Below are 54568 nucleotides of genomic sequence, written 5' to 3' on the forward strand. Positions count from 1 at the left end.
GGCGGCGAGCGCGGCGCGGGCGGCCGCGCCGGGCCAGGACCCGGTCTCGGCGGACGCGGGAACGGCGTCGGCCCGCACCTCGTAGAGGCCGTCCAGCAGCCAGGCGGCGCCCCGCGCGACCAGGGTCGCCTGCATCGTGTACCGCCGGGTGTCGGGCGCGCGCCCCGCCGACCGGACGGTCCGGCGCAGATGGGCCAGCACGGTGACGCCGCCGGGCCCGGCGGCCGTGACGGCGGTGTCGGTGACGTCGACGGCGACGGCGCTGCGGGTCGCGCGCAGGTTCTCGCGGAAGTTCTCGGCGGCCAGGCGGGCGTCGTAGTCGGCGCGGTACCGGGGGGTGACGCGGGCGTGCGCGGCGGCGACGTTCCGGTCGAACCGGTCGTGCTCGAACGTCAGCACCGCCTCGATCGTCCCGGCCGCGATGGCCGCGGCGGTGACGGCGTGCCCGGGCGGGGCCGGGGTGTCGGCGACGGCGGCCGACGGCGCTCCCCGCCGGACGGGCGGGGGCCGGTCGTCGGCCAGCGCCCACACCGTTCCCCCGGCGGCCAGCAGCATCACCGGGATCCCCGCCGCGATCACCCTGCGGCGGCCGGGGCGCGGCCGGGCCGCCGGGGGGACGGGCGGTTCGAGGCGGGGGGTGCGCTCCTCGTCGGCGCGGGCCGCGATCCGCTCGGTGGGCGTCTCGTCGGCCGGGGGCTCGGCCAGGAAGGCGCCGGTGTCCAGGGCGCGTTCGGGCGGCACGGCCGGGGCGGGGGCGCGGCGTCCCAGCAGGTCCAGCAGCGCCTGCTGGGCCTGCGGGCGGCCCGCGGGGTCCTTGTCCAGGCTGGCGGCCACGACCCCGCGCAGCGGTTCGGGCAGCGGGGACAGGTCGGGCTCGTGGTGCAGGATGCGGTGGAAGACCGCCGAGATGGTGTCGTTGCCGAACGGGTGCCGCCCGGTCGCCGCGAACAGCATCGTCGCGCCCCAGGCGAACAGGTCCACCGCCGTGCCCAGGTCCTCGCCGCTGATCTGCTCGGGGGCCATGTAGGAGGGGGTGCCGACGATGCCGCTGGTGGTGGAGCGCACCGCGCCCATCACCCGCGCGATCCCGAAGTCGATCACGCGCGGGCCGTCGGGGCCCATCAGCACGTTGGAGGGCTTGAAGTCGCGGTGCAGGATCCCGGCGCGGTGGATGGCGGCCAGCGCGGTGACCGTGCCGATGGCGAGGCGGTCCAGGTCGGTGCCGACGCGCGGGCCGCGCTCGGTGACCAGCCCGGTGAGCGAGGGGCCGGGCACGTACTCGCTGACCACGTACGGCAGGTCGCCCGCGACGTCGGCCGCCAGGACCTGCGCGGTGCAGAACCCGGCGACGCGGCCGAGGACGTCCAGCTCGCGTTCGAACCGGGCGCGCCACTGCGGGTCCTGGCTGAGCTGGACGCGCAGCAGCTTCACCGCCGCGGTCCGGCCGTCCTCGCCCCGCCCCAGGTAGACGATGCTCTGCCCGCCCTCGCCGAGACGGCCGACCAGCTCGTAACCCCCCAGCCGGGCCGGGTCGTGCGGCAGCAGGGGACGTACGGCCGTCATCGGTGCTCCTTGAGTCGGGCGCTGTTTCCTTCCTCCCTACTGGTTCGACGCCCTCACGGTCCATCGCGTTCGGTGACGAGTCCATTACGGAAAACGCTCCGGCGCCGCCCCGGAAACGGGCGGGGCGTCCCCACCCCGAGACGCCCCGCCCGCATCGGGGGCGGCGCCGGAGGCGTTCGGTCCGCGCCTCCCGGCCGGGTCAGGCCAGTGACCAGCGCGCCTGGGTGCGGACGCCGGGATCGGGGTCGGCCAGCGCCTCGGTCAGCGCGGTCAGGGCCCGCGGGTGGTCGGCGGCCCACTGCTCCAGGGACTGGACGGCGGCGCGGCGGACGTCGACGATGCGGTCGCGCAGCGCGTGGACCAGCGGCGGGATCGCGGTCTCGGGGGCGGCCGCGCCGAGGGCGAGCGCGGCGCGGCGGCGGACCTGCCAGCCGGGGTGCGTGACGGCGGCGGCGACGCGGGCGGCCAGGCGCTCGGGAACGCCCAGCTCGGCGGCGGCGTCCAGGGCGGCCATCCGCACGACCGGGTCGTGGTCGGCCAGCAGGTGGTCCAGGACGGCCGTCCCGGCGGGCGTCGCCAGCCGGGCCAGGCCCTCGGCGACGGCGGCCCGCACCTCGCGGGCGGGGTCGTCGGCGGCCTCGGCGACCTCGCCCGCGGCGCCCAGCACGACCAGGCCGAGCACGGCCTGGACCCGCACGTGGGTCTCGTCGTCCTGGAGGCCCTGGGCGTACAGTTCGGACGCGCCGCGGACCAGGGTGTCCAGCAGGTCGGCGGCGGTGGAGCGGACGTCGGGGTCGCGTCCGTGCGCGGCGGCCAGGCGCAGGGCGCGCACGCCGTCGTCGCCGAGGTACAGCTCGGGCAGCTCGCGCAGCGCGGCGGCGGCGATCCGGCGCACCGCGGCGTCCTGGTCGGCCAGCGCCCAGGCGAGGGTGTCGCCGGTGCCGCCGGGAACGTGGCCGTCGCGGGCGGTGCGGACGAGCGCCCGCAGCGCGGCGACGCGCGCCTCGGGCTCGGGGGCGCGCAGGCGTCCTTCCAGGTCGGCGAGCACGGGCGGATCGGGGTCGAGGGTGTCGGGACGGGAGCGGTGGTCGATGATCGTCATGGTGCTGTCCTCCGGGAGGCCGTCGGATCCGGTCGGGGTCGGCGGGATCAGGGACGGCGACACAGCGCACTGGCCTGCCGCCGGAGGTCGACGTGCAGGCGCGCGGTGAGGGACGCGGTGACGTTCACGCCTCCATGGTCACCCAAGATCTAGATTAAATCAACTAGTTAAGTAGGGAATACGGGCGAGAGCGAGGGAGCGCCGCCAGTGCGCCCCCTCGTCCCGCTACAGCACCCGGTCATGCGACCGGCTCCGCGACCGGCTCCCTCCGTTCGGCGGCGCCCGCGCGGCGCCCGCGCAGCAGCGCCAGCGCCAGCACCGCCCCGAGTCCGGCGACGCCCGCCGCGACCAGGAACGCCGCCTGGAAGCCGTCGGTCAGCCGGGCGGCGTTCCCGAGGGCGTCCGCGCCCCGCGCGGTGGCCAGCGCGGTGGCGACGGCCAGGCCCAGCGCCGAGCCGACCTGGTAGGTGGTGTTGACGATGCCGGAGGCCAGCCCGCTCTCCTGCGGCGCGACCCGCGAGATCGCCGCCATCATCGTGGGGATGTAGGCCAGCGACATGCCGAGGGCCGCGACCAGGGAGGCGGCCAGCACGTCCACCGCGAAGCTGCCGCCGGGCCGGGCCAGCGACAGCCCGCCGAGGCCGAGCGCCAGCACGGCCAGGCCGGTCACCGTCAGCGGCCTGGTCCCGAACCGGCCCATCAGCCGCCCGGTGACCCCGACCATCAGCACCATGATCGTGACGGTCATCGGCAGCAGCGCCGCGCCGCTGGCGAACGCCCCGAAGCCGAGGACCTGCTGGAGGTAGAGGTTGAGGAAGTACCAGGCCGGGATCCACGCGGCGCCCAGCAGGGCGAACACCACGTTGGCGGCGGCCAGGTCGGGCGTGCGCCAGATCCGCAGCGGCATCAGCGGCTGCCGCAGCGCCCGCTGGACGCCGACGAACGCCGCCAGCAGCACCGCCGCGCCGCCCAGTTGCAGCAGCGTCGCCGCCGAGCCCCAGCCCTGCTCGGGGGCGCGGACCACCGCGAACACCGCCAGGGCCAGGCCCGCGGTCACCGCGACCGCGCCGAGCAGGTCCACCGAGCCGCGCCGGGCCCCGACGGCGGGCAGCACCGCCGGGACGGCCGCCAGGGTGGCCAGGCCGATCGGGACGTAGATGACGAAGACCCACGGCCAGCTCAGCCACTCGGTGAGCACGCCGCCGAGGAACACCCCGGCCGTGCCGCCCGCCGGGGCCGCCGCGCCGTACAGGGCCATGGCCCGTCCCAGCTCGCGGGGGTTGCCGCCGAAGATCGCCATGAGCAGGGTCATGGCCGCCGGGGTGATCAGCGCGCCGCCGACGCCCTGCACGCCGCGTCCCAGGATCTCCACCCAGGCGTCCTGCGCGGCGGCCGCGACGACCGATCCGGCGATGAGCACCGCCCAGCCCGCGGCGAACACCCGCCGGGCGCCGAGCAGGTCCGACAGGCGGCCGCCGAGGAGCAGCAGGCCGCCGAAGACGACCACGTAGGCGTTGAACACCCACTGCAGGCCGCCGGACGAGAAGCCGAGGTCGCGCTGCATGTCGGGCAGCGCGACCCCGATGATCGAGGTGTCCATGATCACCATGAACTGGGCCATGGCCAGCACCAGGAGCGCCCACCACCGGCGCCGTTGCACGTTCGCGGACATCGCCGCCTCCATATACCTCTAGGGGGTATCCGTTCGGGAAGTGAAGCTAACATACCCCCTAGGGGTTTAGTAGGTGACGGTCGTCACAGCGAACGGCCCCCGGCGCGCTCGCGCCGGGGACCGTTCGGGAACCGTGCCGGTCAGGCCTTCTCGAGGTACTCCGCGCGTTCCTCGTCCAGCAGGACGGCCAGCTCCGCCGCCAGGGCCGGATGCCCCTTCAGCTCGGGGTCGGCCTCCACCAGCGCGGTCGCCTCCGCGCGCGCGTCGTGGATCACGTCCTCGTCGTTCTGCAACGTCAGCAGGCGCAGGCTCGACGACCGCCCCGCCTGCGCGGCCCCCAGCACGTCGCCCTCCCGGCGCTGCTCCAGGTCCAGCCGCGACAGCCGGAACCCGTCGGTGGTCGAGGCGACGGCGTCCAGGCGCTCGCGTGCCTTGCTGCCGGGCTCGGCGTCGGTGACCAGCAGGCACAGGCCGTGCAGGCTGCCCCGCCCGACCCGGCCGCGCAGCTGGTGCAGCTGGGACACGCCGAACCGGTCCGCGTCCATGATCACCATGACGGTGGCGTTGGGCACGTCGACCCCGACCTCGATCACGGTGGTCGCCAGCAGCACGTCCAGCTCGCCGTCGCCGAACCGCCGCATCACCGCGTCCTTCTCGTCGGGGTGCAGCTTGCCGTGCAGCACGCCGATCCGCAGGCCGGCCAGCAGCTCGTCCTCCAGCCGGGGCAGCAGCTCCATGATCCCCAGCGGGGACCGGCGCGGCCCGTCCTCCCCCTCGGCGGCGGCCGGGACGTCGCCCTCGTCGCCCTCCCGCTCCCCGATGCGCGGGCAGACGATGTAGATCTGCCGGCCCTGCGCGGCCTCCTCCTTGATCCGCTCCCAGGTCCGGGCCAGGAACGCGGGCCTCTCCGGCGGCACGACATGGGTCTGGATCCCCGACCGCCCCGCCGGGAGCTGCCCGAGCACGGAGGTCTCCAGATCGCCGAACACGGTCATCGCGACCGTCCGGGGGATCGGCGTCGCGGTCATGACGAGCACGTGCGGCCGCCCGCCGGCGACCTTCTCCCGCAGCGCGTCCCGCTGCTCCACCCCGAACCGGTGCTGCTCGTCCACCACCACCAGCCCCAGGTCGGCGAACTGCACGTGGTCCTGGAGCAGCGCGTGGGTGCCCACGACGATCCCCGCCGACCCCGACGCCACGTCCAGCAACGCGGCCTTGCGCGCCTTCGCCCCCTGCGACCCGGTCAGCAGCGCCACCCGCGTCGCCTGCTCGGCCCCGCCGATCTGCCCGGCCTGCGCCAGCTCCCCGAGCATCCCGGTGATCGACCGGTGGTGCTGCTGGGCGAGCACCTCGGTCGGCGCGAGCAGCGCGGCCTGCCCGCCACCGTCCACCACCTGCAACATCGCCCGCAACGCGACCACAGTCTTACCCGCGCCGACGTCGCCCTGGAGGAGGCGGTGCATGGGGTGCTCGTGAGACAGGTCGGCGGCGACCTCCTCGCCGACCTGGCGCTGGCCGTCGGTCAGGTCGAACGGCAGGCGCTCGTCGAACGCGTCCAGGATGCCGCCCGGGACCCTCGGCCGGGGCTTGGCGGGCAGGGCGGCGGCGGCCAGCCGGCGCTGCGCCAGGGCGATCTGGAGGACGAACGCCTCGTCCCACTTCAGGCGGCGGCGGGCGCGGCCCAGCTCCTCCCAGTCCGCCGGGCGGTGGATGCCCTCGTAGGCCTCCTTCAGGCCGATCATGCGGCGGCGGCGCAGCAGCTCCTCGGGCACCGGGTCGGGGCCCAGGTCGAGCTGGTCCAGCAGCAGGCCGACCGACTTGCCGATCGCGTCGATGTCCAGGCCCTTGGTGGTCGGGTAGATCGGGATGATCTCGTCGGCCCACTCCTGGGCGGCGGCGGCCGCGTCGCGGGCGGCGACCACCTTGTACTGGGGGTGGGCGAGCTGGCGCTGCACCCGGCCGTTCCGCATGGCGTAGCTGCTGATCTTCCCGGCGAACAGGCCGCGGGTGCCCGGCGACAGGTCGCGTTCGGGCACGTAGGAGCCCTTGCGGCCGAAGAAGCTGAGCTTCAGCTCGCCGGTGCCGTCGGTGACCGTGATCTCCAGCACGTAGCCGGGGCTGCGGGTGAGGCTGCGGCCCTGCACCTTGACGACCTCGGCCATCACGGTGACGTGCTCGCCGTCCTCCAGCTCGTTCAGCGGGGTCAGCTCGCCGCGGTGCGCGTACCGGCGGGGGTAGTGGTGCAGCAGGTCCCCGACCGTGTGCAGGTCGAGCCCCTTGGCCAGCACCTTCGCGGTCTTGTCGCCGAGGACCTTGTGCAACGGCTCGTCGAGATTCGCCACGCGTCCCATTCAAGCCCATGGGGGTGACAGGAACGGCCCGGTGCGGCCGGTCGGGCGGGATGTCACTCGACGCCGACGAGCAGCGGGTAGCGCTCCTGGCGGCCCTCGTAGACGCCGACCTCCACGTCGGGGTGGGCGATGCGCAGGTGCTCCTCCAGCCGTTCGGCCAGCCCGGCGGGGGCGTGGACGCCGACCACGAGGGTGACCAGCTCGCCGCCGGCCGACAGCATCCGGTCCAGGACGCCGCGGGCGACGGCGGGCAGGCCCGCGCCGATCATGGCGACATCGCCGTCGATCATGCCGAGCACGTCGCCGGGCTGGCACAGGCCGACGCTGGTGACGGCCTCCTCGGCGGCGATCTCCAGATGGCCGAAGCGGGTGGCCCCGGCCGCGCGGGTCATGGCGATCACGTCCTCGCCGAAGCGGCGCAGCGGATCGTGCACCGCCAGCGCCGCCAGCCCCTGCACCGAGGCCTTGGTGGGGACGACGGCGATGCGGGCGCCGCTGTCGCGGGCGCGTTCGGCGGCGGCCTCGGCCAGGGCCAGGACCTCCGGCTCGTTGGGCAGCACCGCCACCTCGTCGCCCGCCGCCAGGATCGCCTCGGCCAGCACCGCCAGCGGCGGGACGGCGCCGGGCGCGCGCCGCACCACCGTCGCCCCGCCCGCCTCGAACAGCTCGGCCAGCCCGTCGGCGGCGGTGACGGCGACCACGGCGCGGCCCCGGCAGGGGGCGTGCGGCTGCTCCTGCTCGGTGGCGGGGGCGTGCAGGTAGGTGACGCGGATGCGGTGGACGCGCCCGGCGGCCAGCCCCTCCTCGATCGCGGCCCCGGCGTCGTCGACGTGGACGTGGACGTTCCACAGCCCGCCGCCGCCGACCACGACCAGCGAGTCGCCGAGGCCGTCCAGGCGCGCGCGCAGGTCCGGGACGGTCTCGTCGGGCGCGTCCAGCAGGTACATCACCTCGTAGCCGGGGCCGGGCGCGGGGCCGCGCTCCTCGCGGACGGGGGTGGGCCCGGCGGTGCGGGCGGGGACCTCGTAGCGCTCGGGGTACTCCTCGGTGATCACCGCGGCGAGGGCGTCGAGGACCACGCACAGGCCCGCCGCGCCCGCGTCGACGACGCCGTTGCGGGCCAGCACCTCCAGCTGGCCGGTAGTGGCCCGCAGCGCGCGGCGGGCTCCGGAGGCGGCGGCGCGGGCGGCGGCGGCCAGGCCGGGACCGGCCGGTCCGGTCGCGGCGGAGGCGGCCTCCAGGACGGTGAGGATCGTGCCCTCGACGGGGTGCTCGACGGCGTTGCGGGCCAGCACGGCGGCGTACTCCAGGGCGTCCCCGAACACCTCGCCGTCCGGGGGCGCGCCCTGGTGGCCGAGGATGTCGGCCAGGCCGCGGAACATCTGGCTGAGGATCACCCCGGAGTTGCCGCGGGCCCCCAGCAGCGCGCCCTGGGCGAGGGTGCGCCAGACGGTGGCCGTCCCGGCGCCGGGGGGCAGCTCGTCCACGGCGTCGGCGGCGGCGAGCACGGTGAGGTGCAGGTTGGTGCCGGTGTCGCCGTCGGGGACGGGGAAGACGTTCAGGGCGTCGATCTCGCCCCGGGTGCGGCCCAGCGCCTCGGCCGCCAGCCGCGCCCACCGTCGTGCCGCCGCGCCGTCGAGGACCTCGCCCACCCTGGCTCCCCTCCGTAGGTTCCGGGTTACCTCTGTATCGCGCCCGCGGTGCCGTTGGAAACCGATCAAGGGTGAATCCGCAGGCCGATTCGCATACCGGGCGCAGGGTCGGCTAGTCTGATCCATGCGCCTCGTCCGGGGCGCCTATCAGTGAGCGCCCCACCAGGGCCCAGCGTCATGCGCGGCCGCCGGACCGGGCGCTCCAGATTCAGAGCACCGACACCCACTTGGAGTTTCCCGTGGCTTCCGTTTGCGACGTCTGCGGCAAGGGACCCGGTTTCGGCATGCGCGTCTCCCACTCGCACCGCCGCACCCCGCGCCGCTGGAACCCCAACATCCAGCGGGTGCGCGCCGTGATCAACGGCGGCACCAAGCGGATCAACGCCTGCACGTCCTGCATCAAGGCCGGCAAGGTCGCCAAGCCGACCGTCTGACGCTCGGCCGCGGGAGGAACCCGCGCACCTCTGGCCGGTTCATCGGAGTGATCCGATGGGCCGGCTTTTCGTGTTGCCCCCGGCCGCCCGTGTGACCTCGCGGGGCGGTCGCGGCGACCGCCCCGCGGCTCGCCGGCCCGTGGCTCGGCGGCTCAGCGCGTGCGCCAGCCGTGGTCGACCGGGCCGATGCCCGCGCCGAGCGGGAAGCCCGCGGCGATGGCGCCGGTGACGTACTCCTTGGCCCGCTCCACGGCGGTGGGGACGTCCGCGCCGAGGGCGAGGTGGGAGGCGATCGCCGAGGCGAGGGTGCAGCCGGTGCCGTGGGTGTGCCGGTTGTCGTGCCGGGGCGCGGTGTAGCGGCGTTCGGTCTCGCCGTCGAACAGCAGGTCGGCGGGCTCGCCGGGAAGGTGCCCGCCCTTGATCAGCACCCACCGGGGGCCGAGCGCCTTGACCGCCTCGGCGGCCTCGCGCATGCCCGACTCGTCCACGACCTTGACGCCGGTGAGCTGCTCGACCTCCCACAGGTTGGGGGTCGCGACGGTCGCGACGGGCAGCAGGGCGGTGCGGACGGCGTCCACGGCCTCCTCGGCGAGCAGCGTGTCGCCGTGCTTGGAGACGCCCACCGGGTCGACGATGACGGGCGCGTCCACGGCCGACAGGGCCTCGGCGACGGTCTCGACCAGGGCCGTGGAGGCCAGCATGCCGGTCTTGACGGCGTGGACGCCGATGTCGGACAGGACCGAGTCGAGCTGGGCGCGGACGGCCTCGGGGGGCAGCTCCCAGTAGCCCTGGACGCCGAGGGAGTTCTGGGCGGTGACGGCGGCGATGACGCTCATGCCGTGGACGCCGCAGGCCAGCATCGTCTTCAGGTCGGCCTGGATGCCTGCGCCCCCGCCGGAGTCGGATCCGGCGACGGTGAGCACGAGGGGCGGGGTCGGGCCGGTGGGCGGGTTCTGCGTCATGACGCCCACTCTAGGGGCGTTCGGGGTGATGGGGGATGGTGCGGCCGCCGGTCAGCCGCGCGTGCAGGACCTCTTGTTGATCCGGCAGGCGGAGGGGCCGCCGGCGCGGCCGGCGGCGGTGAAAGTGATCTTCACGGACTGGCCGGGGGCCAGCGCGGGGGCTCCGGCCGGGCTGCGCACCCAGCCGGTCCGGCCGGTCTTGACGACGGTGCCGCCGGAGAGGGAGCGGACCTTGGCCTTCGGGATCTGGAACGCCAGGGCCCAGCGCGCCACGGGGGCGGTGCCGCGGTTGGTGATGGTGGCGGTGCCGGTGAAGCCGCGGGCGGTCTTGGTGACGAGCTGGAACCTGACCGTCAGCCGTTCGGAGTCGGCGCGCGGGGCGCCGCGGCTGGTGCGCCGGCCGGGGTTGCGCTGGGAGACCTGGCTGTCGAGGGGGGCGCCGGCCTGGGGGGCGTGGGAGCCGCCTCCGCCGCCGAAGTTCAGCGAGATCTGCTTGGTGCTGTAGGCGTAGGTGACGACGCCCGCCGCCGCGACCGCCGCCACGATCGGCAGCATCGGCATCGGCAGGTTGAGCCCGCGTCTCCTCGGCTGGTCCGGCCCGCCCTCGGGGGCCTGGTCCCGGTCGCGGGGGTCGTCCGGGGAGGGGCCGTCGAAGTACCCGGCGTGATCCGCCGCGCCTCCGTCAGCATCCGGCTCGCGCTTGTTGTGTCGTCCCATCCCATCCCTCTTCGATCACAGGGATGTATACCAAACCAACACCAAACATGCCTACCAGACGAGTAAACGCGCAGCGGCGGACCGGGCCCCCTCCTTCCGTTCTCATCTGCGGAAATGATCCCAACCGCCGGGGCCGTGCGGCCTTCCGTCCACGGTCACCCCGGGGGCCTCCGGCGCCTCCTCCGTCACCGTTCCGATGACCGTCCAGGACGGGGGGAGGTCGGCGTCCGGGGGGAAGGTCCCGGCGAAGGAGTGGTCCTCGCCGCCGGTGAGGGCGTGCCGGAGAGCGTCGGGGGCGGGGCCCAGGATCTCCGGGACGGGGACCTGGCGGGACCGGACGTCGACGCGGACGCCGGAGGCCGCCGCGATGTGGCCCAGGTCCTGCAGGAGGCCGTCGCTGACGTCCATCAGGGCCGTGGCCCCCGCCCGGCGGGCCTCCTCCCCCGCCGCGTAGGGGGGCCGGGGGCGGCGGTGGGCCTCGATCAGCTCGGCGGGGGCGCTCGCGCCGTCGAGCAGCAGGGCCAGGCCGGCCGAGGACAGGCCGAGGTCGCCGCGCACGGCCACCAGGTCGCCGGGCCGGGCGCCCGAGCGCAGCAGCGGCGGACGGCCGGCCAGGTCGCCGAGCGCGGTGACGGCGATGGTGATCCGCTCGGCCGCGACGACGTCGCCGCCCACGATGGACGCGCCGGTCAGCGCGCACTCGTCGGACAGGCCCCGGTAGAGCTCCTCCGCCCAGGCGGTCTCCAGGCCGGTGGGCACGGCGAGCCCGACCAGCAGCGCGGTGGGGCGGGCGCCCATGGCCACGACGTCGGCGAGGTTCTGCGCGGCGGCCTTGCGGCCGATGTCGTAGGGGCCGGACCAGTCGCGGCGGAAGTGCCGTCCCTCGGCCAGCAGGTCGGCGGTGGCGACGACCCGGCCGTCCGGCGCGGCGACCACGGCGGCGTCGTCGCCGGGGCCCAGTTCCACCTGCGGTCCCCGCGGGAGCCCGCGCGTCAGCCGCCCGATGAGGCCGAACTCACCGAGTTCCCCGATCGTTCCCATACGTCCCGTTCCGCCCGTCCCGTGTGCCGATTCCGGAGATCTCCTGCGGCGGCGTTCCGGGCGTCCCCGGGCCCCGCCGTGGTGGCCGGTCCCGGAGCCTGGCACGATGGTCTTGTCCGGGCCCGGTCCCCCGTCCCGGTCCGTAACACGATACGGTGACCGTCCGACGGCATTTTCTCCGCCCGGGGAGGACGTGATGGTGCAGGCCTACATCCTCATCCAGACCGAAGTCGGCAAGGCAGCCGACGTGGCCGGTGAGATCAGCGGGATCAGCGGCGTCACCCTGGCCGAGGACGTGACCGGTCCCTACGACGTCATCGTGCGGGCCGAGGCCCGCAACGTCGACGAGCTGGGCAAGCTGGTGGTCGCGCAGATCCAGGCCGTCGAGGGGATCACCCGGACGCTCACCTGTCCGATCGTGCACATCTAAAGGGGCTCGCGACTTTCGTGTTCGGCTTCTCCCGGTTCGCCCGGCCGGTCCTGGTGGCGTGCGCGGTGCCCGCGTCGCTGCTCACGGCCTGCGGGGGCGACGCCGTCCAGGTGAACGCGCCCAGACCCGACGCCGCGACCAAGCGACTGTGCGAGGGGCTGCGCCTGCCCGAGAAGGTGCACGGGGAGGCGCGCCGCGACACGGCGCCCGCCTCGCCGCTGACGGCCGCCTGGGGCTCTCCCGCGATCGCGTTGCGGTGCGGGGTGGAGCGTCCGGCGACGCTGCGGGCCGACTCGCAGCTCCAGACGGTGAACGGGGTGGAGTGGTTCGGCTACCCCGCCGACCGGCCGGTCACCTGGACGGCGGTGGCGCGGCAGGCGTACGTGGAGGTCACGGTCCCGGCGAAGTACGCGCCCCCCGGCGACGTGCTGGTGGAGCTGGGAGACGTGATCAAGGAGACCATCCCGGCCAAGCCCGAGGGGCAGATCTAGCGGGGCGGCTCCGGCAGCGGGCCCGCCGCCGTCAGGTGTCGGTGAGCAGCGGCCCGGCGAGGGCGGCCAGCTCGGTCCGGTTGGCCACGCCCAGCTTGGCGTACACGTGCGACAGGTGGGTCTTGACGGTGCTGCGGCTCATGAACAGGCGGGCCCCGATCTCGGGGTTGCTGAGGCCCTCGACGGCCAGCCGCACCACGCCGCGTTCGGTCGGGGTGAGGCTGTCCCAGCCGCTGGAGGGACGGCCGCGGCGGCCCCGGGCGCGGCGCGCGTAGGCGACCGCGTCGCGCAGGTCTAGCGCCCGGCCCTCGGCCCGCGCCGCGTCGTGGGCGTCGTCGCCCAGCGCCTCGCGCAGGAGCGCGGGCAGGTCGTCGGCGGGGCCGCGCCAGGGGGACCGCCGGGGGTACCCCATCTCCTCGCGGGCGCGGTCGCAGGCGCCCAACAGCCGGGCCGCCTCGACGAACGACCCCGCCCGGGCGGCCAGCCCGGCCAGCGCCTCCAGGCCGGGCACGCAGCACAGCCACAGCCCGTGGTCGGCGCGCAGGGCCAGGGCCTGGTGGTGCAGGTCCTCGGCGCGCGCGGCGTCGTCGGCCAGCAGGGCGGACTGCTCCAGTGCGTCGGCGAGCACCCGGGGCATCCCGGCGTGCCGGGCGGCGGCGAGGGCGCGCTCGCAGGCCTCGGTGGCCGCGTCGGCGTCGCCGGTGGCGCGCAGCGCCTCCGCCAGGCCCGTCAGGGCCTGCGGGGTGAGGTCGGCCAGGGTCGCGCCGTCCCGCCAGTCCGCCTCGCTCCGGAACCATCCGGCCGCCTCGCCCGGCCGTCCCTCCCACAGGCGCAGCCATCCCATGGCGCGCGCCAGGCCGGGCACGAACGGCGGCGGGTCGGAACCCTCCAGCAGCCGGACCATCGGCTCCAGGACCGCGTGGGCCTCCGCCAGGCGTCCCGCCGTGCCCTCCACGGTCGCCAGCACGGCGCCCGCGAGCCCCACCCGGTGCAGGCCGCCCAGGGGCCGGGCCATGCGCAGCGCCTCGGCGGCCAGCTCGCGGGCCCGCGCCGGGTCGCCGCCGTACAGGACGCCGGCGGCCAGGAACGCCAGCGCCGTGGAGGCGATGCCGCGTTCGCCGCGCGCGGCCAGCCCGGCGACGGACGCCTCCAGCAGCGGCACCGCCGCCGCGTGGTCGTCGCGCAGGTGCGCGATGATCCCCGTCAGGGCCGTCGCCGCGTCGGCCACGAACGCCTCGCCCGCCCGCCGCGCCTGGTCGCGGGCGGCCTCCGCCAGGGCCCGGCCGGCGTCCAGGTCGAACGCGAACCGGCCGACCGCGAGCAGCAGCCGGGCCAGGCACGCGCCGGCCTCGTCGCCGAGCCCGGTGGAGATCTCCAGCGCGGCCTCGGCCGCGTCGTACTCCAGGCCGAGGGGGCGGGTGGTGTCGGCGACCAGCGCCAGGCCCGTCAGCAACCGGGCCTGGAGCGCGGTCCGCTCGCCCGCGCCGCGCTCGATCGCGCGGCCGAGCAGCTCCATCCCCTCGTGGCCGTGCCCGTCCAGGTGCCACAGCCAGGCCAGCTCGGCGGCGAGCCGCCGCCCGCGCCCGGCGTCGGGCAGCGACAGGCCGTGCTCGACGGCGGCGCGCAGGTTGTCCCGTTCGGGGACGACCGCGGCGCGCCAGGCGTCCTTGTCGGTGGCGAGCAGGGGCGCGGCCTCCTCGGCGAAGGCCAGGTAGGTGTCCAGGTGGCGGTCCCGGACGCGTTCGGTCTCGCCGGACGCCTCCAGCAGCGCGGCGGCGTACCGGTGGACCGTCTCCAGCATCCGGAACCGGGCCGGGTCGCCGCGGGTGTCGGCGACCAGCAGCGACTTGTCGACCAGCCGGCGCAGGCCGTCGCGCACCGCGGTCCCGTCCAGGGGCTCGAACGCGCACACGCCCCGCGCGGTCGCCAGCGTGAACCCGCCGCACAGCGCCCCGAGGCGCCGGAACAGGACGCGGTCGTCCTCGGCCAGCAGATCGTGGCTCCAGGCCATCGACGCGGCGAGGGTCCGGTGCCGGGCCGGCACGCCGCGCGGGCCCCGCACCAGCAGCGCGAACCGGTCGTCGAGCCCGCGCAGGATCTCCTCCGCCGACAGGGTGCCCGACCAGGCGGCGGCCAGCTCGATCGCCAGCGGGATGCCGTCCAGCCGCGCGCAGGCCGTGCGCACGGCGGCCCGCGCCCGCGCCGACGCCGGGGCACCGCCCGCACGCTCCTCGAACAGCGCGACCGCGTCGCCCCCGCTGAGCGGCGGCACCCGCCACACGACCTCGCCCGGCACGCCCAGCGGCTCGCGGCCGGTGGCCAGCACCACCACGTCCGGGCAGCCGCGCAGCAGCTCCATCACCAGCTCGGCGGCCGCGTCCAGCACGTGCTCGCAGTTGTCCAGGCAGATCAGCGCGCGCCGGTCGCTGAGCTGCCGGGCCAGCGCCGGGGCGGCGGCCCGGCCGGGCGCGACCAGGACGCCCAGCGCCGCGCCGAGCGCCCCGGGGACGGCCGCCGGGTCCGCGACGTCCGACAGGTCGACCCACCAGACCCCGTCCGGCCGTGTCCGGGCCTGCCGGGCGGCGGTCTCGGCCGCCAGCCGGGTCTTGCCGCAGCCTCCCGGGCCCACGAGGGTGACCAGCCCGCCGCCGCGCAGCGCCTCGGCCAGCCCGTCCAGCTCGGTCTGCCGGCCGACGAAGCTGGTCAGGCGCGGTGGCAGCCGGTGGGGAACACGCTCAGCGGACATCGCGGACATTGTGCCAGTCCCCGGTCTCGTCCAGGCGTCTTCCCGGCATCGGCCACCTGGCCGATGTTCCGATCGGCGCGCGGCGACATCGTTGTCAGTGCCACACCGCAACACCGCAACGCCCCGGGGAAGACCGGGGACGACGCCGAGGAGCACGCCATGGGCAAGGTCATCGCGAACATGTCGATGTCGCTGGACGGTTTCATCGCCGACCCCGCCGACGGGATCGACCAGCTGTTCGGCTGGATGGGCAGCGGGGACGTCGAGGTCCCCACCGCCGTGGAGTGGGCGACGTTCCGCATGTCGCCCGCCAGCGCCCGCTACATGCGCGACGCCATGGCCGACGTGGGCGCCCTGGTCGCGGGCCGCCACCTGTTCGACATCACCCAGGGCTGGGGCGGCACCCACCCGCTGGGCGTGCCGATCGTCGTGGTGACCCACCGGGAGCCGCCCGCCGACTGGCCGCACACCGACACCTTCACCTTCGTCGGCGACGTCGAGGAGGCGGTGCGGACGGCCCGCGCGGCGGCCGGTGACAGGAACGTCGTGGTCGCCAGCGCGAAGATCGCCCGGCAGTGCCTGGACGCCGGGCTGCTCGACGGCGTCCACGTGGACCTGGTGCCGGTCCTGCTCGGCGAGGGCGTGCGCTGGTTCGACGACCTCGCCAAGGCTCCCGTCCGCCTGGGCGACCCGGTCGTCATCGAGGGCGCCGGCGTCACCCACCTGGCCTACGAGGTCGTCCGGCCCTCCTGACGCCGGGCGGGCGGAGCGGTCACCAGAGGGGGACGGGGGATTCGCCCCGCCGGTAGTAGCCGGGGATCGGCTTGCCCGCGGCCGCCCGGTCCAGGCGGCGCCTCATCCCGTCCGACAGCACGCCCGCCTTCATCATCTCGACGAAGACCGCCGTCACGTTGCCCAGGTCGAACCAGTCGCGCTGCCACGACCACCGGCCGTCCCCGGCGTAGCGGAACCAGCTCCCGCCTATGCCGGGGACCTCGTAGGGGGTCCCGTCGGGGCGGACGGCGTCGGCGACCTGCTTCCAGAAGCCGACCACCTCGCCGTTGCCCTCGTCGATCAGGATGCGCTGGTAGGGGTAGGTCCAGCCGTCCAGGCCGCCCATCTCCGCGCCCAGGGCCAGGTCCCGGATCTCGGTGCGGCCCACCGCCATGAAGTCCTGGTCGGGGCCGATGTTCCAGCCGTAGGTCGCGTCCTCGGTGTACAGGTCGGCCAGCGGACGCCAGTCGCCCCGCTCCTCGCAGCGGCGGTTGGCCTCCAGCCAGCGGGCGACCATGGCTTCCATCTCCTCGCGCGGGAACGCGGGCATCACGCCTCCAGTCGAAGGGCCCGGGTGGGGCAGAAACGGACGGCGGCGAGGACCTCGTCCCGCTGGTCCTCGGTGGGATCGGCCAGGACGCGGACCCTGCCTTTCGGCGGGACCTCGAAGACGTCGGGGGCCTCCAGCTCGCACATGGCGTGGCCCTGGCACAGGTCGAGGTCGACATGGACCCTCATCGCCGCCTCCGGTAGCGGACGGCGCAGGGGCGGGCGAGCTGCACGACCATCTTGGAATGGTCGTCGCGGTAGGTGCCGGGCGGCTGGGCCAGCGCGAACTCCCAGTCGCGCAGCAGCACCGAGAAGATCGCCTTGAGCTGGATCATCGCGAAGTTCGCGCCGACGCAGCGGTGGCGGCCCGCGCCGAACGGCACCCACGTCCAGCGGTTCAGCAGGTCCTCCTCGCGGGGCGCGGCGTAGCGGGACGGGTCGAACGCGTCGGGGTCGGGGAAGTCCCCGGGGATCCGGTTGGAGACGGCCAGGCCGCACCCGACCAGCGTTCCGGCGGGGATGCGGTGGCCGAGGACCTCCTGCTCGGTCTTGGCCACCCGCAGCAGCAGGATCAGGGGCGGGTGGAGGCGCAGGGTCTCCTTGATCGCCGCCTCCAGGCGCGGGATCGCGCGCAGGGCCTGGAAGCTGATCTCCCGGCCGTCGGCGTACAGGCCGTCGAGCTCCCGGGCGACCTCGGACATGACCTCCGGGTGGCGGAGCAGCTCGATCAGGGTCCAGGCCGCCGTGCCCGAGGAGGTGTGGTGCCCGGCGAACATCATCGAGATGAACATGCCGGTCACCTGGTCGGCGGTGAAGCGGGGGGCGCCGTCCCCGTCGCGGACCGAGATGAGGATGTCGAGCAGGTCGCGTTCCTCGCGGGGCGGGTCGGGGTCGCGGCCGTCCATGATGCCCTGGACCAGCTTGACCAGCTCGGCGCGGGCCGCGTCGCGCTTGCGGAAGCTCTCGATCGGCGCGTAGGGGTCGACGTAGGCGAGCGCGTCGGTGCCGCGCTCCAGGTCGTGGTACAGCTCGGCGAACCGGCGGTCGAGCTGGTCGCGGAACTTGCGGCCGATCAGGCAGGCCGACGAGGTGTAGATCGTCAGCTCGGCGAACCAGTCCAGCAGGTCGATCTCGCCCGCCTCGCCCCAGCCGGCCGTCATGCGTTCCACCTCGGCGGCGATCGTGGCGGCGTGGCCCTTGAGGAACGAGCCCTTGAGCGCCTGGTTGTGCAGGGCCTCGCGGCGCTGCTCGGGAGTGGCGTCGAACACCACGCCCTCACCGAAGATCGGCGTCATGAACGGGTACGCCTCGGCCTGGTCCAGGTCCTCGTCGGGGGCGCGGAAGAAGAACTCGTTGGCCTCGGCCCCCGACAGCAGGACCACGGTCCGGTCGGCGAGCCGGAACGCCCCCACGTCGCCGCACTCGGCGCGCACGCGCCGCATCAGCGCGATGGGGTCGGTGCGCAGCTCCTCCAGGTGGTCGGGGCCACCGGAGACCACGGGGATGCTCATCTCTCCTCCAGGGGGGCCTCGGGCTGCACCTCGACCAGGGTCAGGTGGGCGCCGCGCGGGGCGGACACGACGGTGGCGACGGCCGCCGCCACGTCGGAGGGGCGCAGGAAGTAGGGGTGGCGGGCCAGCCCCCACCTGACCCACTCGTCCAGGACCTCGCCGGTGACCCGCGGATCCCAGTTCATGCCCATGCCGGTCGCGGTCGGGCCGGGGCGGACGATGGAGGCGCGCACGCCCGTCCCCTCCAGCTCCATCTGGAGGGCGCGGGCCATCCCCTCGACGCCGTTCTTGGCCGCGACGTAGGCGCCCATGCGGGTGCGGGGCGCGCGGACGACGTCGGAGGAGACCAGCACGATGTCGCCGCGCCGGCGGGCGACCATGCCCGGGCAGACCTGCGCGACCAGGCGGTGCGCGCCGACCAGGTGGACCTGGATCTGGGCGAGGAAGGCGTCGGGATCGAGGTCGTGGAGGCGGTCGGCCGCCAGGTCGCCCGCGCCGGACACCAGGACCTCGGCCGGGCCGAGGGCGTCCTCGGCGGCGGCGGCGAACGCCTTCACCGAGTCGGAGTCGCCCACGTCCAGGGGGTGCGCGAACGCCTCCCCTCCCCCGGCGCGGATCGCGGCGGCGAGCTCCTCGCACCGGTCGGCGCGGCGGGCCCCGAGGGCGACGGGATGGCCCGCGGCGGCCAGGGCGGTGGCGGTCGCGGCGCCGATCCCGGAGGAGGCGCCGGCGACCAGGGCGGGACGGCGGTCGGGGTGGGGGTCGAAGCGGGGCATCTACCGCACCTCCAGGCGGACGGGCAGGGTCGCGAAGCCGCGGACGTTGGCCGAGTGGACGCGTTCGGCCCGGTCGCCGTCGACCTCGTAGGCGCGGACGCGCGCCACGAGCTCGCCGAGGGCGATGCGGGCCTCCAGGCGGGCGAGGTTCGCGCCCAGGCAGAAGTGGCGGCCGCCGCCGAAGCTGACGATCTGGGAGGTGTCGCGGTCCAGGTCGTAGTCGTCGGGGCGGTCGAAGGCGCGGGGGTCGCGGTTGGCGGAGCCGACCAGCAGCAGCATCCGGTCGCCCGCGGCGACGCGCCGGTCGTGCAGGGTCAGGTCCCGCGTGACGGTGCGGGCGAGCATCTGGCTGGAGGTGTCGTAGCGGAGGGTCTCCTCGATCCAGTCGTCGACGCGGGCCGGGTCGGCGAAGGGCTTGGCGGCCTGGCCGGGGTTGCGCCAGCCCCAGTACAGGGCGTTGGCCAGGAGCTTGGTGGTGGTCTCGTTCCCGGCCACGACCATCAGGAACAGGAAGGCGATGACCTCCTCGTCGGTGAGGCGGTCCCCGTCGATCTCGGCGTCCAGCAGCGCCGAGGTCAGGTCGTCGCGGCGGCGGCGACGGCGCTCGGCGACCATGTCCTGGTAGTAGCCGACCAGGGTCAGGGCGGCCGCCATCCCGGTGAGCGGCACGTCGTGCACGCCCTCCTCGCGGTGGACGACCGTGTCGGCGAGCCGCCGCACCTCGGCGCGGTCGCCCTCGGGGACGCCCATCATCTGCGAGATCACGTCCATCGGCAGAAGGCCCGCGAACTCCGCCACGAAGTCGCCCTCGCCCTTGTCCAGCAGCGGGGTCAGGTAGCGGCGGGTGAGGTCGAGAATGCCGTCGCCCAGCTCCTTCACCCGGCGCGGGGTGAAGCCCCTGGACACCAGGGCGCGCATCCGGGTGTGGCGCGGCGGGTCCAGCGCCAGGAACGACATGGTGCGGTGGGCGTGCGGGCCCCACGCGTTCGGCTCCAGGGACACGCCGTTGGCGCTGGAGAACGTCGCGTGGTCGCGGAACGCCCGGGCCACGTCCCCGTGCCGCGACAGCGCCCAGAAGTCGAGGTCGTCGTTGCGGTAGAGCGGGGCCTCCTCGCGCAGCCGCGCGTAGATCGGGTAGGGGTCCTCGTGGACGGCGTAGTCGTACGGGCTGTAGGAGGGAGCCCGGTCAGGGGAGGGCACAGCCGTCACCTCGCTAAGAGTCGTTCAGGATGAGCTCCGCCGTCTCGCCCAGCCGGTCGGCCATGCGGGCGTAGGACGTGTAGCCCATGCCGGCGTGCACCAGCGCGCCCGCATAGGCGATCTCCAGCGCGCCGACCACCCGCGGGTCGGCGCCCTCCCCCAGCGCGGCCTGGAGGCGCGCCCGGATCTCCAGCCCGATCCGCACCCGCAGCTCCCGCACGTCGGGGTCGCCGCCGAGCATCGCGGACGTGCAGGCGGCCGCCAGCTCCGGCTCGTCCGACACCAGCAGCGCGATCCCCCGCAGCACGCCGCCGACGTCGCCGGGCTCGGTGACCGGGGGCAGGGCGCTGAGCCGCCGCCAGAACACCTCGGTGATCAGGTGGTTCTTGGAGGCGAAGTAGGTGTAGGCGGTGGCCGGGGCGACCCCCGCGCGGCGCGCGACGTTGCGCACGGTGAGCCCGTCGTACCCGGTCTCGCGCAGCTCCGCCACGGCGGCGTCGGTGAGCCGCCGGACGGTGCCGGCCTGCCGTTCGGTGAGGCGGCGGCGGGTGGACTCGGTCGTCAGATGCTGGTTTCCGGACACGTGTCCAGACATTAGTTCAGCGACTCCCGCGAGACAACCCGTCACCGCCGCCGACCTTCCCGGACGGCGGCGGTTCCGTGACGGCGGGAACCGGAAGGAGACGCCCTACCGCGAACGGCCGGGCGCCGCCGTCACGGGTAGCGCACGCGGTACCGCAGGTGGGTGACGTCCTTGGCGTCCAGCACCGTCAGCGGCCCCTCCAGGTCGAGCGGCGCGTTCCGCAGCTCGTCGAAGTAGGGACGGCCCGCGCCGAGCAGCACCGGGGCGAGGGCGACCCAGATCTCGTCCAGCAGCCGCGCCTCCAGGCACTGGCTGGCGATGGTGCCGCCGTTGACGCCGACGTCCCGGCCGCCCGCGATCTCCCGGGCCGTGGCGACGGCGCTCTCGATCCCGTCGCCGACGAACGTGAAGTTCTCCCCCCTCTCGGCCCACCCCTCGGGCACCGAGTGGGTGAGCACGACGACGTGCCGGCCCAGGGGGTGCCGCCCGCCCCAGCCGTTGGTGAAGTCGAACAGCCTGCGGCCCACGACCAGCGCCCCGGTGTTCTCGATCATCGGCACGAAGACCCCGGCGTTCTCCTTGGTCAGCCGGAACTGCACGTCCGGGTTGGCCGAGGGAACCTCCACGTCCCCGTTCCCGTACCACCGGAACAGGCGATCGAAGCCACTCTCGTCCGGCCCGGCGATGAAGCCGTCCAGGGAGACGGTGGCCGCCGTGTAGACCTTGCCCATCATCCACTCCTCAGGGTGGGTTGCCTTACACCGGAACAGACCACGCCTCCCGGCGAAAATCACCGATCCCCCACGCAGGGGAGGCGGCTCCCCAGCCAGCGGGAGGCGCCGACCCCGCACCACGCACGACGCTGGCCCCATGACGAACGACAAACGCCTGTGGCGGGCGCGCCTCATCGCCTGCCACGTGACGATCGCGGCCTGCGTCCCCTACCTGTTCCTCAAGGTCATGTGGCTGTCGGGAAGCAGCATCGGCTTCGGCTCCACCGACATGACCACCGCCGAGTACGTCGCGGGCAACGCCGTCACCGCGGGCATGGACCTGGTCGCGGTCCTCGTCGCCCTGGCGTTCACCTACCCCTGGGGACAGCGCGTCCCCGCCTGGCTGGTGCTGGTCCCGATCTGGGTGGGCACCGGCCTGCTCACCCCGATCGCGCTGGGCATGCCCGCCGGCCTGACCGTCCAGGCGCTGGCCGGCGGCTCCCCCATCCCCGAGTCCCCCGGCGCCGACGGCGAGCCGTGGGTGTTCGCCGTCGTCTACGGGGGCTTCACCCTCCAGGCGATCGGGCTGCTGACGGCGTTCGTCCTGTACGCCCGCGTGCGCTGGGCGGACGTGTTCGCGATGCGCGCCGCCGACCTCGCCGACGGCACGACCCGCCCCCTCCAGGTCCTGCTGGCCAACACCGCCGCCGTCGCGACGATCGGCTACGCCCTCGTCCGCGTCGGATGGGTCCTCACCGGCGACACGATCTTCGAGACGGCGGCGCAGAAGACGTTCGTCGCGGTGGGCGCGACACTGGCGGTCCTCGGCGCGGCCGGAGCCCTGGGCGTGGTCCACCGCCGGGGCACCCGCCTGCTGCCCGCCCTGGTGGCCGCGTGGGTGGGCACCGGGGCGGCGTTCACCACGGGCTTCATGAGCACCCAGACCAACCACCTGGTGGACACGTCCGGCGCGATCGCCGGAGCCCTCCTGGCCCTGGCCACCCTCCTCCCCCTGATCGAGACCCGCCGCCCCGCCGCCCTCCAGCGAATCTGATCCCACCAAGCGCACATGGCTCCGTGCGCGACAACGGCGGCCACGCCCCCGCCGTGGCCGCCGTCCAACCGCGCCCGCAATCCAGTGGTTTCCTCACACGATCATGAACAGCCATACAAGAATGAGCACATGAGAACAGCGTAAAAATGTCGGGCATATCCCGATCCCGAACAGGCGGCCCTACTCGGCCGCACGTTCGGATACGTACGCCTGATATGGAACAAAACCCTGGCCGAACGACACCGCCGCTGGCACGACGAGGGAAAATCCACCACCTACAAGCAGACCGACGCCCAGCTCACCGCCTGGAAGAAGACCGAGGAACTGACGTTCCTGAACGAAGTGTCGTCGGTGCCGTTGCAACAGACGTTGCGCCACCAGCACGCCGCATTCACCAACTTCTTCGCCGGGCATGCCCGTTACCCTCGCTACAAATCCCGCAACGGACGGCAGAGCGTCCACTTCACCCGCGCCGCGTTCCGCATGCGCGACGGCAAACTGACGTTGGCCAAGACCACGGCCGCGCTGCGGTTCGTGTGGTCGTTCGAGGACGTGGACCCAGCCACCCTGCATCCGACGATGGTGATCGTCTCACGGGAACCCGACGGCCGCTGGTATGTCACCTTCGCCGTCGATATCCATGCCCCCGACCCGCTCCCCCAGATCGGACATGCCATCGGCGTCGACCTGGGGATCAAACACTTCGCCACCACCTCCGACGGCGACCGCATCACCAACCCCCGCCACCTGGAGCGCAAAGCCCGCAACCTGGCCCGCTACCAACGACGGATGGCCCGCAAGCAGCCCGGCAGCGCCAACCGGAAAAAGGCCAAGGCCAAAGTCGCCCGCGCCCACCGCAAAGTCCGCAACGCCAGGCAGGACTTCCTGCACCGCACCACCACTCATCTGGTGCGCTCGGCCGACACCATCGTGATCGAGGACCTGACGGTCGCCAACATGATGCGCAACCGGCGACTGGCCAAGGCCATCGCCGACTGCGGCTGGGGCGAGTTCCGCCGCCAACTCGACTACAAATGCGCCCGCACCGGACGCACCCTGACAGTGATCGACCGCTGGTCCCCCTCCAGCAAGACCTGCTCGGCCTGCGGGCACCTGCTGAAGACACTGACCCTGTCCACCCGGCACTGGACGTGCCCCTCCTGCCGCACCCGGCACGACCGGGACCTCAACGCGGCCAAGAACATCCTGGCCGCTGGTCGAGCGGTGACAGCCTGGGGAGCTGACATCAGACGGCAAGGGCACGCCCTTCCGCAGTCGGCGACGAAACAGGAAACCCAGCCCGCGAGGGCCGGACTCCCCTGCCGATAGGGGAGCAAGACAAAGCCGGGCCCGGTTCTCAGCCTTCGCGGATTCGGTGGGGCGGGTGGGATTCGAACCCACTCAGCGTTAAGCGCTTGCTTTACAGGCAAGTCCGGCTCTCCTGCTCCGGCGCCGCCCCTTGGTGCCCTCGGCAGGATTCGAACCTGCATCCTCCTCGTCCTCAACGAGACGTCTCTGCCGTTGGACTACGAGGGCATGGTGCGGCTCCTGGGATTCGAACCCAGATCATCTGGTTCCTGAAACCAGTTCCTCTGCCGTTGGGATAGAGCCGCGTGGGGTTTGCTGCGATCGGCGTCGCTGTCGCACGCGGCCGGAAAGTCAGGGAAGGGGATACCGGCCGGGGCTCGTCAGCGACGCCTTGGGCAGTCGATACAGGTGGAGCTTCACGGCCGGTCCTCCTTTCGGGAAGTCATCGTGTCGCGGTGACGTGATCTACGGTGCCAGCGGGGTGCGGGTCCGCGCAACGGGATTTACGCGGTCGGCTCGTCGGGGAGGGTGGAGCCCCAGGCGGCCAGGGCGAGGAGGCCGATCATCAGCCAGCCGAGGACGATCCCGGTGATGCACATCCAGCCGCCGCGTTCGTTGTTGCGGCGGTGGCGGACCCAGCCCATGTGGCCGCAGACGATCGCGGGGATGGCGGTGAGTCCGCAGGTGAAGAGGCTGAGGATGCCGAACGTCAGGGAGAAGACCGCCGCGCTGTTGTAGGGGGGCTTGCCGTAGGCGGGCCTGGCCTCCTGGTGATAGGCGGGTGCCTGGGTCGGCTGGCCGTAGGGGTGGTGCGGCTGGTGGGATTCGGTGCTGGCGGCGCGCTGGTACCAGTAGTTGGCCTCGTCGGCGCGGCCGCTCTGGCTGAGGAGGACGCCGAGGTTGCGCATGGCGGCGGGGTCGCCCGCGCCGGCGGCCTGGCGGTACTGGTGTTCGACGAGGGCGGCGGCCTCGCCCTCGGCGAGCGGGGCGGGTGGGGCGGGCGTGGAGGGTGGGGACGGTGTCGCCGGGGTGGGGGCGGGCTGGGGGTCGCGGGCGCCGCTGGAGATGAGGCGGTCGAGGATCTCCTGGGCGGTGGGGCGCTGGTCGGGGTCCTTGGCGAGGGCGGCGCGGACGACGGTGAGCAGGGTGCCGCCCAGGCCGGTCAGGTCGGGTTCGCCGGTGACGATCCGGTGGATGATCACGGGGAGGGAGGGGCCGGGGAAGGGCTGTTCGCCGCGGGCGGCGAAGGCGACCGTCGCGCCCCAGGCGAACACGTCGGAGGCGGGGGTGGCGGAGCGGCCGTTGATCTGTTCGGGGGACATGAACGCGGGCGTGCCGATGATCCCGCCGGTGGCGGTGAGCCGGGTGCCGCCGGCCGAGCGGGCGATGCCGAAGTCGATGACGCGGGGCCCGAAGGTGGACAGCAGCACGTTGGCGGGTTTGAGGTCGCGGTGGACGACGTCGGCGTCGTGGATGGCGGTGAGGGCGGTGGCCATGCCGACGGCGACGGCCTCCAGGTCGGCGCCGCGCAGCGGGCCGTCCTTGGCGACGGCGGCGTCGAGGCTGAGGCCGTTGACGAACTCGGTGACCAGGTAGGGCGGGTCGGCTCCGGGGTCGGCGTCCAGGACGGGCGCGGTGCAGAACGGCCGGACGCGGCGGGCGGCGCTGACCTCGGCGGCGAAGCGGGCGCGGTACTGCGGGTCGGCGGCGAACTCGCGGCGGATCACCTTGATGGCGACCTTGCGTCCCTCGTGGTCGAGTCCGGCGTAGACGATGCCCATGCCGCCCTCGCCGAGCCGTTCGACGACCCGGTAGGGACCGATGCGTTCCGGCAGGGGGGCATGGCGTTCCACGGTGCGCGCTCCTCGATGTGGGTCGAACATCTCAAGCGTGGCATATGTGAGCGCGTGCCGGGGTTTCGCCGATCACATGTCGAGCACGAGCCGGCCGCCGGAGGCCCGGGAGACGCAGACCAGCAGGGAGTCGGGGTCGGTGTCGCCCGGGTGGCGGCGGTCGGCGTCGCCGGCGAGGAGGCCGACGCGGCAGGTGCCGCAGAAGCCCTGGCGGCAGGAGTGGGCGACGGCCGGGTCGTACTCGGTGAGGACGTCGAGCGCGGTCCGGTCGGCGGGGACCCGGAGGGTGACGCCGCGGCGGCGCAGTTCGATCTCGAACGGGCGGCCGTCCACGACCGGCGCGGGCGCGAAGCGTTCGAAGTGGAGGGTGGCGGGGCCGTGGGGGGCGAACGCGGCGCGCACGCCGTCGATCATGGGGGCGGGGCCGCAGCAGTAGATCGCGGCGTCGGCGGCGGGGGCGCGGGTGAGCAGTTCGGCGCAGTCGGGGACGCCGTGGTCGTCGTCGGTGCGGATCTCGACGCGGTCGGCGGGGAGCTCGTCGAGGAACGGCAGTGACGCGCGGGTCCGTCCGGTGTAGACCAGCCGCCAGTCCGCGCCGAGCCGCCGGGCGGCCTGGACCATGGGCAGGAGGGGGGTGATGCCGATGCCGCCGGCGAGGAACAGGTAGCGGTCCCGGGGCAGGAACGGGAAGGCGTTGCGCGGTTCGGAGACGGTGAGGAGGTCGCCCTCGGCGAGGGCGTGGGCCTCCAGTGATCCGCCCGCGCCGTGCGGGAGCCGCCGCACGGCGATCCGGTAGGTGCGGCGGTCGGCGGGGTCCCCGCACAGGGAGTACTGGCGGCGGCGTCCCGAGGGGAGCCGGACGTCCAGGTGGCAGCCGGGTTGCCAGGCGGGCAGCGCGCGCCCGTCGGGGGCGGCCAGGCGAAGGCCGACGACGTCCTCGGCCTCCTGGCGCACTTCCCGGACGACGGTGGTGAGGGTGCGGTCGACGGGGGTGACGGGCGGGAGGACCGGCGTGCGGAGGGAGCGGACGCGCTGGATGCCGTTGAACAGGGCGCTGGCGGCCACCCAGAACGGGTCGCGGGCGCGGCGTCCGCGCAGGTCGGGCGGGATCTGGGAGGGGGTCATCGCAGGGCCGCCCGGGCGGCCGGGGAGGAGGCGAGGTAGGCCAGGGCCTGGCTGGTGGAGCCCTCGTTGAGGGGGCTGTAGGAGCGGCGCAGGTAGCGTCCGATGGAGGCGGCGACCATGCGGCCGCCGGGGGTGAGCCCGGCGGCCCCGGTGCGCCGCACGTGGTGGAGGCCGCCCTTGATCCGGCCCTGGACGATCGGGTCGGCGGCCATGAGGAAGCGGTGGCCGCGCCGCCACAGGGCGGTCAGCGCGGTGATCGTCTCGGCCATGGCGCGCAGCCGGGCGGGGTAGGAGCCGTCCAGGTGCATGAACAGGTCGTGGGCGACGTGCCGGTGTTCGACCTCCTCGGCTCCGTGCCAGCGCAGCAGGTCCAGCATCGTGGGGTGGGCCCCGGCCTCGTCGAGCGCGGTGGCGTTGAGGATCCAGTCGCCGAGCACGCCGGTGAAGTGCTCGATCGCGGCGATGAGGCTGATGCGTTCGTACAGCCACGCCTGTCCGCGGGTCCCGGTGAGGTTCCGGTCGCCGAGCAGCCCTTCGAACAGGAACTCGACCTGCCGCACGAACGGCCGCACGTCCAGCCCCTGCGCGAGGAAGTGGTCGAGCACCTGGTCGTGGGAGGAGGCGTGCACGGCCTCCTGTCCGATGAAGCCGAGCACGTCCTCGCGCAGCCGGTCGTCCCGGATGTGGGGGACGGCCTCCTTGAACACGCGGACGAACCACTCCTCGCCCGCGGGGAGCAGCAGGTGCAGCACGTTGATCAGGTGGGTGGCGACCGGGTCCCCCGGGATCCAGTGCAACGGCACCTCGGACCAGTCGAAGCGCACGTCGCGAGCCTGGAGGACGATGTTGCCCGGCTCGGTGGGCGGGATGGTCACGCTGCCTCCCGACGAAGAAGCGACCACTTATTGACGAACCGTCCAGTACGGTACCGCCGCGCGTCGCCCCTGGACAACGGGCACTTCTGGTGAGGCGCGTCACCAATCCCCGACGGCGAAGGCCCCCGGCGGGCGCCGGGGGCCTCGCGACACGGGACGTTCTCAGACGTAGCTGACGCAGGTCGCCGCGACGTAGCCGCGCGTGCCCCGGTAGTCGATGTAGTACCAGGTCTTGCTGGTCACCCCGCAGGCCGTGTACGAGGTCGCGGACGTGTGGCGGCTCATGGAGCAGGCCGTCGTGTCCTTGTAGAACAGACCGAGGGACGTGCCGCCCATCGAGGCCCGGATGTGGACGTTCTCCTTCGCCTTGACGGTGGTACAGGCGGTGACGGCCGGGCTGTCGGCGGCCGCGACGCCGGACAGCCCGGCCCCGGCCGCGGTGAAGGCGGCCAGCGCCGCCGGAACGAGGAGAAGCTTCTTCATCTCGGGCTCCCTTCGACCCCACCACGGGCCCGCCGGGCCCGCGCGCCGGAATGATCACCGGCAGCGCCACGGTAGAAGGAAGCGATCATGAAGATAAAGATCAACTTTTCACATGGTCGCTAACCCGGACTGTTCAGATCTCCCGGAATGTGCGGGGTTCCGTCACGCAGCGGAGGGAACCGGTGGCGGGCGGCGGTGGTGCCGCGCGTCATGCGGGTGATCTCGGCCTCGGGCAGCACCGGGGTCTCGTCGTCGATGACGACCTCCCAGCGGCAGTGCGGGACCCGTCCGGCCGGGACGCGGGGCGGGCGGTGCACCGGCCGGATGCGGGCCCTGGGGTTGATCGCCTGGGCCGTGATGTCGAACGTGCCGTCCTCGATCGTGTGGCACATGCCCCTGACGGAGCGCTCGCCGAACGGCTCGACGTCCAGCAGCGCGCCGCAGGAGCGCAGCTGGAAGAAGCCGTGGGTCTCGGAGACCAGCTCGTACTCGACGTCCATGTACGAGAAGGTGAACCCCGGATCGAGCTGGAGCGCCTTGAAGATGGCCGAGACGCCGTCCCCCTCGATCCTCATGATCTCGCGGATGCGCTCGGTGTAGACGGGGCTGGCGCCCTTCCACTCCTCGATGGCGATCTCCTCGACGGCCTGCTGGCCGTACCGCAGGCCCACGGCCGCGAGGCCGGAGCGGTCGAGGATCTGGGGGATCAGCGCGTACTCGCGGACCAGGCGGACCAGGGCTTCCTTCGACAGGTCCTCGAAGCGGAAGTCGGGGTCGAACTCGCCGGAGTAGTCCTCGCGTTCCGTCATGGCCCGAACTGTAGTCTGGACACCTGTCCAGAACAAGCGATCGATTGGTCTCGGAGCCCGGCGGGGATGATGGCGGCGATGTTCGGCTTGGTCACCGTCGCGGCCGTGGTGGACGTGTGGGGCCGCTACCGCCTGGGGGTCCACGGCAAGCAGATCACCGCCGAGGTGGTCCGCGTCCACGAGGGCAGGGACGGTGACGGAGATCCGCGCTACTTCCCCGTGGTGGCGTTCACCCCACCGGGCGGCGCCAGGGTCCAGGTGGAGTCCCCGACCGGGAAGCCGCACCCGCCCGAAGTCGCCGCCTTCCCGGGCGGCCGGACGACGGTCAGATACGACCCGTCCCGGCCCGAGCGGATCCACGTCGAGGGGTATCCCGCGAGCGGCGTCCTCATGAGCCTGCTGATCGCGGTGGTGGCCGGGACGGTGACGGTCGCGTGCGTCGCCGGCATGCTCTCGTGATCCGGATGCGGACGATCACCATCTGGTACGTGACGACGGCGAGGGCGTAGGAGAGAAATCCCCGAAGGGTTGCCCGAGGACCTCTTACGCAGGGCCGCGCGGGAAAGGTCCTCGCAGCGGAAGTCGGGAGCGAATTCTCCGGAAGAGCCCTTGCGTCCCGTCGTGCCCTGAACTGTAGTCTGGACACGTGTCCAGAACAAACGATCGCTTGCTTGCCGATCCGTCCCCCCTGTTGCTGGACGGCCGTCTGGTCCCCGCCGCGGACGGCCGCACGTTCCCGACCGTCGACCCCGCCACCGAGGACGTGCTCGGGCACGCCGCCGACGCCTCGGCCGGTGACCTGGACCGGGCCGTCGCCGCCGCCCGCCGGGCGTTCGACGAGTCCGGGTGGTCCACCGACGTCGCGCTGCGGGCGCGCTGCCTGCGGCAGTTGCGCGAGGCGCTGCGGCGGCACGCCGACGAGCTGCGGGAGCTGACGATCAGGGAGGCCGGCGCGCCGCGGTTCCTCACCTTCGGGGCCCAGCTCGACGCCCCGGTCGAGGACCTGGGATGGTTCGCCGACCTCGCCGAGTCCTACGCCTGGGAGACCGACCTCGGGCGCGCCGAGCCGATGGGCATGCCCAGTCTGCGCCGGGTCGTGCGGGAGCCGGCCGGCGTCGTCGCGGCCGTCACGCCGTGGAACTTCCCCCACCAGATCAACCTCGCCAAGGTCGGCCCCGCGCTGGCCGCCGGGAACACCGTGGTGCTCAAGCCCGCGCCCGACACCCCCTGGTGCGCGGCGGCGCTGGGGACGCTCGCCGCCGAGGAGACCGACCTCCCGCCCGGCGTCCTCAACGTCGTCACCTCGTCCGACCACGCGCTGGGCGCGCGGCTGGTCGCCGACCCCAGGGTGGACCTGGTGTCGTTCACCGGCTCCACCGCCACCGGCCGCGCGGTGATGAGGGCGGCCGCCGAGCACCTGAAGAAGGTCTTCCTGGAGCTCGGCGGCAAGTCGGCGTTCCTCGTGCTGGACGACGCCGACCTGAAGGCCGCCTGCTCCTACGCCGCGTTCGCGGGGGTCACGCACGCCGGGCAGGGATGCGCGATCACCACCCGGCTGCTGGTGCCGAGGGACCGGTACGACGAGGCCGTCGAGATCACCGCGCGGACGCTGGGCAGGCTCGGCCCCGGCGACCCGCACGACGACTCCACCGTCTGCGGGCCCGTCATCTCCGCCCGGCAGCGCGACCGCGTCGAGGGCTACCTCGAACTCGCCCTGAAGGAGGGCGGGCGGTTCGCGTGCGGCGGCGGGCGGCCCGAGGACCGGGACCGGGGCTTCTGGATCGAGCCGACCCTGATCACCGGGCTCGCCGCCGACGCCCGCGCCGCCCGCGAGGAGATCTTCGGCCCGGTGCTGGTCGTCCTGCCGCACGACGGCGACGACGACGCGGTCGCGATCGCCAACGACTCCCCCTACGGCCTGTCCGGCGCGGTCCACGGCGGCGACCCGGACCGGGCGCGGGCCGTCGCCCGGCGCCTGCGCACCGGGACCGTCAGCGTCAACGGCGGCGTCTGGTACGGCGCGGACGTCCCGTTCGGCGGTTACAAGCAGTCCGGAATCGGCCGCGAGATGGGCGTGGCGGGATTCGAGGAGTACCTGGAGACCAAGGCCATCGCGGAGGGCACCACATGAGCTCGGGCGTGCGGTTCGAAGGGAAGGTCGCGGTCGTCACCGGCGCCGCGCAGGGCATCGGCGAGGCGTACGCGCGGGCGCTGGCCGCCGAGGGCGCGCACGTCGTCGTCGCCGACGTGGACGAGCGCGGCCAGGCCGTCGCCGACGACGTCAAGGGCCTGTTCGTCCGCACCGACGTCTCCGACCCCGCGTCGGTGGAGGCGATGGCCACGGCGGCCGCCGAACGCTTCGGCGGCGTCGACCACCTGGTCAACAACGCCGCCATCTTCGGCACGATGAAGCTGGACTTCCTGTTCACCGTGGACTGGGACTACTACAAGCGGTTCATGGCGGTGAACATGGACGGAGCGCTGCTGTGCGCCCGCGCCGTCCTTCCTCACATGCGGGCGCGCGGCGGCGGTTCCATCGTCAACCAGTCCTCCACCGCCGCCTGGCAGTACTCCGGCTTCTACGGCCTGGCCAAGGTCGGCGTCAACGGCGTCACCCAGCAGCTCGCCCACGAGCTCGGCTCGCTGAACGTCCGCGTCAACGCCATCGCCCCCGGCCCTATCGACACCGAGGCCAACCGGAGGGTCGTGCCCGGCGGCATGTCCCAGAAGATCGTCCGGGACAGGCTCGCCCTCAAGCGCATGGGCACCCCCGAGGACCTGGTCGGGATGTGCCTGTTCCTGCTGTCGGACGAGGCGTCCTGGATCACCGGGCAGATCTTCAACGTGGACGGCGGCGAGGTGTTCCGCTGATGGACGTCGGATTCGTCGGCCTCGGCCAGATGGGCGCGCCCATGGCGACGCACCTGGCGGGCCCCTCCCTCACCGTCTACGACACCCGCCCCGAGGCCATGGAGCCGCTGGTCGCCAGGGGCGCGCGGGCCGCCCGCGACCCCGCCGAGGTCGCCGCGCGCGCCGACCTGGTCTCCCTCATGGTCCGCGACGACGACCAGGTGAACGAGGTCGCCGCCGCGCTGCTGCCCGCCGCCCGCCCCGGCACGGTGCTCGCGATCCACTCCACCATCCGCGCCGCCACCGCCGAGCGCCTGGCCGAACGCGCCCGCCCGCACGGCGTCGAGGTCGTGGACGCCCCGGTCAGCGGCGGCTTCATGGGCGCGGCCGCCGGAACCCTGGCGGTCATGGTCGGCGGCTCGCCGGAGGCGTTCGACCGCTGCCGCGAGCCGTTCGGCGCCTGGGCCGGCCTGATCCTGCGCATGGGGCCGGTCGGCGCGGGCACCCGCGCCAAGCTCGCCCGCAACCTGCTGCACTTCGTCGCGTTCACCGCCGCCGCCGAGGCCCAGCGGCTGGCCGAGGCGTCCGGCGTCCCGCTGCGCGACCTGGCCCGCGTCGTCCGCCACACCGACGCGATCACCGGCGGCCCCGGCTCCATCATGCTCCGCGACACCACCGCGCCCCTGGACCCCGGCGACGGCCTCCACGACATCCTGCGCCACGTCCGCGCGCTCGGCGAGAAGGACCTGGCGTTCGCCCTGGAACTGGCCGACGAGCTGGACGTCGACACCCCGCTGGCCCGCCTCGCCCTGGAGCGCTTCGCCGCCGGGCTCGGCCTCCCCGAGGAGGACCCCCGTGGATGAACGGAGACGGCGCGGCCTGGAGATGATGCGCCGGGTCTACGGCTGGGAGATGGACGACGCCCCCGGCGACTTCTTCGGCATCACCGTGGAGCACCTGTTCGGCGAGGTGTGGGCCCGCGACGGCCTCACCCTCCGCGACCGCCGCCTGCTGCTGATCGGCATGCTCGCGGGCCAGGGCCTCAACGACGTCCTCGACATCCAGATCCCCGCCGCCCTCGACAACGGCGAGCTCACCCCCGACGAGCTCCGCGAGATCGCCATCTTCCTCACCCACTACGTCGGCTGGCCCCTCGGCTCGAAGCTCAGCGTCCAGGTCGACACCCTGATCGCCCGGCACGAGAGGAAGGACCGCGGGGGCTGACCGCCCTCCCCCGCGCGGGTGAGCCGTTCGACCGCGCGGGGGAAGTCCCCGCCCCGGGTCCGTTGCGAAGCTGGCGGCACGTCAACGGATCCGAGGAGACACCATGCGCACCACGATCGCCGCCGCCGTCCTGACCGCCGGGGCCCTGGCCCTCGCCGGCGGCTCCGCCCACGCCGCGTCCCCGTCGCCCGCCGCGCCGCCCGCTGCCTCGCCCGCCACGTCGCCCACCACGTCGCCCGCCACGTCGAAGGAGGGCCACGTCACCGGCGACGCCTGGGTCCGCTACAGCGTCGATCCGCAGAACCCGCTGCGCCGCTTCGTGTTCGACGCCCACGGCCAGCCGTTCAGGGTGGCCGACGGGAAGATCGTCTTCGGGGCGGCGCGCGGCACCGTCCGCTTCGACCACCCCGGCCCCAACGGCGAGCACAACTGGGGCACCGTCAACGTCGACTACGTCATGACCGGCGGCCCCGTCGCGGTCGTGTCCGGCACCAGCGCCGGAGGACGGTGGCCCAAGGGCGCGCGGATGACGTTCACCGTCCATGACGACCCGCGCGGCGACCGGTACGACCGGATGGGCTTCTCCTGGGGCGTGGTCGACCCGCGCTGCGCCCAGATGGACATGGGCCCCGCCCCGTTCACCAGCTACGCGTCGGGCAAGGGCTACCGGGTCCGGCACGCCGAGCTCCCGGCCGTCCCCGAGGGCACCCAGGGCCCCGACAAGGCCCCCACCTGCGTGAACGCCGACCTGCTCGGCTGAGCGCGGGGGCGGGCCGCGGACGTTAACCCGGTGGCCGTCACCGATCCGCGGCCCCGCCCCGCCGCGCCATGCTCCTGTCACCCGACACGACGAGGAGCGACGACATGCGAAGACCATCGAAGGTGGGACGCCGCGCCGCCCTGCTCACGGCGGCGACGGCCTGCCTGAGCCTGGCGGCCGTGCCCGCCGCCACGGCCGCGGAGGCCCGCGCGGCCAAGCCCGGACCGTTCTACTGGATCATCAGTGTGAGCTCGGGCAAGGCGCTGATGCCCTACGAGCACTCCAAGGCCGCCCAGGCCCCCATCGTGCAGAGCATCCAGGGCGACTACGGGGCCCAGCACTGGAAGATCGAGGGCGCCGGAAACCTCCGCGTGCTGAAGAACCGGCACTCCAAGCACTGCGTCATGGCCTCCCTCCCGGCCGGCGGGCTGCTGCGCCAGTTCTACTGCCGCGACCACTGGGACCAGGAGCCGAACTCCGCGACCCGGGAGACGTGGATCCCCTCCAGCTACGACGACATGTGGGCGGGCAAGCCGATCACCTGGCGGTCCTACTACGGCGGCCTCGGATGCATCACCGTGTACGGGGCCGCGGCCTTCAACAAGCCCTGCGACGGGAGCGTGAAACAGCAGTTCCGGCTGGTCCACGTGCCCGGCACCTGAGGAGCCGGGTCAGTCCGGCGACGGCATCAGCATCGGGCCCGTCACGCGGAAGCGGGTCACGCCCTGGCGCGTCAGGTGCACGCGCAGGTCGATCCAGCCCGGCGCGGACGCGCGGCGGCAGTCCGGCGCGCCGGGCTCGGGGAAGTGCAGGTCGCCGACCGACAGCTTCGCGCCGCGCACGTGGACCGGCAGCAGGATCCGGGACCCGGCGGGCAGCGGCGCGATGCCGCACGAGGCGATCCGCCGCCCGAGCGACTCGCTGCGCAGCGCCTCCGCCGCGACCCGGCCGAGCAGCGCCCCCTCGGCCGGGCCGCCCGGCACCACCCCGGCGCGGCGCAGCGTGTCGGCGTCCGGGGCGCAGCCGACCAGCCCCGGATGCCCGCCGCGCGCGGACCGGCCGTCGGCCCGGCCCATCCCCAGCACGTCCACCACGATCACGTCGCCGGGCTCCGCGCCCACCACGACCAGCGGCCCGCACAGCACCGGCTCGGCGCCGGGCACGCGGGCCGGGCAGTCCATCCGCACCGACCCCCCGGTGATCACTTCGGCGGCGGCCGGGATGTCGGGGTGCCAGCGGTCGTGCCCGGGGACGCCGCGGGCGGCCGGTTCCAGCGGGGCGAGCGGGAGTACCAAGGCCACGGGCTCCTTCCGGGCGGGGACGACGACCCCACGATCCTGCACCGGCGGCTGTTTCGGACCTGTTTCCGCGTCCTGAAGCTTCGGTTAGCCGATCATCACCGAGAAGGACGGAACCAGCGCCCCGGACCGCGCGTCCAAGCTCCATGCGAGCCCGTGCGTTCATCCCCCTGGTCCCCGCCGCGCTCCTGCTCGCCGGATGCGGAGGCGGCGCGCGCGACGACACCCCGCCGGCCGACGCCCCGCCGATGCGGCTGGTCGCCTACGACGACTGCGACGACCTGCTGAACGGACTGCGCACCGCCACCGCCGAACGCGTCGGCCCCTACGGCCTCGGCGGCGTCGTCGCCCTCCAGGAGCGGTTCGGCGGAGCGCCCTCCGGCGCGCTGCCCGCGCCCGAGGCCGCCGACGGCATCGCCAAGGGCGCCGCGCCCCGGGAGCACTCCCGCACCAACGCGCACGAGGCCGGGGCCGACGAACCCGACACCGTCAAGACCGACGGCCGCCGCATCGTCGCGCTCGCCAAGGGCCGCCTGCACGTCATCGACCCCGCCACCCGCCGGATCGTCCACAAGCTGGACCTGCCCGACCTGGACCGTCCCGGCAACGACCCGCAGCTACTGCTGCACGGCGACCGCGCCCTGGTGCTGGCCGCCGCCACCCCGCTGCTGCGCGAGATGGCCCCGGCCGACACGCCGTCGCCCACCACCTCCAAGACCACCCTCACCCTGATCGACCTGGCCGGGACGCCGAAGGTCGTCGACACCCTGACCGCCGACGCCGCCTACGTCGACGCCCGCCAGTCCGGGCAGACCGCGCACGTGGTCGTCCGTTCCACGCCGCGCATCGACTTCCCGGCGGTCCGGCGGCCGGACGGCGAGAGGCAGGCCACCGAACGCAACCGCGAGGCCGTCCGCAAGGCCCCGCTCAGCGCGTGGCTGCCGACGTTCCAGACCGGCGGGGGGACGCGGCACACGGTGCCCTGCGAACGGGTGTCCCGCCCCGCCGACGCCACCGGCACCAGCGTGGTCAGCATCCTCACCCTCGACCTGACCCGGCCGTTCGGCGACCCCGGCGCCACCGCCGTCGTCGGGGAGGGCCAGACCGTCTACGGCAACGGCTCCTCCCTCTACATCACCGGCACTCCCCCGCAACCGGGGACGTGGGGCCGCCCCGTCCGCCCGCAGGACGTCAAGGAGCGCACCGACCTGCACCGGTTCAGCGTCGGCGCGGGCGGGCGGCTCAGGTACGAGGCGTCCGGGTCGGTGCCGGGCCACCTGCTCAACCAGTACTCGATGTCGGAGCACGGCGGCCTGCTGCGCGTCGCGACCACCGACGGCACGCCGTTCACCAGGCCCGGCGAGAGGGCGCCCCGCTCCCAGAGCGCCGTCCGGGTCCTGCGGCAGACCGGCCCGTCCCTCAAGGTCGCCGGGACCGTCGACGGCCTCGGCAAGGGCGAGCGGATCCACTCGGTCCGGTTCCTCGGCACCAACGCCTACGTCGTCACCTTCCGGCAGACCGACCCGCTGTACGTGGTCGACCTGAGGGACCCGGCCCGGCCGCGCGTCACCGGCGAGCTGAAGATCAACGGCTACTCGGCGTACCTGCACCCCATGGCCGACGGCCGGATCCTCGGCGTCGGCCAGGACGCCGACGACCAGGGCCGCACCAAGGGCACGCAGGTGTCGCTGTTCGACGTCGCCGCCGCGCCCCGCCGCGTCGGGGTGTTCCACCTGCCCGGCACCGGATCGCAGACCGAGTTCGACCCGCACGCGTTCCTGTACTGGCCGAAGACCGGCCTGACCGTGATCCCGGTGAACCGCCACCGGGACGGGACGTCCCAGGCCCTCGCCCTGAAGGTGGACGGGAACGGCCTGCGCCGCGCCGGGACGGTCGAGCACCCCGGCGGGGAGTACGACAACGCCATCGGCCGCTCCCTGATGGTCGGCGACACGCTGTGGACGTTCTCCCCCAACGGGGCGCGCGCCACCGACGCCGCCACCTTCCGGACGGGCGACTGGGTGCGGTTCTGACGCGGGCTCTAGCGCAGGCCGACCGGGCGGCTCAGGGCGGTCTGGATGAGCCGGTCCACCAGGGCCGGGTAGTCCAGGCCGCTCGCCGCCCACATCTGCGGGAACGCCGACGACGGGGTGCAGCCCGGCATGGTGTTGATCTCGTTGAGGAGCCAGCGGCCGTCGGCGGTGTAGAAGAAGTCGACGCGGGCCAGCCCCTCGCAGTCCAGCGTCTCGAACGCCCGCACCGCGATGGCCTTCATCTCCTCGACCGCGCCCGACGGGAGCTCCGGCGGGATCGCCATGGAGGTCGCCGAGTCCAGGTACTTGGTCTCGAAGTCGTAGAAGTCGTGCTCGCCCTGGATGACGACCTCGGCGGGCAGGCTGACCTCCGGCGGGGCGTCGTCCAGGCCCTGGAGCACGCCGCACTCGATCTCCCGGCCGACGATCGCCGCCTCGACGATCACCTTGGGGTCGTGCTCGCGGGCCGCCTCGACCGCCGCCTCCAGGTGCTCCTCGGAGGAGACGCGGCTGATGCCCATGCTGGACCCGGCGCGGGCGGGCTTGACGAAGACCGGGAAGCCCAGCTCCTTGATCTCGTCGATCTTGCGCTTGCGCTCGCGCCGCCACTCGCGGTCGCCGACCAGCACGTACGGGCCGACCGGCAGGCCGCGCGCCTCCCAGACCAGCTTCATGAAGCCCTTGTCCATGCCGACCGCGCTGGCCAGCACGCCCGCGCCGACGTAGCGGACGCCCGCCAGCTCGAACAGGCCCTGGATGGTGCCGTCCTCGCCGTAGGGGCCGTGCAGCAGCGGCAGCAGCACGTCGACCTCGACCGGGGCGGGGCCGTCCCCGCCCAGCGCCAGCAGCCGCGAGGCCCCGGAGTCGAACGACAGCGCCAGCGGCACGCCCTCGCCGGTGACCTCGGGCAGCACCCCCTCCTCGACCGTCAGCCGCAGGTCGGCGGGGGGCAGCACCCAGCGCCCGTCGCGGGCGATCCCGACCGGGACGACCTCGTACCGGTCCCGGTCGATCGCGGCCATGACCGCGCCGGCGGTGATGCAGGAAATCGCGTGCTCGGAGCTGCGTCCGCCGAAGACCACGGCCACGCGGATCTTTGAAGCCTGGGACATGATGCCCGAGCCTACCGGTGATCAGCCCAGGTCGGCCACGGGTGACGGCTCGGGTGTCCGCGGCGCGGGAGGCCCCCCGGCGCGCGCCACCACCCGCCGCACGGTGTCCAGCGCCTCGGTGGCGTCGCGCACCAGGTCGTCGGCGTCCTCCAGCCCGATGGCGAACCGGACGGCCCCCGGGTCGATCCCGGCGGCGGCCAGCGCGGCGTCGTCGAGCTGGTGGTGGGTGGTGGTGGCCACGTGCGACACCTTCGTGCAGGTCCCGCCGAGCGAGGTCGCGACCTTCGCCAGCTTCACCGCGTCCACCAGCGCCAGCCCGGCGTCGCGGCCGCCGTGCGGGGTCACGGTGACCACGGCCCCGAACCGCGTCCCCTCCGGACCCGCGTCGAACAGCCGCCGCGCCGCCGCGTGCCCCGGGTGGTCGGGCAGGCCTGGGTAGTCGACGCGCCGCACGGCCGGGTGCCGGGCCAGGGCGGCGGCGAACATGCTGGCGGTGTCGCACTGGCGGCGCACCCGCAGCGGCAGCGTCTCCAGCCCGCGGCGCAGCAGGAACGCCTCGTCGGGAGCCAGGCACCCGCCGGTCAGGTGCGCCACCCGGACGACCTCCGCCAGCAGCGGGGCCCGGCCGACCACGACCCCGCCGGTCGCGTCGCCGTGCCCGCCGATGTACTTGGTGGCCGAGTGGACGACCAGGTCCGCGCCGTGCTCCAGCGGGCGGCACACCACCGGCGTGGCGAACGTCGAGTCGACCGCCAGCAGCGCCCCGGCGGCGTGCGCGGCCTCGGCGAGCATCGGCAGGTCCGCCACCGCCATCGTGGGGTTGGCGAGGGTCTCGGCCCAGACCAGGCGGGTGGTGGGACGGATCGCGGCGCGCACGGCGTCGGCGTCGGACAGGTCGGCGAGGGTGACCTCGACGCCGAACCGCGCCAGCAGCCCGGTCAGCAGCCCGTAGGTGCCGCCGTAGACGGCGGCGGGCGCGACGACGTGCGTGCCGGCCTCGGCGAACGCCAGGAACACCGCCGTCGCGGCGGCCATTCCGGACGCGAACGCCCGCCCCCGCGCCGGCTCCTCCAGCCGGACGCCCTCCAGCGCGGCGACGGCCTCGGCGAACGCGTCGGAGGTGGGGTTGGCCAGCCGGCTGTAGGAGTAGCCCGCGGCGCGGCCGGTCAGCAGCTCGGTGTGCTCGGCGGCCCCGGCGAACCCGAACGCGGCGGTGCGCCACACCGGCAGCCCGGTCGGCGTCTGCTGGGGCACGGGCGGGGACGGCAGGTGGACCGCGCGGGTGTTCTCGCCCGGCCGGTGGGGCCCGGCGCGGTGAGCGCTGTCGTGGAGAGGTTCTCTACGCATCGCTCACAGCATGTCACACCCCGTAGCGCTCCGGCTTGGGAGAACGCGAGATCAGCGAGATCGCCGCCTCCTTGAGCGGCACGTCGCGGTGCAGCACGTTCACCACGGCCTCGGTGATCGGCATCTCCACGTTGTGCTTGCGGGCCAGCTCCAGCACCGGTTCGGCCGACTTGACGCCCTCGGCGGTCTGCTTGGTGACGGCGATGACCTCCTCCAGCGTCATGCCGCGGCCCAGGTTCTCGCCGAAGGTGCGGTTGCGGGACATCGGCGAGGAGCAGGAGGCGATCAGGTCGCCCATCCCGGCCAGGCCCGCGAACGTGTGCTCGTCGGCGCCGAGCGCCGCGCCCAGCCGGGCGATCTCGGCCAGGCCGCGCGTCATCAGCAGCGCGCGGGTGTTGTCGCCGAACCCGAGGCCGACCGCGATGCCCACGCACAGCGCCACGACGTTCTTGACCGCGCCGCCCAGCTCGACGCCGACGACGTCGGTGCTGGTGTAGACGCGGAAGTAGCTGGTCATGGTGGCGGCCTGCAACCGCAGCGCCACGGCCTCGTCGGCGCAGGCGGCCACGGCGGCGCTGGGCTCGCCCCCGGCGATCTCGCGGGCCAGGTTGGGGCCGCTGAACACCGCGACGCGCTCGGCGGGCACGTTCGCGACCTCGGCGATCACCTCGGACATGCGGCGGGTGGTGCCGAGCTCGACGCCCTTCATCAGGCTGACCAGCACCGACTCCGGCGGCAGCAGCTCCACCCAGGCGGCCAGGTTCTCCCGCAGGGTCTGCGCCGGGACGGCCAGCGCCACGAAGTCGGCGTCCCGGAGCGCCTCGGCCGGGTCCAGCGTGGCGCGCAGGTTCTCCGGCAGGACGACGCCGGGCAGGTAGTCGGGGTTCTCGTGCCGTTCGTTGACGGACTCGACGACCTCGGGGCGGCGGGCCCACAGGGTGACCTCGCACCCGGCGTCGCACATCAGCTTGGCGACGGTGGTCCCCCACGACCCCGTCCCCATCACGGCCGCCCGGAACGTCACGCGCCCTCCCTGGTGTCGCTCTCGACGGTACCGCCCGGGACGCCGCCCTCGGCGCCTTCCCCAGCGCCTGCCCCGGCGCCTTCCCCGGTGCCTTCCTCGATGCCGCCCTGGTCCGCCAGGCCCTGCGCGCGGCGGCGCTCGGCCAGCACCTTGTGGTGGTCGTAGAGCTCGGCGGGCGGGGCCTCGCCGCGCAGCTCGCCGACCAGGCCGGCGATGGCGCGCATGATGTCGTCGGTCGCGGCCCGCAGCGTCTCCTTGGTGAGCGGCCGCCCCTCGTACCGCGACAGGTCCACCGGCGGGCCCGCGATCACCTTCATGGTCTTGCGCGGGAGCGGGTGGAAGCCCTTCTTCAGGGTGCCGCGCAGCCCGGCCGCCTCGCCCTTCTTGTAGGGCAGCAGCTCGTGCGCGCCCCAGCTCGCGACCGGCACGACCTTCGCGCCGGTCTTCAGCGCCATCCGCGCCACGCCGGTCTGCCCGGTCATCGGCCACAGGTCGGGGTCGCGGGTGCAGGAGCCCTCGGGGTAGAACATCAGGCACTCGCCGCGCCGCAGCGCCGCCTCGGCGTCCCGCAGCGCCAGCGCCGCGTCCGCGCGGTCCCGGTAGACCGGGATCTGCCCGGTGCCGCGCAGCACCTGCCGGAGGAACGGCACCTCGAACAGGGTGGACTTGGCCAGGTACACCGGGAACCGGCCCGACTCGTACACGAAGTGCGCCAGCGCCAGGGGGTCGGCCTCGGAGATGTGGTTGGCCGCGATGATCAGGCCGCCGTTGCGGGGGACGTTGCCCCGGCCCCGCCAGTCCCGCTTCAGCAGCCCGAACAGCAGCGGGCGCAGCACGACGATGGCGAACCGCCGCCAGGCCGGCGAATAGCCCCGCCTCTCCGTCTTGCCCACGGCCCCATCCTCCCTGTCCCGGACGCCCCGAACGCGGGGTGTCCTCAAGTGTCGCGGTTGCTTGCGCATAGTGTCGAGTTCGTCATGTCTACAGCAGAGCGCAGCGCGCCTCATCTCCAGTGGTCGCTCGTGGTGCCGGTCAAGGTGCTGGCCAGGGCGAAGACCCGCATGTCACGCGCCGCCGGGCCGCACCGGGAGGCGTTGGCCCTGGCGGTGGCGACCGACACCGTGGCCGCCGCGCTGCGCTGCGCGCGCGTGGCCGGTGTGATTGTCGTCACCGACGACCCGCGGCCCGCCGCCGACCTGGCCGCGCTCGGCGCCCGCGTCGTCCCCGACGAGCCGGACGCCGGGCTGAACCCGGCGCTGGTGTACGGGGCGCGGCGCGGCCGGGAGATGTTCCCGGACGCCGGGGTGGGGGCCCTGTCGGCGGACCTGCCCGCGCTGCGGCCCGCGGAGCTGGCGCGGGTGCTGGACGCGGCGGCGGCGAGCCCGGAGGCGTTCGTGCCGGACGCGGCCGGGATCGGCACCACCCTGTACACCGCGCGGCCCGGCGTTCCGTTCGCGCCCGCGTTCGGCGGGGGGTCGCGGGCCGCGCACCGCGCGCGGGGCGCCCGCGAGCTGCTGCTCGACAGCGTCGACAGCGTGCGCCGCGACGTGGACACCCCGGACGACCTGCGGGCGGCGACGGAGCTGGGGCTGGGGCCCCGGACGGCCGCGGTGGCGGCGCTGCTGAGCCCGGCTCCGGCCGGGACCGATCGTTAGGGTGGGGGCATGCAGGCGACCGTGCGGACCTTCGACGCCGAGACGCGGACCGGCAGCGTGCTGCTGGACAACGGGATCGAGCTGCCCTTCGACGCGGGGGCGTTCGACGCGGGCGGGCTGCGGCTGCTGCGCTGGGGGCAGCGGGTGAACCTGGCGCTGCGCGGCGGCCGGATCGCCGCGATCACGCTGTCGACGTTCCCGCTGCCCGAGCAGCCCGCCGAATAGGCCCGGAACGGCCCCGTTCACGCGTCAGCGCCCGGGGCCATCGTGGTGACGGCTCCGGGCGCTGGCGGTCGCCTTACTTCTTGTTGCCGGCGACCAGGTTCTTGAAGTCGGCGCCGGCCTTGAACTTCGGCACGGACGTCGCGGGAACCTGAATGGTCTTGCCCGTTGCCGGGTTCCGAGCCGTGCGGGCAGGCCGGTCGGCCTTCTCGAACGAACCGAACCCGGTGATCGCGACCTTGTCGCCCTGGGCGACGGCGGTCTGGATCGTCTCCAGGATGGCGTCGACGGCCTCGGCGGCGGCCTTCTTGCTGCCCAGCCGCTCGGAGATGGCGTCGACCAGCTCACGCTTGTTCATGGGTTACTCCTCTAGTTCCCCCCTTGCCCGAACGAAACTAAGGGAGCCTCGGCAACGACACAATCACCTGCACGGAAGAGTTACCGTGTCGCAGGCGTTTTTGTCGCCCTCGCCCTCGTCTCGCCGGGCGCCGGATCAACCGGCCACGGCCGAACCTAGCGGGCCCCGGGTGAACTTCGGAAATCGGCCCCGTGTTCGGCGAGGAACGCGTCCAGCCTGCGATCGGCCAGTTCGGCGTCGCGTTTGGCCAGGTCGGTGATGGCCAGCAGGTGGCGGATGAGGCGGCGGCGGGTGTCGGAGGGCAGCGGCGCGACCAGCCGGTGCGCGTCGCGCAGCCGCCGTGCGAGCCGGGTCAGGGTCGGGTCCTCCCAGCGCGGACCGTCCCACCGCGGCTCGTCCGGCAGGGCCGTGCTCACTGATGCGTCCCCCAGAGGTGTGCGGACATGCCTTGGGGAAATCATTCCCCGTGGCCCGGGGGATGCGGTCATCCGGGGTGGGTTTTCGCGTCAGCTCCCTGGTCAGGAACATGCCGACGGGCCGCCGAACGTGGTCCGGCGGCCCGTCGGGCGGTACGGTCGGGTCAGACGGTGGTCGGGAGCCAGGCCGCGCGGTGCCCCTCGTAGTCGGTGATGTCGTCGGCGTGACGCAGGGTCAGGCCGATGTCGTCCAGGCCCTCCATGAGCCGCCAGCGGGTGTAGTCGTCGATCTCGAACGGCGCCACCAGGTCCCCGGCGCGCACCTCCCGCCGCTCCAGGTCCACGGTGATCTCGGCGGCCGGGTCCTGCTCGGCGCGGGTCTGGAGCGCCTCGACGGTCGCGGCGGGCAGCACGACCGGCAGCAGCCCCATCTTGGTGGAGTTGTTGCGGAAGATGTCGCCGAAACGCGGGGCGATCACGACGCGGAACCCGTACTGCTGGAGGGCCCACACCGCGTGCTCGCGGGAGGAGCCGGTCCCGAAGTCGGGGCCGGCGACCAGGATGCCCGCGCCCTGGTACTCGGGCTTGTTCAGGACGAACCCGGGGTCCTCGCGCCAGGCGGAGAACAGGCCCTGGTCGAAGCCGGTGCGGCTGACCTGCTTGAGCCAGACGGCCGGGATGATCTGGTCGGTGTCGACGTTGCTGCGGCGCAGCGGCACCGCGCGCCCGGTGTAGGTGGTGAAGGCTTCCATCTCGGCGGATTCCCTTACAGATCGGCGGGAGCGGCCAGGCGGCCGGTGACGGCGGTGGCGGCGGCGACGGCGGGCGACACCAGGTGGGTGCGCCCGCCCGGCCCCTGCCGGCCCTCGAAGTTGCGGTTGGAGGTGGAGGCGCTGCGCTCGCCCGGGGTGAGCTTGTCGGGGTTCATCGCCAGGCACATCGAGCAGCCCGCCTCGCGCCACTCGGCCCCGGCGGCGGAGATGACCTCGTTCAGGCCCTCGGCCTCGGCCTGCTGTTTGACCTTCATGGAGCCGGGCACGACCAGCATCCGGACGCCGTCGGCGACCTTCCGGCCCGCCAGCACCTCGGCGACGGCGCGCAGGTCCTCGATGCGGCCGTTGGTGCAGGAGCCGACGAACACGGTGTCCACGGCGATGTCGCGCAGCGGCGTTCCGGCGGTCAGGCCCATGTACTCCAGGGCGCGCTCGGCGGCCTGCCGCTCGGCCGGGTCCTCGAACGAGGCCGGGTCCGGGACGCGCTCGGCCAGCGGGAGGCCCTGGCCGGGGTTGGTGCCCCAGGTGACGAACGGGGTCAGTTCGGAGGCGTCGATCACGACCTCTTTGTCGAAGACCGCGTCGTCGTCGGTGCGCAGGGAGCTCCAGTACTCGACGGCCCGGTCCCACTCGGCGCCCTGCGGCGCGTGCGGGCGGCCCTTCAGGTACTCGAACGTGACCTCGTCCGGCGCGATCATGCCGGCGCGGGCCCCGGCCTCGATGGACATGTTGCAGACCGTCATGCGGCCCTCCATCGACAGCTCGCGGATCGCCTGCCCGCGGTACTCGATGATGTGGCCCTGGCCGCCGCCGGTGCCGATCCGCGCGATGATGGCCAGGATCAGGTCCTTGGCGGTGACGCCGGCGGGCAGCGAGCCGTTCACGGTGACGGCCATCATCTTGGGCTTGACCTGCGGCAGCGTCTGGGTGGCGAGCACGTGCTCGACCTCGCTGGTGCCGATGCCGTGGGCCAGCGCGCCGAACGCGCCGTGCGTGGAGGTGTGCGAGTCGCCGCAGACCACGGTCATGCCGGGCTGGGTCAGGCCCAGCTGCGGGCCGATGACGTGGACGATGCCCTGGCCGTCGTCGCCCATCGGGTGCAGCCGGACGCCGAACTCGGCGCAGTTCTTGCGCAGCGTCTCGACCTGGGTGCGCGACACCGGGTCGGCGATCGGCCGCAGCAGGTCGGTGGTGGGGACGTTGTGGTCCTCGGTCGCGATCGTCAGGTCCGGGCGGCGCACGGTGCGCCCGGCCATCCGCAGGCCGTCGAACGCCTGCGGGCTCGTCACCTCGTGCACCAGGTGCAGGTCGATGTAGAGCAGGTCCGGTTCGCCCTCGGCACGTCGCACGACGTGCGCGTCGTACACCTTGTCGGCCAATGTGCGGCCCATCGCTCCACCTCACCTGGTTTCGTCCGCGGCGCCCCACTGCGCCGTGATCTCCGTCGCCCCGGCTTGCGTCTCAGATGACGAGACGGCAATATCAAGACATGGACAACTCTAGCGGAGTCGGCGTACTTGACAAAGCGGTTCTCGTGCTGAACGCGTTGGAGGCCGGCCCGGCCTCACTGGCGCAGCTCGTGCAGACGACCGGGCTGGCCCGCCCGACCGCGCACCGTCTCGCCGTCGCGCTGGAGCACCACCGCCTGGTCCACCGCGACACCCAGGGCCGCTTCATCCTCGGCCCGCGCCTCGCGGAACTGGCCGTCGCGGCCGGCGAGGACCGCCTGCTGGCCATCGCCCAGCCCGTCCTGGCGCAGTTGCGCGACCTGACCGGCGAGAGCGCCTCGCTGTTCCGGCGGCAGGGCGACGTGCGGGTGTGCGTGGCGGCGGCCGAGCGCAGCAGCGGCCTGCGCGACACGATCCCGGTGGGCGCCGCGCTGCCCATGACCGCGGGCTCGGCGGCCCAGATCCTGCTGGCCTGGGAGGAGCCCGACCGGATGCACCGGGGCCTGCGCGGCGCGAAGTTCGAGGCGACCACCCTGGCCTCGGTGCGGCGGCGCGGCTGGGCCCAGTCGGTCGGCGAGCGCGAGCAGGGCGTCGGCTCGGTGTCGGCCCCCGTGCGCGGCGCGGGCGGCCGGGTGATCGCGGCGGTGTCGGTGTCGGGCCCGCTGGAACGGTTGACCCGCTCCCCCGGCCGCCTGCACGCGGGCCCGGTGATGGCCGCCGCCGAGAAGATCACCGAGTCCATGCGCCGCACCGGCAGCTGACCCCCTCCCCCGAGACCCACGGCGCGCCCCGCCAAGGGGCGCGCCGTCCTGCTTTCCCGGGGCGCGGCGCCCTCAGGGGCGCAGGGCGGCCAGCAGGTCGTCCACGTGGGCCTTGAACAGGGCGGGCATGTCCACGCCGTCCGGGTCCAGGAGCCACTGGACCTGGAGGCCGTCCATGACGGAGATGAGGCGGGCGGCGTGGGCCTCGGCGTCGATGCCGGCGCGCAGGTCGCCCGCCTCGGCCGCCTCGCGGAGCGCGCGGGCGATCCGGGTGCGGGTGAAGGCGTAGCGGGCCCGCGCCCAGGCGCGGGCCGGGTGGTCGGCGGTGACGGCCTCGCTGGTCAGCACGGTGAACAGCCGCACCAGTTCGGGGGTGCGGGCGTTGTGCTCGACCAGGCGGACCAGGCCCGCGAGCAGGTCCAGGCCGGACGGCGGGTCGTCGGCGTCGCCGAAGAGGCGTTCGACGTCGCGCCGGTCGCGCAGCTCCAGGACCGCGACCAGCAGCTGCTCCTTGCTGCGGAAGTGGTGCAGCAGGCCGGGCTGGGAGAGTCCGGCGCGCTCGGCGACCCTCGCCAGCGAGGCGCCCCGGTAGCCCTTCTCGGCGAACTCCTGCATCGCGATGTGCAGGATGCGTTCGCGCCGCGCGTCGCCGACGGCGTACCCGCGCCGTCCACCGGAGTCCGTCCTGGTCGCCACGCCCTCACCTTACGCAGGAAACCAAATGTAACGTCCAAGTAACAAACCTACCTAGTACTCGGTAGTCGGACGTAGAGTCGCGGCGGAACGGCTAGGTTCCGCTGACCGCCCCCGAAGGAGGCTCCGATGTCCATCGACGAGGCCGACCTGCGCAAACGACTCGCCGAACTCACCCTGGAAGAGAAGGTCACCCTGCTGACCGGGGCCGACTTCTGGACGCTGCCACCGATCGAGAGGATCGGGCTGAAGAAGATCGTGATGTCGGACGGGCCGAGCGGCGTCCGCGGCACCCGCTGGGACGAGCGGGAGACGAGCCTGCTGTTCCCGAGCCCGACCTCGCTGGGCGCGACCTGGGACGTCGCGGCCGCCGAGCGGACCGGGCGGCTGAACGGCGCCCAGGCCCGCGACAAGGGCGTGCACGTCCACCTCGCCCCCACGATCAACATCCACCGCACCCCGCTGGGCGGCCGCCACTTCGAGAACTACGCCGAGGACCCGCTGCTGGTCGCGCGGATCGGCGCGGGGTTCGTGCGGGGCGTGCAGTCCACCGGCGTGGCCTCCACGGTGAAGCACTACGTGGGCAACGACTCCGAGACCGAGCGCAACGCCTACGACGCGGTCATCGACGAGACCACGCTGGAGGAGATCTACCTGCGCCCGTTCCGGGAGACCGTCTCCGCCGGGGCCTGGGCGGTCATGGCCGCCTACAACAAGGTCAACGGCCCCACGATGACCGAGCACGGAGGGCTGCTCACCGACGTCCTGAAGAACCGGTGGGGCTTCGACGGCATCGTCGTGTCCGACTGGTTCGCGATCTCCTCCACGGTGGAGAGCGCCAACGGCGGCATGGACGTCGAGATGCCCGGCACGCCCGGCGCGTGCTGGCGGGACAAGCTCGTCGCGGCCGTCCGCGAGGGGAAGGTCGCCGAGGAGCTCGTCGACGACAAGGTGCTGCGCGTGCTGCGGCTGGCCGCCCGCACCGGCGCGCTGGAGGGCTACTCCGTCCCCGCCGGGGTCACCACCCCGGCCGACGCCCGCGACCAGCTCCGCGAGCTGGCCGCCCGGTCCATGGTCGTGCTGCGCAACGAGGGCGGCCTGCTGCCGCTGGCGTCGCCGCGCCGGGTCGCCCTGATCGGCCCGAACGTCCGGCGGTTCGGCTCCCAGGGCGGCGGCAGCGCCCACGTCAACCCCGCCGACCTGGTGCTGCCCGAGCAGGGCCTGCGCGAGGTGCTGGGCGACGGCGCCGAGCTGTCGGTGCACGCGGGCGTTTACCCGCACGCGAGGCTGGCCGAGCTGCCGGTGGCGATCTGCGCCGACCCCCGGACCGGCGAACGCGGCGTCCGCGTGGACTACCTGGACGCCGACGGCGAGGTCCTGCTGTCGGAGCTGCGGCAGGCCACGAAGCTGATGTTCCTGGAGGGACTGCCCGAGGGCACCGCCCGGATCAGGGTGACGGCGGACGTGACCGCGCCCGCGTCCGGCGTCCACACCTTCGGGGTGGCGGGCACCGGCGCCTACACCCTCACGATCGGCGGGGAGCGGCACGAGATCTCGCTGGCGCTGGACGGCGACGACCCGTTCATGGCGTTCCTGGCCCCGCCCGAGCACCGGGTCGAGACCGCGATCGACGCGGGCGCGACCGTGCCGCTGGAGCTGGTCTGCTCGATCGACGAGGGCCCGCTCGGGCTGTCCACCTTCGCCCTCGGCTACTTCGAGCCGCACCTGCCCGAGGACGAGGAGCTGGCCGCCGCGGTCGCCGCCGCCCGCGCCGCGGACGTGGCGATCGTGCTGGTCGGCACCAACGACGAGGTGGAGTCCGAGGGCTTCGACCGCACGACCCTCGCGCTGCCGGGCCGCCAGGACGAGCTGGTGGCGGCGGTCGCCGCCGCGCAGCCCGCCACGGTGGTCGTCGTCAACGCCGGGTCCCCGGTGCTGATGCCGTGGCGGGACGAGGTCCCCGCGCTGCTGTGGGCGTGGCTGCCCGGCCAGGAGGGCGGCGGCGCGATCGCCGACGTGCTGGCGGGACGCCGGGAGCCGGGCGGGCGCCTGCCCACCACGTTCCCCGCGACCGAGGAGGGCATCCTGCTGCCCTGGCCGAAGGACGGCGTGCTGGAGTACTCGGAGGGCACCGCGATCGGCTACCGGCACTACGCGGCCGACGAGGTCGCGTTCCCGTTCGGCCACGGCCTCGGCTACACCACCTGGGAGTACGAGGCGCTGACCGTGTCCGGCGGCGTCGCCGAGGTGACGATCCGCAACGCCGGCGGGCGCGACGGCCGCGAGGTCGTGCAGGTCTACGCGCACGGCCCGGACGTGCCGGTCCGGCTGGCGGGCTTCGCCGCGGTGGACGTGCCCGCCGGAGGGCACGCGACCGTCCGCGTCGAGCTGGACGGGGCGCTGCCGGAGGGCGCGACCCGCGTGCGGGCCGGACGCTCGGTCGCCGACCTGCGCCTGGAGGCCGCCCGGTCCTGACCCCGCGCCGCCACGGGGCCCGGTCCGGCGAACCGGGCCCCGTGGCGCCTTCCGGTCGTTCTCCGGAAAGTGCCGGTGCCCGAACTTTCGGCGGGGTTACGATCCGCACAGGGGAGGGTGCGGAATGTTGATCTCCGAGCTGAGCGACCGCAGCGGCCTGACGGTTCAGACGATCAAGTTCTACATCCGGGAGGGCCTGCTGCCCCGGGGCGAGGCGGCCGGGGCGACCCGCGCCCGGTACGACCGGCGGCACCTGGAGCGGCTGCGCCTCATCCGCGCCCTGCGCGAGCTGGGCGACCTGCCGGTCGCCGCCATCCAGAAGATCATCGCGGCGGTGGACGACGAGGGCGCCGGCCTGCCCGAGCTGTTCGGCGCGACCCAGCACGCCCTCGGCCCGCACGTCGCGCCGCCCGACGACCCGCACTGGCGCGCCGCCCGCGAGGACGTGGACGCGCTCGTCCGCGAGCTGGACTGGCGGGCCTCGGAGCGGGCCCCGGCCCGCGACCTGCTCGCCCAGGCGTTCGTGGCGCTGCGCCGCCTCGGCTTCCCGATCACCCTGCGGGACCTGCGCCCCTACGTCCGGGCCGCCGCCGACGTCGCCGAGCACGAGATCGGCCGGGTGGCCGACGGCGAGCCGCGCGCCCGCACCGTCCACACGCTGCTGGTGTCCACGGTGCTGTACGAGCAGGTGCTCACGGCGCTGCACCGGCTGGCCCAGGAGGACGCCGCCGCCCGCCGTTTCGCACCGTGAACACCCGTGTGTCGCGTTTCACGAGACCGATCCCGTAAGGTGAGGACCGCAGGTCACACCTCAGGCTTCACGGGGCCCGCGACGCCGCCTCCAGCGGCGGAGCCAGTGGACCGCGCCCGTCACGGACTCCCGCCGGGGATCCGTACGCAAGGTCGGGCGCAACGGGTTCCCGGACGGATGTTCTTGCGGCTGAGCGACGGGAGCCCCCCTCCCCGTCCCCAGACACGCAAGGAACGACGAGCCTCATGTCCTCCTCCACCCCCGCGCGCGCCTTCGACACGACCTGGTTCATCCGGGCGAGCAAGGCGCTGCTCACGTTCACCGTCGGCGGTTTCGCCCTCTTCGTGGTGTTCGGCAACGTCACCGACTACTGGACCAACTTCGAGTTCGTCTCGCACGTGTTCGCGATGGACGCGCAGAAGCCCGCGCTGCACGCCGTCAGCAACATCAACTACCGGGCGATCGAGTGGACCTGGTTCCACCACGTGGCCTACGTCGGCGTCATCCTCACCGAGGCGACCATCATGGTCGCCTGCCTGGTCTCGGCCTGGCGGCAGGCCCGCGCGCTGCGCGCCCCCGACGCCGCGTACCGGGAGGCCAAGAAGTGGGGCGTGGCCGGCTGCACCGTCGGTCTGTTCCTGTGGTTCTTCGGTTTCCAGGCCGTGGCCGGCGAATGGTTCGGCATGTGGATGAACGAGACCTGGAACGGCATTCCCGACGCGGTCCGGCTGTGCACCTACATCGGTGGCGTCCTCGTGTACCTGACGCTGTCCAACGACCGCCTGACGAGCGAGGCCACCGGAAAAACAATTCCTGCATAACATGTAGGAATTCACCATGAAATTGTTTCGCCTAGCATGAACCGGCGTCCCCCGAAAATCCGTGCCGAGCATTGCGGAGCGAAACGACGATGACCGTGACGGACCCCCCGCGGCCCGGCCGGTGGCCGGGCCGCCTGCTGGCCGAGGGCTCCGACCCCGACCCCCGGTTCACGCTGGCCAACGAGCGCACCTTCCTGGCCTGGATCCGCACCGCCCTGGCGCTGATCGCCGGCGGGGTCGGGACCGCGCTCAGCGGGGAGCTGCTGGCGGCCCCGCTGCGCACCGGGCTGGCCGCCGGGCTGGCGGCGGTCGGGGCGCTGGTCGCGGGCCTGGCGTTCCGCCGCTGGCTGCGCACCGAACGCGCGCTGCGCCGCGCCGAGACCCTGCCGCCGCCCGCCCTGGCCCCGGTGCTGTCCTACGGCCTGGCGGTCGCGGCGGTGGTGCTGCTCGGCGCGGTGTTCGCGGCCCGGTGAGCCCGCCCGCGCCGCTGTGGGACCGGGGCGCGCAGCCCGAGCGCACCACCCTGTCGTGGACCCGCACGATCCTGGCGCTGCTGGTGGCGGGGCTGTTGTGCGTGCGGTTCGCGCCCACCCCCGCCGCCGCCGGCCTGGCCGCGGCGGCGGTCTGCGGCGCGGCGGCCCTCCAGTTCCGCCGCGCCGCGCGCCAGCACCACCGCCGCCACCGCCGCCTCGCCGCCGGGGAGCCGGTCGCCGACCCGGTCTCGATCCTGCTCGCGACCGCCGTCACGGTCGCCCTGGGCCTGACGGGCGTCGCCTTCGCCCTGACCTGAGCCATGCCCGACCCGCATGGCGGGCACGAAGGACGTTCGTGGAACGGACGCGCTGCCGGAGGTCGAGGTCGTCGCCGCCCCTCCCTAGCCCGCTCCGGCGGCGGTCACCTCCGCGACGACCGCCCGCAGCCCGTCCAGGAACGCCGTCACGGCGGGCGCGCGGCGCGCGTGCCGGGCGACGGCCGCGTAGACGGTGCGCCGGGGCGGGTCGGGGGTCAGGGGCCGCAGCGCCACCCGCCCGCCGAGCGCCCCGGCGGCCATGGCGGGCACCAGCGTGACGCCGCAGCCCGCCTCCACCAGGCCCAGCTTGGTGATCCACTCGGCGGCCCGCAGCGGGGTGTGCGGCACGAACCCGGCGGCGGCGCAGCGGGCGTGCAGGGCGGCGACCGCCGGTGGCGAGTCGGCCACGATCCAGGACTCCTCGGCCAGCTCCGCCAGCGGGACGCGCCGCCGCCGCGCCAGCCGGTGCCCCTTCGGCAGCGCCACCAGCAGCGGGTCCTCGCACAGCCGGACCAGCTCCACCCCGGACGGCTCGGCCGCCTTGTGGGTGCTCACCACCGCCAGGTCCAGGTCCCCGGCCTCCAGCAGCGGCAGCAGTTCCTCGGTCAGTCCCTCGCGCACCTCGACCCGCACGGCCGGGTGCCGTTCCCGGAACGCGGCCAGCGCCCGGGGCAGCAGCACCGCGCCCGCCGTGGCGAACGTCCCCGCCCGCACCGCCCCCGCGTCCAGCCGCCGCAGCTCCGCCACGGCCCGCGCGGTCTCGGCGTGGCGTTCCAGCAGCGCCCGCGCGTGCGGCAGCAGGTGGTCGCCGGCCGGGGTGGGCCGCACCCCGCGCGCGCCCCGCACGAACAGCTCCACCCCGCAGGCGTCCTCCAGCGCGGCGATCTGCCGGGAGACCGCCGACTGGGTGTAGCCGCCCGCCTCGGCGGCGGCGGTGAACGAGCCGAGCTCGGCCACGGCGACGAAGGTCCGCAGCGGGACCGGGTCCAGGGAGTCGGGGCGCACGCCCCGCAGCTTAGGCTGTTGTCAAAGGCCCTGGCCCACGGCGCTCGCCCGGGGGCTCGCACCTCACCAGGTCTTGGCGAGCGCGACATCGCTTCGCGATCTGACCGCGGGCCCTCGCCTCCGGCGTCGGGCCCGCAGGCCAGGTAACGCGCTCGCGTGCGTGACCGGGGCCCGCTGTGAGTTCGTTTGGTGGACGACCGCGGCCTCGCTGTTCGTTCGGGGCGCTGACGACGCCGGGCGCGGACGGAGATGCTCGGATCCGGCCTGGCACGTCGGAACGCCCGCCTCCCCTGCGGGCGGGCGCTTTCGTCGGGGCGGGCGGCGGGCCGCCCATGGGGCAGTACGGGCGGCCCGCCTGAAGGGGGGATGTGCCCTCGCCGGCCCCGCAGGGGCCGGCGTACCGGAAGACGGGCACGCCCGGCCGGTGATCGTGCGGGATCTCCTCTCGATGCGCCGCCCGGCCGGGACCCCCCTGTCCCTTCTTCGCACGGGCGGTCGGCGCCGGACGGGGGGACGACCCGGCGCATCGGCCCGCGCGGTCCGTCCTGTTCCCGCCGGCGCGCCGATGCCACGTGAACCGGGGATACGGCCATGCGGCGGCGCCGATGATGTCGCCCCTATCCCGTTGTCTCCCGCTTGCCCGCGCTTGTTTCCCCGGACCGGTCCCCGGCGGTGTCCGCGCGGGGCGGGTCAGGTGTGCAGGGTGTGGCTGGGCGGAACGCCGTAGGCGGCGCGGTAGGCGGCCGCGAACCGGCCGGGATGGGCGAATCCCCAGCGGGTGGCGACGGCGGTGACGGTGATCCCGGTGGTGGGGTCGGCGGCGGCCAGGTCCGCGTGGGCGGCGGCCATCCGCACCTGGCGCAGGTAGGCCATGGGGGTGGTGCCGCGGTGGCGGCGGAAGGCGTACTGGACGGCGCGGGGGGTGGCGCAGGCCGCGGCGGCGATGTCGGCGATCGACAGGTCCGGGTCGGCGTAGTGGGCGTCGATGTGGGCGACGGCGCGGGCCAGCGTGGTCGGGGTGGCGTCGACGCGGGCGGCGCGGTCGGCCGACGGATCGTCGCGGTGGGTCCAGGTGTTGGGGAAGACCGCCAGGGCGGTGGCGGCCAGCAACTGGGCGGTGCTGCCGAGGATCAGCAGCGGGGCCGGGCCGCCGGGGTCGTCCAGGAGCCCGTCGAGAACGCCGTCGACGTAGTCGACGGTGGCCTTCCAGTGGGCATGGGCGGCGGCGGTGAGCGGGCGCCGGTCGGTGAAGCGCAGTGGTCCCGGGAAGTGGTCGTCGCCCGCGGCCCGGGTCAGCAGCGGCAGCGGCAACGTGACCGTCCGGGCGTGCAGGCCACGGCTGCGCGCCCAGCAGCCGAGGTCGGGACGGCCGCCTATGTGCGCCTGGCCGACGGAGAAGCGGTCGGTGTCCTTGCCGTGGTCGTACTGGACCACGCCCGCCAGGGACATGGCGATGATCAGGTAGTCCGACCGGGTCGCCTGGTGGGTCAGCTCGCCCGGCAGGGTGAGGTCGGCGGAGGTGAACCGGCCGGCGTCGCACACCGTCAGGTCCAGGCCCAGGGGGGCGCCGCGCGACCTGCCCACCAGCAGTCGGCTGTCGTAGAGCCGTTCGAAGCACGCGCGCGCCTGGTCGGGGTCGTCGATGACCAGGTGCGTCCGCGTCAGCGGTTGACTAGCCGTCATGACGCCTCCGCTCTCTGGCGGTGAGCCGGTTCGGGGGTGGGTTCGGGTACGTGGTTCAGTCGCGCAGGGTGAGGCCGGGTGTCACGCCGTAGGCCTGCTGGTAGGCGACGGCGAACCGGGCGGGGTCGGCGAACCCCCAGCGCAGCGCGATCCGCTCCACGGTCTGCCCGGCGGTCCCCAGCAGGTCGGCGTGGGCGCGCTCCAGCCGCACCCGGTGCAGGTAGGCGGTGGGGGTGGTGTCGAGGTGGCGGAGGAACGCCTGCCGCAGCGCGCGGGGGCTGGTGCGCACGGCCGC

Annotated in this window: 56 protein-coding genes, 3 tRNA genes and 1 pseudogene (1 of these 60 cut by a window edge); 22 read left to right on the forward strand and 38 right to left on the reverse strand. The window is 74.2% G+C overall.

Features of this window, described 5'->3' with window-relative positions:
- From AKI01S_RS54290 to AKI01S_RS19495, 6 genes are all read right to left on the reverse strand, one after another.
- A partial coding sequence (locus AKI01S_RS54290) for a serine/threonine-protein kinase (protein ID WP_157419947.1) occupies positions 1-1563 on the reverse strand: 1563 nt, incomplete at its 3' end.
- A gap of 199 nt (positions 1564-1762) precedes the next feature.
- Positions 1763-2665, reverse strand: a complete 903-nt coding sequence (locus AKI01S_RS19480) for a HEAT repeat domain-containing protein (RefSeq protein WP_083999859.1) — start codon at positions 2663-2665, stop codon at positions 1763-1765.
- 47 nt (positions 2666-2712) lie between these two features.
- On the reverse strand, positions 2713-2793 hold the full coding sequence (locus AKI01S_RS54680) for a putative leader peptide (protein ID WP_369688730.1): 81 nt from the start codon (positions 2791-2793) through the stop codon (positions 2713-2715).
- 110 nt (positions 2794-2903) lie between these two features.
- Positions 2904-4337: an MFS transporter gene (locus tag AKI01S_RS19485; protein ID WP_067819695.1), complete on the reverse strand. Its 1434-nt coding sequence runs from the start codon at positions 4335-4337 to the stop codon at positions 2904-2906.
- 140 nt (positions 4338-4477) lie between these two features.
- Positions 4478-6679: an ATP-dependent DNA helicase RecG gene (gene recG, locus AKI01S_RS19490; protein ID WP_067819538.1), complete on the reverse strand. Its 2202-nt coding sequence runs from the start codon at positions 6677-6679 to the stop codon at positions 4478-4480.
- A 62-nt stretch (positions 6680-6741) separates the two neighbouring features.
- Entirely contained in the window at positions 6742-8340 is a 1599-nt protein-coding gene (locus tag AKI01S_RS19495) for a DAK2 domain-containing protein (protein ID WP_067819540.1), read from the reverse strand.
- A 239-nt stretch (positions 8341-8579) separates the two neighbouring features.
- Here AKI01S_RS19495 and rpmB point away from each other — a divergent pair, with 239 nt between their 5' ends.
- Positions 8580-8774: a 50S ribosomal protein L28 gene (gene rpmB / locus AKI01S_RS19500; protein WP_067819545.1), complete on the forward strand. Its 195-nt coding sequence runs from the start codon at positions 8580-8582 to the stop codon at positions 8772-8774.
- A 152-nt stretch (positions 8775-8926) separates the two neighbouring features.
- Here rpmB and thiD read toward each other — a convergent pair whose 3' ends face one another.
- The 3 genes from thiD to AKI01S_RS19515 form a co-directional block, all read right to left on the reverse strand.
- On the reverse strand, positions 8927-9736 hold the full coding sequence (thiD, locus tag AKI01S_RS19505; protein ID WP_067819697.1) for a bifunctional hydroxymethylpyrimidine kinase/phosphomethylpyrimidine kinase: 810 nt from the start codon (positions 9734-9736) through the stop codon (positions 8927-8929).
- Positions 9737-9787: 51 nt separating this feature from the next.
- Positions 9788-10453, reverse strand: coding sequence for a cellulose binding domain-containing protein (locus tag AKI01S_RS19510; protein ID WP_067819548.1), 666 nt, complete (start codon positions 10451-10453; stop codon positions 9788-9790).
- Between the two features lie 102 nt (positions 10454-10555).
- Positions 10556-11494 carry a thiamine-phosphate kinase gene (locus AKI01S_RS19515; RefSeq protein WP_067819551.1) on the reverse strand — a complete coding sequence of 313 codons (939 nt, stop codon included), beginning with the start codon at positions 11492-11494 and terminating at the stop codon, positions 10556-10558.
- Between the two features lie 196 nt (positions 11495-11690).
- Between AKI01S_RS19515 and AKI01S_RS19520 the strand changes: the two genes are divergently transcribed.
- Together AKI01S_RS19520 and AKI01S_RS19525 are read left to right on the forward strand one after the other, a co-directional pair.
- On the forward strand, positions 11691-11924 hold the full coding sequence (locus tag AKI01S_RS19520; protein ID WP_067819556.1) for an Lrp/AsnC family transcriptional regulator: 234 nt from the start codon (positions 11691-11693) through the stop codon (positions 11922-11924).
- Between the two features lie 17 nt (positions 11925-11941).
- Complete coding sequence (locus tag AKI01S_RS19525; protein WP_067819558.1) at positions 11942-12415, forward strand: DUF3515 domain-containing protein; 474 nt, start codon at positions 11942-11944, stop codon at positions 12413-12415.
- 31 nt (positions 12416-12446) lie between these two features.
- Here AKI01S_RS19525 and AKI01S_RS54295 read toward each other — a convergent pair whose 3' ends face one another.
- Positions 12447-15161, reverse strand: a complete 2715-nt coding sequence (locus tag AKI01S_RS54295) for a LuxR C-terminal-related transcriptional regulator (protein WP_281186081.1) — start codon at positions 15159-15161, stop codon at positions 12447-12449.
- Positions 15162-15320: 159 nt separating this feature from the next.
- Here AKI01S_RS54295 and AKI01S_RS19535 point away from each other — a divergent pair, with 159 nt between their 5' ends.
- Positions 15321-15914, forward strand: a complete 594-nt coding sequence (locus AKI01S_RS19535) for a dihydrofolate reductase family protein (RefSeq protein ID WP_067819564.1) — start codon at positions 15321-15323, stop codon at positions 15912-15914.
- 19 nt (positions 15915-15933) lie between these two features.
- Here the strand turns inward: AKI01S_RS19535 and AKI01S_RS19540 are convergent, their stop codons facing one another.
- The 7 genes from AKI01S_RS19540 to AKI01S_RS19570 all read right to left on the reverse strand — a co-directional run bounded on the left by AKI01S_RS19540 (position 15934) and on the right by AKI01S_RS19570 (position 21285).
- Positions 15934-16485 carry a YybH family protein gene (locus tag AKI01S_RS19540; protein ID WP_067819567.1) on the reverse strand — a complete coding sequence of 184 codons (552 nt, stop codon included), beginning with the start codon at positions 16483-16485 and terminating at the stop codon, positions 15934-15936.
- Positions 16485-16673 carry a ferredoxin gene (locus AKI01S_RS19545; RefSeq protein ID WP_067819570.1) on the reverse strand — a complete coding sequence of 63 codons (189 nt, stop codon included), beginning with the start codon at positions 16671-16673 and terminating at the stop codon, positions 16485-16487. The genes AKI01S_RS19540 and AKI01S_RS19545 overlap by 1 nt, the downstream gene beginning before the upstream one ends.
- Complete coding sequence (gene cyp51 / locus AKI01S_RS19550; RefSeq protein WP_067819573.1) at positions 16670-17995, reverse strand: lanosterol 14-alpha demethylase; 1326 nt, start codon at positions 17993-17995, stop codon at positions 16670-16672. The genes AKI01S_RS19545 and cyp51 overlap by 4 nt, the downstream gene beginning before the upstream one ends.
- A complete protein-coding gene (locus AKI01S_RS19555; protein WP_067819576.1) occupies positions 17992-18771 on the reverse strand; it encodes an SDR family oxidoreductase in 780 nt (259 codons plus the stop codon). The genes cyp51 and AKI01S_RS19555 overlap by 4 nt, the downstream gene beginning before the upstream one ends.
- On the reverse strand, positions 18772-19971 hold the full coding sequence (locus AKI01S_RS19560; RefSeq protein ID WP_067819580.1) for a cytochrome P450: 1200 nt from the start codon (positions 19969-19971) through the stop codon (positions 18772-18774).
- A gap of 13 nt (positions 19972-19984) precedes the next feature.
- A complete protein-coding gene (locus AKI01S_RS19565) occupies positions 19985-20554 on the reverse strand; it encodes a TetR/AcrR family transcriptional regulator (RefSeq protein WP_245681701.1) in 570 nt (189 codons plus the stop codon).
- Between the two features lie 131 nt (positions 20555-20685).
- Entirely contained in the window at positions 20686-21285 is a 600-nt protein-coding gene (locus tag AKI01S_RS19570) for a dihydrofolate reductase family protein (RefSeq protein ID WP_067819584.1), read from the reverse strand.
- 139 nt (positions 21286-21424) lie between these two features.
- Between AKI01S_RS19570 and AKI01S_RS19575 the strand changes: the two genes are divergently transcribed.
- Both AKI01S_RS19575 and AKI01S_RS19580 read left to right on the forward strand, forming a co-directional pair.
- On the forward strand, positions 21425-22321 hold the full coding sequence (locus AKI01S_RS19575; RefSeq protein ID WP_067819585.1) for a hypothetical protein: 897 nt from the start codon (positions 21425-21427) through the stop codon (positions 22319-22321).
- A gap of 144 nt (positions 22322-22465) precedes the next feature.
- Positions 22466-23650: pseudogene (locus tag AKI01S_RS19580) on the forward strand (RNA-guided endonuclease InsQ/TnpB family protein); the annotation flags it as partial.
- Between the two features lie 47 nt (positions 23651-23697).
- Here AKI01S_RS19580 and AKI01S_RS19585 read toward each other — a convergent pair.
- From AKI01S_RS19585 to AKI01S_RS50690, 8 genes are all read right to left on the reverse strand, one after another.
- Positions 23698-23780 (reverse strand) — tRNA-Tyr (locus tag AKI01S_RS19585).
- A gap of 1 nt (position 23781) precedes the next feature.
- Positions 23782-23857: transfer RNA gene (locus tag AKI01S_RS19590), tRNA-Leu, on the reverse strand.
- A 1-nt stretch (position 23858) separates the two neighbouring features.
- Positions 23859-23934: transfer RNA gene (locus AKI01S_RS19595), tRNA-Leu, on the reverse strand.
- Positions 23935-24132: 198 nt separating this feature from the next.
- Positions 24133-25482, reverse strand: coding sequence for a protein kinase domain-containing protein (locus AKI01S_RS19600; protein ID WP_067819587.1), 1350 nt, complete (start codon positions 25480-25482; stop codon positions 24133-24135).
- Between the two features lie 72 nt (positions 25483-25554).
- Entirely contained in the window at positions 25555-26607 is a 1053-nt protein-coding gene (locus AKI01S_RS19605) for a PDR/VanB family oxidoreductase (protein WP_067819590.1), read from the reverse strand.
- The gene (locus AKI01S_RS19610) at positions 26604-27482 is read right to left on the reverse strand and encodes a metal-dependent hydrolase (protein ID WP_083999849.1); all 879 of its coding nucleotides are present in this window, start codon (positions 27480-27482) and stop codon (positions 26604-26606) included. The genes AKI01S_RS19605 and AKI01S_RS19610 overlap by 4 nt, the downstream gene beginning before the upstream one ends.
- A 162-nt stretch (positions 27483-27644) precedes the next feature.
- Positions 27645-27965: a hypothetical protein gene (locus AKI01S_RS19615; RefSeq protein ID WP_067819595.1), complete on the reverse strand. Its 321-nt coding sequence runs from the start codon at positions 27963-27965 to the stop codon at positions 27645-27647.
- A gap of 119 nt (positions 27966-28084) precedes the next feature.
- The gene (locus AKI01S_RS50690; protein WP_067819598.1) at positions 28085-28774 is read right to left on the reverse strand and encodes a hypothetical protein; all 690 of its coding nucleotides are present in this window, start codon (positions 28772-28774) and stop codon (positions 28085-28087) included.
- 78 nt (positions 28775-28852) lie between these two features.
- Between AKI01S_RS50690 and AKI01S_RS50695 the strand changes: the two genes are divergently transcribed.
- The 7 genes from AKI01S_RS50695 to AKI01S_RS19655 all read left to right on the forward strand — a co-directional run bounded on the left by AKI01S_RS50695 (position 28853) and on the right by AKI01S_RS19655 (position 34270).
- Positions 28853-29233, forward strand: coding sequence for a DUF3592 domain-containing protein (locus AKI01S_RS50695; RefSeq protein WP_169813979.1), 381 nt, complete (start codon positions 28853-28855; stop codon positions 29231-29233).
- A 208-nt stretch (positions 29234-29441) separates the two neighbouring features.
- Positions 29442-30905, forward strand: coding sequence for an aldehyde dehydrogenase (locus AKI01S_RS19630; protein WP_067819602.1), 1464 nt, complete (start codon positions 29442-29444; stop codon positions 30903-30905).
- On the forward strand, positions 30902-31645 hold the full coding sequence (locus AKI01S_RS19635) for an SDR family oxidoreductase (RefSeq protein ID WP_067819605.1): 744 nt from the start codon (positions 30902-30904) through the stop codon (positions 31643-31645). The genes AKI01S_RS19630 and AKI01S_RS19635 overlap by 4 nt, the downstream gene beginning before the upstream one ends.
- A complete protein-coding gene (locus tag AKI01S_RS19640; protein WP_067819608.1) occupies positions 31645-32487 on the forward strand; it encodes an NAD(P)-dependent oxidoreductase in 843 nt (280 codons plus the stop codon). The genes AKI01S_RS19635 and AKI01S_RS19640 overlap by 1 nt, the downstream gene beginning before the upstream one ends.
- Complete coding sequence (locus AKI01S_RS19645; protein ID WP_174567399.1) at positions 32480-32848, forward strand: carboxymuconolactone decarboxylase family protein; 369 nt, start codon at positions 32480-32482, stop codon at positions 32846-32848. The genes AKI01S_RS19640 and AKI01S_RS19645 overlap by 8 nt, the downstream gene beginning before the upstream one ends.
- Positions 32849-32951: 103 nt before the next feature.
- Positions 32952-33608 (forward strand): hypothetical protein, encoded by a 657-nt coding sequence (locus AKI01S_RS19650; RefSeq protein WP_067819611.1) that lies wholly within the window; start codon positions 32952-32954, stop codon positions 33606-33608.
- A 104-nt stretch (positions 33609-33712) separates the two neighbouring features.
- Positions 33713-34270: an RICIN domain-containing protein gene (locus AKI01S_RS19655; RefSeq protein ID WP_157419948.1), complete on the forward strand. Its 558-nt coding sequence runs from the start codon at positions 33713-33715 to the stop codon at positions 34268-34270.
- A gap of 9 nt (positions 34271-34279) precedes the next feature.
- Here the strand turns inward: AKI01S_RS19655 and AKI01S_RS19660 are convergent, their stop codons facing one another.
- Positions 34280-34909: an acetamidase/formamidase family protein gene (locus AKI01S_RS19660; RefSeq protein ID WP_067819617.1), complete on the reverse strand. Its 630-nt coding sequence runs from the start codon at positions 34907-34909 to the stop codon at positions 34280-34282.
- Between the two features lie 143 nt (positions 34910-35052).
- On the opposite strand from AKI01S_RS19660, the gene AKI01S_RS19665 reads away from it, so the two are divergent.
- A complete protein-coding gene (locus AKI01S_RS19665) occupies positions 35053-36939 on the forward strand; it encodes a beta-propeller domain-containing protein (protein WP_067819620.1) in 1887 nt (628 codons plus the stop codon).
- Positions 36940-36947: 8 nt separating this feature from the next.
- On the opposite strand, the gene AKI01S_RS19670 is transcribed toward AKI01S_RS19665, so the two are convergent.
- Genes AKI01S_RS19670 through AKI01S_RS19685 form a run of 4 tightly spaced genes read right to left on the reverse strand, consistent with a single transcriptional unit; the run spans position 36948 to position 41315 of the window.
- Entirely contained in the window at positions 36948-38051 is a 1104-nt protein-coding gene (locus tag AKI01S_RS19670; RefSeq protein ID WP_067819622.1) for a D-alanine--D-alanine ligase family protein, read from the reverse strand.
- A gap of 21 nt (positions 38052-38072) precedes the next feature.
- Positions 38073-39398 carry a trans-sulfuration enzyme family protein gene (locus tag AKI01S_RS19675; protein ID WP_083999853.1) on the reverse strand — a complete coding sequence of 442 codons (1326 nt, stop codon included), beginning with the start codon at positions 39396-39398 and terminating at the stop codon, positions 38073-38075.
- Positions 39399-39411: 13 nt separating this feature from the next.
- On the reverse strand, positions 39412-40401 hold the full coding sequence (locus AKI01S_RS19680; RefSeq protein WP_067819700.1) for an NAD(P)H-dependent glycerol-3-phosphate dehydrogenase: 990 nt from the start codon (positions 40399-40401) through the stop codon (positions 39412-39414).
- 17 nt (positions 40402-40418) lie between these two features.
- Positions 40419-41315: a lysophospholipid acyltransferase family protein gene (locus AKI01S_RS19685; RefSeq protein ID WP_245681702.1), complete on the reverse strand. Its 897-nt coding sequence runs from the start codon at positions 41313-41315 to the stop codon at positions 40419-40421.
- A gap of 84 nt (positions 41316-41399) precedes the next feature.
- On the opposite strand from AKI01S_RS19685, the gene cofC reads away from it, so the two are divergent.
- Positions 41400-42077 carry a 2-phospho-L-lactate guanylyltransferase gene (gene cofC, locus AKI01S_RS19690; protein WP_067819627.1) on the forward strand — a complete coding sequence of 226 codons (678 nt, stop codon included), beginning with the start codon at positions 41400-41402 and terminating at the stop codon, positions 42075-42077.
- Positions 42078-42086: 9 nt separating this feature from the next.
- The gene (locus AKI01S_RS19695; protein ID WP_067819629.1) at positions 42087-42302 is read left to right on the forward strand and encodes a hypothetical protein; all 216 of its coding nucleotides are present in this window, start codon (positions 42087-42089) and stop codon (positions 42300-42302) included.
- 73 nt (positions 42303-42375) lie between these two features.
- On the opposite strand, the gene AKI01S_RS19700 is transcribed toward AKI01S_RS19695, so the two are convergent.
- The 4 genes from AKI01S_RS19700 to leuC form a co-directional block, all read right to left on the reverse strand.
- On the reverse strand, positions 42376-42657 hold the full coding sequence (locus tag AKI01S_RS19700) for an HU family DNA-binding protein (protein WP_067819632.1): 282 nt from the start codon (positions 42655-42657) through the stop codon (positions 42376-42378).
- 155 nt (positions 42658-42812) lie between these two features.
- The gene (locus AKI01S_RS19705; protein ID WP_067819635.1) at positions 42813-43073 is read right to left on the reverse strand and encodes an SCO5555 family protein; all 261 of its coding nucleotides are present in this window, start codon (positions 43071-43073) and stop codon (positions 42813-42815) included.
- A 164-nt stretch (positions 43074-43237) separates the two neighbouring features.
- Positions 43238-43825 (reverse strand): 3-isopropylmalate dehydratase small subunit, encoded by a 588-nt coding sequence (gene leuD / locus AKI01S_RS19710; RefSeq protein ID WP_067819639.1) that lies wholly within the window; start codon positions 43823-43825, stop codon positions 43238-43240.
- A gap of 14 nt (positions 43826-43839) precedes the next feature.
- Positions 43840-45237: a 3-isopropylmalate dehydratase large subunit gene (gene leuC / locus AKI01S_RS19715; RefSeq protein ID WP_067819643.1), complete on the reverse strand. Its 1398-nt coding sequence runs from the start codon at positions 45235-45237 to the stop codon at positions 43840-43842.
- Between the two features lie 98 nt (positions 45238-45335).
- Here leuC and AKI01S_RS19720 point away from each other — a divergent pair, with 98 nt between their 5' ends.
- Positions 45336-46055 (forward strand): IclR family transcriptional regulator, encoded by a 720-nt coding sequence (locus tag AKI01S_RS19720; RefSeq protein WP_067819645.1) that lies wholly within the window; start codon positions 45336-45338, stop codon positions 46053-46055.
- Between the two features lie 72 nt (positions 46056-46127).
- Here AKI01S_RS19720 and AKI01S_RS19725 read toward each other — a convergent pair whose 3' ends face one another.
- Positions 46128-46751, reverse strand: a complete 624-nt coding sequence (locus AKI01S_RS19725; RefSeq protein ID WP_067819647.1) for a TetR/AcrR family transcriptional regulator — start codon at positions 46749-46751, stop codon at positions 46128-46130.
- Positions 46752-46877: 126 nt separating this feature from the next.
- On the opposite strand from AKI01S_RS19725, the gene AKI01S_RS19730 reads away from it, so the two are divergent.
- From AKI01S_RS19730 to AKI01S_RS19750, 5 genes are all read left to right on the forward strand, one after another.
- Positions 46878-49223, forward strand: coding sequence for a glycoside hydrolase family 3 protein (locus AKI01S_RS19730; RefSeq protein ID WP_067819654.1), 2346 nt, complete (start codon positions 46878-46880; stop codon positions 49221-49223).
- 124 nt (positions 49224-49347) lie between these two features.
- The gene (locus AKI01S_RS19735) at positions 49348-49974 is read left to right on the forward strand and encodes a MerR family transcriptional regulator (protein ID WP_067819657.1); all 627 of its coding nucleotides are present in this window, start codon (positions 49348-49350) and stop codon (positions 49972-49974) included.
- A gap of 245 nt (positions 49975-50219) precedes the next feature.
- A complete protein-coding gene (locus AKI01S_RS19740; RefSeq protein WP_067819660.1) occupies positions 50220-50795 on the forward strand; it encodes a DUF2165 family protein in 576 nt (191 codons plus the stop codon).
- 89 nt (positions 50796-50884) lie between these two features.
- Complete coding sequence (locus tag AKI01S_RS19745) at positions 50885-51268, forward strand: YidH family protein (RefSeq protein ID WP_067819663.1); 384 nt, start codon at positions 50885-50887, stop codon at positions 51266-51268.
- Positions 51265-51585, forward strand: a complete 321-nt coding sequence (locus tag AKI01S_RS19750) for a DUF202 domain-containing protein (protein ID WP_067819667.1) — start codon at positions 51265-51267, stop codon at positions 51583-51585. The genes AKI01S_RS19745 and AKI01S_RS19750 overlap by 4 nt, the downstream gene beginning before the upstream one ends.
- 84 nt (positions 51586-51669) lie before the next feature.
- Here the strand turns inward: AKI01S_RS19750 and AKI01S_RS19755 are convergent, their stop codons facing one another.
- The 3 genes from AKI01S_RS19755 to AKI01S_RS19765 all read right to left on the reverse strand — a co-directional run.
- The gene (locus AKI01S_RS19755; protein ID WP_218009732.1) at positions 51670-52590 is read right to left on the reverse strand and encodes a LysR family transcriptional regulator; all 921 of its coding nucleotides are present in this window, start codon (positions 52588-52590) and stop codon (positions 51670-51672) included.
- A 690-nt stretch (positions 52591-53280) separates the two neighbouring features.
- Complete coding sequence (locus AKI01S_RS19760) at positions 53281-54273, reverse strand: helix-turn-helix domain-containing protein (RefSeq protein ID WP_067819673.1); 993 nt, start codon at positions 54271-54273, stop codon at positions 53281-53283.
- A gap of 55 nt (positions 54274-54328) precedes the next feature.
- Positions 54329-54568: the 3' portion of a helix-turn-helix transcriptional regulator gene (locus AKI01S_RS19765; protein ID WP_067819674.1), read on the reverse strand. 774 nt of this gene lie beyond the right edge of the window; the window shows 240 of its 1014 coding nt (coding positions 775-1014); its start codon lies off the right edge, out of view; it ends in the stop codon at positions 54329-54331.

The organism is Actinomadura kijaniata NBRC 14229 (genome assembly GCF_001552175.1).
Classification (GTDB): domain Bacteria; phylum Actinomycetota; class Actinomycetes; order Streptosporangiales; family Streptosporangiaceae; genus Spirillospora; species Spirillospora kijaniata.

Bases quoted from the DNA above. Each gene is read 5' to 3' on its own strand.
- AKI01S_RS19700 (WP_067819632.1), bottom strand. From the start codon at position 42,657: ATGAACAAGCGTGAGCTGGTCGACGCCATCTCCGAGCGGCTGGGCAGC.
- AKI01S_RS19520 (WP_067819556.1), top strand. From the start codon at position 11,691: ATGGTGCAGGCCTACATCCTCATCCAGACCGAAGTCGGCAAGGCAGCC.
- AKI01S_RS19570 (WP_067819584.1), bottom strand. From the start codon at position 21,285: ATGGGCAAGGTCTACACGGCGGCCACCGTCTCCCTGGACGGCTTCATC.
- AKI01S_RS19640 (WP_067819608.1), top strand. From the start codon at position 31,645: ATGGACGTCGGATTCGTCGGCCTCGGCCAGATGGGCGCGCCCATGGCG.
- AKI01S_RS19695 (WP_067819629.1), top strand. From the start codon at position 42,087: ATGCAGGCGACCGTGCGGACCTTCGACGCCGAGACGCGGACCGGCAGC.
- AKI01S_RS19655 (WP_157419948.1), top strand. From the start codon at position 33,713: ATGCGAAGACCATCGAAGGTGGGACGCCGCGCCGCCCTGCTCACGGCG.
- cofC (WP_067819627.1), top strand. From the start codon at position 41,400: ATGTCTACAGCAGAGCGCAGCGCGCCTCATCTCCAGTGGTCGCTCGTG.
- leuC (WP_067819643.1), bottom strand. From the start codon at position 45,237: ATGGGCCGCACATTGGCCGACAAGGTGTACGACGCGCACGTCGTGCGA.
- AKI01S_RS19745 (WP_067819663.1), top strand. From the start codon at position 50,885: ATGACCGTGACGGACCCCCCGCGGCCCGGCCGGTGGCCGGGCCGCCTG.
- AKI01S_RS50695 (WP_169813979.1), top strand. From the start codon at position 28,853: ATGTTCGGCTTGGTCACCGTCGCGGCCGTGGTGGACGTGTGGGGCCGC.
- thiD (WP_067819697.1), bottom strand. From the start codon at position 9,736: ATGACGCAGAACCCGCCCACCGGCCCGACCCCGCCCCTCGTGCTCACC.
- AKI01S_RS19485 (WP_067819695.1), bottom strand. From the start codon at position 4,337: ATGTCCGCGAACGTGCAACGGCGCCGGTGGTGGGCGCTCCTGGTGCTG.
- AKI01S_RS19650 (WP_067819611.1), top strand. From the start codon at position 32,952: ATGCGCACCACGATCGCCGCCGCCGTCCTGACCGCCGGGGCCCTGGCC.
- AKI01S_RS54295 (WP_281186081.1), bottom strand. From the start codon at position 15,161: ATGTCCGCTGAGCGTGTTCCCCACCGGCTGCCACCGCGCCTGACCAGC.
- AKI01S_RS19670 (WP_067819622.1), bottom strand. From the start codon at position 38,051: ATGTCCCAGGCTTCAAAGATCCGCGTGGCCGTGGTCTTCGGCGGACGC.
- AKI01S_RS19480 (WP_083999859.1), bottom strand. From the start codon at position 2,665: ATGACGATCATCGACCACCGCTCCCGTCCCGACACCCTCGACCCCGAT.
- AKI01S_RS19680 (WP_067819700.1), bottom strand. From the start codon at position 40,401: ATGGGGACGGGGTCGTGGGGGACCACCGTCGCCAAGCTGATGTGCGAC.
- AKI01S_RS19730 (WP_067819654.1), top strand. From the start codon at position 46,878: ATGTCCATCGACGAGGCCGACCTGCGCAAACGACTCGCCGAACTCACC.
- AKI01S_RS19760 (WP_067819673.1), bottom strand. From the start codon at position 54,273: ATGACGGCTAGTCAACCGCTGACGCGGACGCACCTGGTCATCGACGAC.
- AKI01S_RS19635 (WP_067819605.1), top strand. From the start codon at position 30,902: ATGAGCTCGGGCGTGCGGTTCGAAGGGAAGGTCGCGGTCGTCACCGGC.
- AKI01S_RS19665 (WP_067819620.1), top strand. From the start codon at position 35,053: ATGCGAGCCCGTGCGTTCATCCCCCTGGTCCCCGCCGCGCTCCTGCTC.
- AKI01S_RS19540 (WP_067819567.1), bottom strand. From the start codon at position 16,485: ATGCCCGCGTTCCCGCGCGAGGAGATGGAAGCCATGGTCGCCCGCTGG.
- AKI01S_RS19515 (WP_067819551.1), bottom strand. From the start codon at position 11,494: ATGGGAACGATCGGGGAACTCGGTGAGTTCGGCCTCATCGGGCGGCTG.
- AKI01S_RS19675 (WP_083999853.1), bottom strand. From the start codon at position 39,398: ATGCGTAGAGAACCTCTCCACGACAGCGCTCACCGCGCCGGGCCCCAC.
- cyp51 (WP_067819573.1), bottom strand. From the start codon at position 17,995: ATGAGCATCCCCGTGGTCTCCGGTGGCCCCGACCACCTGGAGGAGCTG.
- AKI01S_RS19605 (WP_067819590.1), bottom strand. From the start codon at position 26,607: ATGACCCCCTCCCAGATCCCGCCCGACCTGCGCGGACGCCGCGCCCGC.
- AKI01S_RS19535 (WP_067819564.1), top strand. From the start codon at position 15,321: ATGGGCAAGGTCATCGCGAACATGTCGATGTCGCTGGACGGTTTCATC.
- leuD (WP_067819639.1), bottom strand. From the start codon at position 43,825: ATGGAAGCCTTCACCACCTACACCGGGCGCGCGGTGCCGCTGCGCCGC.
- AKI01S_RS19615 (WP_067819595.1), bottom strand. From the start codon at position 27,965: ATGAAGAAGCTTCTCCTCGTTCCGGCGGCGCTGGCCGCCTTCACCGCG.
- AKI01S_RS19555 (WP_067819576.1), bottom strand. From the start codon at position 18,771: ATGCCCCGCTTCGACCCCCACCCCGACCGCCGTCCCGCCCTGGTCGCC.
- AKI01S_RS19740 (WP_067819660.1), top strand. From the start codon at position 50,220: ATGTCCTCCTCCACCCCCGCGCGCGCCTTCGACACGACCTGGTTCATC.
- AKI01S_RS19735 (WP_067819657.1), top strand. From the start codon at position 49,348: ATGTTGATCTCCGAGCTGAGCGACCGCAGCGGCCTGACGGTTCAGACG.
- AKI01S_RS19720 (WP_067819645.1), top strand. From the start codon at position 45,336: ATGGACAACTCTAGCGGAGTCGGCGTACTTGACAAAGCGGTTCTCGTG.
- AKI01S_RS19545 (WP_067819570.1), bottom strand. From the start codon at position 16,673: ATGAGGGTCCATGTCGACCTCGACCTGTGCCAGGGCCACGCCATGTGC.
- AKI01S_RS19575 (WP_067819585.1), top strand. From the start codon at position 21,425: ATGACGAACGACAAACGCCTGTGGCGGGCGCGCCTCATCGCCTGCCAC.
- AKI01S_RS19510 (WP_067819548.1), bottom strand. From the start codon at position 10,453: ATGGGACGACACAACAAGCGCGAGCCGGATGCTGACGGAGGCGCGGCG.
- AKI01S_RS50690 (WP_067819598.1), bottom strand. From the start codon at position 28,774: ATGACGGAACGCGAGGACTACTCCGGCGAGTTCGACCCCGACTTCCGC.